Genomic DNA, 57,671 nt, shown 5'->3' on the forward strand with positions numbered 1-57,671 from the left:
TATAGAAACTACAACACCGGAAAATATTGGTGTAAAAAGTTCAACGGCAGAATTATTTAGTCCCCTTCGCGGTAAAGTTCAATATTTTGAAGATATCACCACACCCACAACTGAAGAATGGGGAGGGATATGACTATTGTTTTAGATACTTGTCCCTTAATTTGGTGGAGTCTTGATCCAGATAAACTTTCTCTTCTAGCAAAATCAGCTTGTGAAAAGATGGAAGTTGAGAAAAATGGTTTGGTTGCTTCTATTTCGCTTTGGGAAATCGCTATTAAAATTAAAAATCAAAAGTTAGATTTAGGAGTTTCCTTAACAACTTATCTGGAGACTTTAAAAAAATCTGATGTGATTACAATAATTCCCATTGAGAAAATTTATGGTTAGAAAGTGTTGCTTTAGAATGGAGTCATAAAGACCCAGCAGACAGGGTTATTGTTGCTTTGGCTGAAAAATATCAGGCTGATTTAATTACAGCAGATAAAATAATTATGGGATTTTATGATTCAGTAATTTGGTAAATATTCATATTTTTCAGGTATATAGCCATACATACAGCATGCAAAGCCGACGATCTGCAAGTTATACTATTTCAATAAATGCAATACCTTAAATAGTATGAGTGAAACCCTGGCTGATATTGCTATACCACCGCAGTTTCCTGATCATACTCAATTACCAGAGTCTGATGGTACGTTTGTGAAGAACTTTCAAGAACATCCCCAAAGCATAATTATCACAGACTCAATAATTCAAACTTTACAAAAGTTACATCCAGATGGACAATTTTGTATAGGTCAAGATTGTGGAATTTATTGGCGAGAAACTGAACCCCCGGAAAAAGGTACAGTAGCACCAGACTGGTTTTATGTCCCTGATGTAGCACCAACATTAGCAGGTAAAATTCGCCGTTCTTATGTATTATGGCGGGAATATATACCCCCATTAATTGCGATAGAATTAGCCAGTGGTAATGGTAACGAAGAACGAGATACAACTCCTCTAGCTGGTTTACAGGAAGGTGAAAAACCTGGTAAATTTTGGGTATATGAACGCATTATCCGCATTCCCTATTATGCCATTTATGAAGTGAATAATGATAAATTAGAAGTTTATCATTTGGTAGATTTCTCTTTCCAAAAAATGCAGCCTAACGAACGCGGACATTATCCCATTCCCCCTTTAGGTGTAGAATTAGGACTATGGCAAGGAAGTTACTTAAATAATCCTGAACAACTTTGGCTGCGCTGGTGGGATAAGGAAGGTAATTTATTATTAGTGGGCAAGGAAGAAGCCCAATTAGAAAGATTAAGGGCTGAACAAGCAGAAGACAAAGCTGCAAAATTAGCAGCGCGTTTGCGAGAAATGGGTATTGATCCAGATACAATAGATTAAGAAATTTTTCGCGCAAAGGAAGAAAGATGCAAAGGGCGATTTTGTCAAGGGATTTACAAATTAATTGGGTGAGTTTTTTTGCTGATTTCCTGTTAGCTGGGATGGTTTTTGGCCCCCCTATTGCTCCTTTTTTGGCTGCGTCTGGTGTGTTTGTGTTTCCGGGTATTGCGGACATTATTTACTTTATGGGTAATCATGTTTGTCCGCAGCCTACTATGGGTTTGGAGTTATCTCCACCTTTTATTATGGCAGTATGTATGCGCTGTTATGGTACGGTAACGGGTTTGTTGATAACTCGGATTTTGTATGCTTTAACTAATGGAAAAGGTGTTTTTTGGTTAAGCCAATATGGTTGGAATGGTGCTGCTTTTGCTAGTGTGTTAATGATGGCTTATCCGTTGGAATTAGCAGCGCAAGTTTTCGGTTTATGGGATTTTAATAATTATATTGTTACTCCTTTTGGTTTGATTACCGGTTTGGCTTGGGGTTTATTTACTATGCCTATATTGCATACGTGGACAGGGACGCAAACCAGTTAGAATGAGTCTACCACTACCACGACCATATACAATGTTCATTAATAGATTTACTCCAGTTGATGTAAAAAGTTATGCAACACACCCTGTATAACTACTAAAAAATTTTAATACTTGATTATTTGAAGATAGAAGAAAAGCGTTTTCTTGGTTCTCTTAAAAATCAATAATTTTCTGATTCATCTGGTTTTTTAAAAGTCGTACATTTCTAGTTGACTAGCAGCCGTAGTAAAGTCAGAAATTGAATTTTTTAGATCCTTATACTCTTGAATAGTGAGATTGCAATTTTCGCACTGTTCATTTAAGAACCTGATCAGCGACAACCTAACAGATTCGATTTTTGCCCTTGTCCTAGCTGCCATTACAGCCTGAGATAAACTAGGATAAATATAGTTATTGCTAATCCCTATTTCCTCATTAGACATCCAACACTTGAATATATAGCCTTTTGATAAGGGTATTAATTCAATTACCCAGCCATAATATAAATCTTTCCATTTCATTGACAAACTTTTTATTGGGTTAAAAATTATTTGCACTATCAGCATATAACCTATATATGCAATTCTTGTGTGGAATTTGTGCAGAATTTGTGCAGATAAAATCTTATAGAGGGCTGTATGATGTTGGTGAGCCTATTTTTCTCTAACAATGCACTTAATCAATCAAGCCGCTGAGATATTAATATCTAGTAGAGCAGTTCATTAATCGTCTCTACATTTAAAATATTACTGATAAATTCTCTAGGAATTTGTATCAGTTGAGACGATATCCCAAACCATGAACTGTTTCAATCAAAGTTTCTGGCGCACCTAAGAGTCTTAATTTTTGCCTAAGACACTTAATATGAGACCTTACTGTTTCCTCTACCGGAGAGTCATCAACAGACCAAACTTGCTCAATAATGCTAGAACGGCTCAAAACCCTTCTACCATTTGCAACCAGCAATTCCAAAATTGCATACTCTTTAGGAGTTAAGGAGATAAGATGACCGTCATAAGTTGTCTCGTAAGTGCTAGGGTTTAAAGTTAACTTTCCCCAAGATAAACTTACTGTACTCGCAGAACTACCACGTCTAAGTAAAGCACGTATCCGAGCCATTAATTCTTCTAAATCAAATGGTTTTGCTACATAATCATCTGCACCAGCATCTAAACCAGCAATCTTATCGGCTACAGTATCGCGGGCTGTTAACATTAATATTGGTGCTGTCGAGTTCCTATATGCTGAACTGTTGGTGTTAGTAGTACGTAAGCGGTGACAAAACCTGATTCCATCTAGCTTTGGCAAAGTTACATCTAGCACTACTAAATCATATTTCATTGACTCTGTTGCGTGCCAAGCGGCTTCTCCATCTTTAGCAACATCAACTACATACTGTCTTCTGGTTAAAGCTTCTGTAAGTGCTTCTGCCAGTTGAATATCATCTTCAACTATCAGAATTCGCATAATTTTTCCCTTATTCAACAAGTGGTAATGAGGGAAATATTAACTTAAATTGACTTTATAAATGGATAATTTATGAAATCGTATTTTTCAGGAAAATGGATTGCTGCTGGAGTTTCTTTAGCTATATCGCTAATGGCGCTAGTTACCTTCGCTTCATTTAATAACACTACCGAAATTAAGGAAAATGCTAATCAAGTTCAGCATACTTATCAAACTCTCAATACTTTGACAGATTTATATGCAGCTATGACAGTAGCTGAATCAGCACGAAGAGGGTATATATTTTTGGGAAGTAGACAAGATTTAGAGCGCTATGAAAATGCCATAAATAATATAAAAACCAAGGTCAGTTTATTAGAAACTCAAATCCATAATAATATCAAACAAAAACAGAGATTTGCCAGTTTTAAATCATTGGTTAATCAAAGATTATCTCTTTTAGAAGAATCAATAAAACTTTATCAACAAGATAAAAATGCATTACAACAGCAAACTAAAATTACCGAAGTCAGTGTTAATTTTAGAGAAAAAATTATACCTATAATTGCAGATATTCAAACTGAAGAACAAGGTTTCTTAAACAGTTCTCTCAAGCAGTCGCAACAGAGTATTCACTTACGAATAATCATGGAAATACTAGGAACTATTTTAAGCCTGGTTGTGATTTGCAGTTTATGTTTTATCATCGAGCGTCAAGGAGTAAAACATGAACATATTAAATCTTTAGAAGCTTCCCTTGCTCAAGAAAAAAAAATTGGTGAATTAAAGGTTCAGCTATTTTCTATGATTTCCCATGAATTTCGTACACCTTTAAGTGTAATATTGCTTTCATCTCAGTTATTACGGGAAATTCTGGTAGATTTGGTGGATAAAAAGGAATTAAAAAACCTTGACCGCATTCAGTCTTCAGCAAAGTTGATCAATCACTTATTAACAGATATATTAACTTTGACTAGAGCCGAAGCAGGTGAACTAGATTATAAACCTCAATTAATCAATGTGGAAAACTTTTGTTTGAATCTGCTGGAAGATGTGCAGATGTTTAGTCGCACAAATCATATTATAAAGTTCATCAAGCATGGTCAATCTTTTCGTGCTAATCTAGATGAAAAATTGCTGTACTCTATTCTTAGTAATTTACTTTTAAATGCCATCAAATACTCATCACCTGGGGGTAACATCTACTTGGTTTTAAATTCTCAACTAGATGCTACTATCTTTCAGGTGATAGATGAAGGTATAGGCATTTCCCCATCAGAACAGGCTAGGCTTTATGAACCTTTTTATCGGTCTGAAAATGTTGAAGGTATTGTCGGAACTGGGTTAGGATTACCAATTGTGAAAAAATGTGTAGAAAGACATCAGGGAGAAATTTTTGTGGAAAGTAAAGTTGGAGTAGGAACAACTTTTACTGTGAAAATTCCTATAGCTAGAGAACAGGGAATAGAAAAGAAGTTATTGTAAGTAATTAGCCAAAGATGATTTCATCATCTTACTTAACAGTTTTAAACCACTCTGTCACCCCATCCGCTAAAGTCTTCGCCATTTTCTTTTGTTCCTCTGGGTTCACTACCTCTTCAAACTCATAGGGATTACTCATAAAACCCAATTCCAATAATACCGCAGGTGCAACAGAGGGACGAGTCAGGGCTAAATTATTCCAAAAAACGCCATAGGAAGGTTTACGAAGTTTGTTAACTACGTAATTTTGTAAAAATATTGCGAGATTATGTGATTGAGGATGATACCAAAAACTACCGAAACCCTTGGTTTTTTCGGCATTACCATCATCAGGTAAGGAATTGTAATGGATAGAAAGAGCGATCGCAGGTTCTTCTTTACTAATTATCTCCTGACGTTCTACCAAAGACACATCCCCCCGATCATCTTCCCTTGTCATCACCACCTTTGCACCACGCTGCACCAACTCATCCCGCAGTAATTTAGAAACTATCAAATTTACATCTTTTTCTAAATATCCCGTTGGACCACTTGCACCAGATTCCTTACCACCATGTCCCGGATCAAGTAAGATTTTGATGCCAGACAAGGGTTTTCTATTGTGAATATTCGGTGCATGACGCAAACTCAATACCAGGGTTGTGTTGTCGTATCTCAGCTTATAGCCCCACTGTTGGAACTTTTTGAGGTTAAAAGTGTACTTTACCTGACCAGGATTCACCTGTTGCCAATCCAGGCGAGAAATTAGGGGGTCATCATCCAGACGAATTGTATCTGTTTGGGCAGTGGTATTGTAGAGAGTGAGGCTAAAAGTGCTATTTCCCTGTTCCACACTTACAGGCACAGGCACTTGCAAGGGAAAACGCATCTCCGTTACTCCAGCTAATTGACGATAGCCCACACTGCGAATTACTGTTTGTGGGGGAACTGCACCGGGGAGAATTTTGGTTTCTTTACTATTAATCCAAGCCCCATAATCTAACCGTAACCAATCACCTTCTGTCCCTGTGACGGTTGCCCTTGTTCCTTGAGGTAGGGGTGTCAGTCGAGAATAATCGCTACTTGCCCCCGTGCGGGCTACACCTGATGCTGCTGTTACTTCGACAACTGCTAACCGTTCTGGTGCTAAAATCTGCACTTTTCCCAAACCAAGTTGGGTGATTGTCTGACCCTTCAATGTCAAACTAAATAGAGGTTTTCCCAAATCCCCAGCATTGGCGATGGTTGTACAACCTTGGTATTTGCTAATACCAGAAATAGTAGCCTGATTGCGCCCTGTTAAAATGCTGGAATTAGCAGGTAATTGTGCTTGTGGTGATTGTGGTGACAAGGGAATACTTTGATTAGCCAACTTCACTGAGACAGTAGCTTGAGGAGGTGCGATCGCACTAAAACAAATCAATTCTCCGGGTAATCTAGCAATATCAACAGCAGGAGTTAGAGAATCTTTAGCAAAACCTAACCCATCTGGTAACTGAGGTTGAGTAGAAAGCCTTGTTACCTTCACCTCTCGTTCTTGATTTTGGTAGCGAACTTTAAATATATTCTCTCCCAACTGCAAAGGGAAACTAGGGGCAAAATGACCAGACTGACTGCGGGTGATAGGTTGACCATTGATCAAGACCTGTCCATCTGGTGGTGCTGTACCGATAAAAAATATTTTTTCTGTACTGGTTTGGTGGTTTGCTGGGGGATAAACCACTAAAAATGATGGTTGTGCCAAGGACTCGGAGGAGGTGAAAATAAAGCTAAATATTGCTAATCCTAAAAGTTTTTTCACAGCAAAAATACAAAAGATTTAATGATAGTAACTCGATGAGAAGGAATCTATTTTTAGAAGTTTCTGACTGCCTTCTAACTCTTCCTCCTAACTCCTGACTCCTGACTCCTGACTTCTGACTCCTACTCTTAACCAAAAAAACTTTTTCATCAAGCCTTATTTCACCATCTTAAACCACTCAGTCACCCCATCAGCCAACGTCTTCGCGATTTTCCTCTGTTGTTGAGGGTTGACTATCTCCTCAAACTCTTTCAGATTACTCATCAACCGAAATTCTAATAATACCGCAGGTGCAGCTGAGGGACGAGTCAGGGCTAAATTATTCCAAAACACCCCATAGGAAGGTTCACGGTATTTGTTAACCACGTAATTATGTAAAAATACTGTGGGGCTGTGTGCTTGGGGATGATACCAAAAACTCACCAAACCCCTAGTCTTTTCGGCATTACTATCATCAGCTAAAAAATTGTAATGGATAGAAAGAGCGATCGCAGGTTCTTCTTTACTAATTATCTCCTGACGTTCCACTAAAGAAACATCCTGATCATCCTCCCTTGTCATCACCACCTTAGCCCCCCGCTGCACCAACTCATCCCGCAGTAATTTAGAAACTACCAAATTGACATCTTTTGCTAAATATCCCGGCGGTCCACTTGAACCAGATTCTTTACCACCATGTCCCGGATCGAGTACAATTTTGATGCCAGATAGAGGCAGGCGTTTTCTGTGTTCAAGATGCGGTGGATGACGTAAAGTTAACACCAGGGTTGTATTGTCGTATTTCAGCTTATACCCCCATTGTTGGAGCTTTTTGAGGTTAAAGGTGTATTTGACCTGACCAGGAGCCACCTGTTGCCAATCTAGGCGAGAGATGAGAGGGTTATCATCTAAGCGAATGGTGTCTGTTTGGGCAGTGGTATTGTAGAGAGTGAGAGTAAAAGTTCGATCATCGCCTTGTTCCACACTCACAGGTACAGCAACTTGTAATGGAAAAATTATCTCTGTTGCTCCAGCTAGTTGACGATAACCTACACTGCGAATTACTGTTTGTGGTGGAACAGCACCGGGTAGAATTTTGGTTTCTTTGCTATTAATCCAACCCCCATAGTCTAAGCGTAACCAATCACCTTCTCTGCCTGTAACTGTTGCCCTTGTCCCTTTTGGTAGCGGTGTGAGTCGTGAATAATCTGTACTAGGTCCAGTCCGAGCCACACCTGATGCTACTGTCACCTCAGTAACTGGCAGTTTTGCAGGTGTAAGAATTTGAATTTTGCCCTGACCAAGTTGAATAGCAGTATTACCATTCAATGTCAAACTAAATTGAGGTTGTCCCAAATCAGCAGCATTGGCCACTGTTGTGCAGCCTTGATATTTGCTAGGACTAGAAGGAGTTGGCTGATTTCTTCCCGTTAGTACAGCTGAATTAGCAGGTAATTGCGCCTGTGGTGGTTGTGGTGACAAGGGAATGGTTTGGTTAGCCAGCTTCACAGAGACAATAGCTTGAGGAGGTGCAATAGCACCAAAACAAATCAATTCTCCGGGTAATCTAGCAATATCAGCCGGAGGAGTCAGAGAATCCTTTGCAAAGCCTAATCCCTGTGGTAATTCTGGCTGGGTAGAAAGCCTTGTTACCTTCACCTCTCGTTCTTGATTTTGGTAAGTGACTCTAAACAGATTCTCCCCCACCTGTAAGGGTAAACTTGGCGAAAAATGACCAGTTTTGCTACGGCTAATTGGCTTACCATTAATGAGAACTTGCCCATTGGCTGGTGCTGTAGCAATAAAAAATATTTTTTCTGTACTGGTTTGGTAGTTTGTTGGGGGAAAAACTACTACAAGAGAGGTTTGTGCTTTGGCCACTGAGGAGGTGAAGAGAAAGTTAAATACTACTAATACTAATAGTTTGTTCACTGCAAAAATACAGAAGATTTCATGATAGTAATTGTGGGACAATAACCAATAATGAATAAAAAATCAAGGATGAAAACAGACGCAAATAAATCGGATCAAAAGACATGGATTTATCTGTGAGGGGTAATTCATATTTCATACTAGTGCAGTACAGCAGAAACCATTGAGCAGATTAAATTAGCTTGAAAGCTTGTAAGATAAGACTTTTAAAGCTACTGATAAATGTCACTGACCGCTCACACTAGTCCTCAGGCGTAAACACACTTTCTCTCTCAGGAAACGGGATGTATTTTTAGAAGTTACTAGAAATTGAAAATACTATGACTAAGTTTATCTTTGTAACTGGAGGCGTTGTTTCCAGTATTGGTAAAGGCATTGTAGCAGCAAGTCTGGGACGATTGCTTAAATCACGGGATTATTCGGTATCGATTCTCAAACTCGATCCCTATATTAACGTCGATCCAGGCACGATGAGTCCCTTTCAACATGGTGAAGTTTTTGTGACCCAAGATGGTGCAGAAACGGATTTGGACTTGGGACATTACGAGCGCTTTACTGATACTTCAATGTCCCGATTAAACAGCGTTACTACTGGCTTAATTTATCAGTCAGTCATTAATAAAGAACGCCGGGGCGACTATAATGGCGGCACAGTTCAGGTCATTCCCCATATTACTAATGAGATTAAAGAGCGGATTATTAGAGTTGCTAAAGAAACTAATCCATCAGCGGTAATTACTGAGATTGGTGGCACTGTGGGTGATATTGAATCACTCCCATTTTTAGAAGCAATTCGTCAATTGCGGAAGGAAGTAGGACGGCGAAATGTTCTGTATATGCACGTCACTCTTTTGCCTTGGATTGCGGCAGCGGGAGAAATGAAAACAAAGCCCACTCAGCATTCTGTTAAGGAATTGAGATCAATTGGCATTCAACCAGATATTTTAGTATGTCGGAGCGATCGCCCCATCCCTGTTGGCTTAAAACAAAAGTTATCAGAGTTTTGTGACGTACCGGTAGAATGCGTCATTACTAGCCCAGATGCCCCCAGCATTTATGAAGTACCAGTAATTTTAGAACGGGAAGGATTAGCCGAGCAAGTCCTAGACTTACTGCAAATGGAACAACGCCAACCCAATTTGACGCAGTGGGAAACTATGGTAGAACGGATGTATAATCCCAAATACAGCGTCGAAATTGCCATTGTTGGTAAATATGTGCGGTTAAGTGATGCCTATCTTTCCGTAGTCGAATCCTTACGCCATGCCGCTATTGCTACTCATGGGGATTTGCGTTTGCGGTGGGTAAACTCCGAAGCCTTGGAAAATGAACCACCAGAAAATTATCTTTCAGGTGTTGATGGCATAGTTGTACCAGGAGGTTTTGGTAGCCGAGGAATAGATGGAAAAATTGCGGCCATTAAATACGCACGCGATCGCAAAATCCCCTTCTTAGGTTTATGCTTGGGAATGCAATGTTCTGTGATTGAATGGGCGAGAAATGTAGAGGGACTAGTCGATGCTAATAGTGCCGAATTTGATCCCTATACTAACTACCCAGTCATTAACTTGTTGCCTGAACAGCAGGATGTAGTTGATTTAGGCGGAACTATGCGCTTGGGGCTTTATCCTTGTCGTATTCTTCCCAATACCCTAGCCTTTGAGCTATATCAAGAAGAAGTAATTTATGAACGCCATCGCCATCGTTACGAGTTTAACAATGTTTACCGTAATCCATTGTTAGAGTCGGGCTATGTGATTAGTGGCACTTCACCCGACGGGCGCTTAGTGGAAATTGTCGAATATCCCCAGCACCCATTCTTTATCGCTTGCCAATTTCATCCCGAATTTCAATCTCGTCCTAGCACTCCCCATCCTTTATTTAAAGGATTTATGGCAGCTGCTATTTCCCTCGCCCACCCTACCCCCATTACACCAACACCTGTAGAAGTTTCTTAGGGACTGTTGATACAAAATACAAAATATAGCAGAATAGGCGTAAAAGTCTGTTTTTATCTGGGTTTGATGCTCAGTTTATGTCAACACCTTACTTGGCAACCGCTATATGTATTTTGTATCAACTTTAAAAGTGAAACGGTAATCACGTAGAATTTGGGAAAAAAACTCAAAATCAAAAAAAAATTTGCAGCTATACTGGGTAAAATTACTTTTAGGAGAGGCAATTATAGTCAGTGTTGAGGCAAATTTGTGGCTTATTGGGTAAAAATACAAGACCAAAGGAAAGAATATGTAATTAACTTTGACTGTGTAAATGTTTTTTGTTATGAAAAGAACGGTAGACTTACCTTTTGGGTACCGAATAGTTCCATAACTATAGTAATTAACCCCCATAGTAATGGGGAAGATTATCAGAAGATTTCGGAATATATACAGTATGCCCAAGGACTAGAATTAGAGAGTACTTATTGGGTAACAATAACTTACGACAGAAAAGAATATATTATTAATCTCAACTGTATTAGTTCTTTTTGTTATGAAGAGAACGGCAGGATAAGTTTTTGGTTGCCGGATGTTAGTTTCCCTATTATCATCAACCCCGTAAGTAATCCAGAATCTTACGAAAAGGTTGTACAATACCTCAAAAAACATACAGGTTATTCTTTGCCTGATTGACTAAGAACTTACTCAACACCAAAGAAAAATACTGCATTGAAATAAATATAAACTCAACAATAACACATAAGTCATTAAAATAAACAGGATTTTTTATGAGTGCATCTCGGACATTAAAACAGTTAAAAGCAGAATTGATCACACCAGAGAATTTTCAGCGTTATGGACAGGTGATATTTTCTAGTGGAGACGGGAAAGCTTTTGATGCAGAAGATGCACATTTAAATTTACAAAATGGCATTCCCCGCTTTTATATTATGCGACTGCACAACAAAGGCCGGAAGTTTCATAAAATTACTCGTCATGAACAATGTACTCAATGTTTGGGTTCTTTAGAAGGTAAAGATTGGTTAATGGCAGTTTGTCCACCTGATAATGATATTAATGAACCTCGATTAGAAGAAATTGCTGTTTTCCGCATTCCAGGAAATTGTTTTATTAAGTTAGAGGTAGGAACTTGGCACGCGGGGCCTTATTTTGACCATGAGTTTGTAGATTTTTATAATTTGGAGTTGAGTGATACGAATGTAGTTGATCATTTCACTCATGATTTTATGAACAGTCATCAATTAGAGTTTGAGATGGTGTGAAGGAAACCGTAATTCAAGAATTCAGATTCATTTATGCTTTTCAAGAAAGTGGCAATTTTGAATATATATAGATATGAATGTATGTTAAAATTGGATTACCATAAATAGTGGAAAATTATTTCAATGGAAATTACTAAACTGTCCAGTCAAGGTCAAGTTACTATTCCCCAAGTTTTAAGAGATGAGTATCATTGGCAAGATGGCCAAGAATTAATAATCATTAATGTGGGTGATGGAATTTTATTAAAGCCTAAAAAAACTTTTCCAGAAACAAAATTAGATGATGTTGCTGGTTGTTTGAATTATCAAGGAAAAGCCAAAACAATTGAAGAAATGGATCAAGCGATTGCTCAGGGGATAGAAGAATTATGGCATCAATGATTGCTGTTGATACTAATATTATTGTTAGATTTATTACTAAAGATGATGAACTACAGTATCAACAAAGTTTAGCATTATTCAAAAATAAAAATATTTTTATTCCTGATACTGTTATCTTAGAAACTGAATGGGTATTAAGGTTTGCTTACAAGTTTAAACCTTTAGAGATTTGTCAGGGTTTTAGAAAAGTTTTTGGTTTACCTAATGTTTATTTAACTAATGAAAAGTTAATTTTACAAATTATTGAATGGCATGAAAATGGTCTAGATTTCGCAGATGCTTTTCATTTAGCTTCTAGTAATCATTGTTTAGAATTTTATACTTTTGATGAAAAATTTATTAAAAAGTCTCAGAGTTTATCTAATTCAACAGTCAAAAAGCCTGATTTGTAAATTAGTATATTTAAAGCGATTCCTACGGAGCGCTTCGCTATCGCATTCCTAACTCTCTACACAAAATAGCAATCTTGACCTCTCCCCCAACCCCTCTCCTTGTAGGAGAGGGGAGTAAGATTTCTCCCCCTTCCCTCGTAGGGAAGGGGGCTGGGGGGTTAGGTCTGTTTGGGATGTTGGAATAATTTTATTCTCTAGGCCAAACTTTAATAGCTATCCCAGCCAAGTATTCTGCACGGTTTTTAATTGCTTCTTCATTCCAAGAATCTAGTCTCACTAACCATCTATTCAAAGATAAATTACTATCTTTGAAATAGTTCAATTTATCGGAGAAGGGTTTATTACCCATTTCAGAGTTATAGCCTGTTAATGTGAGATTACCTAAAGTATGTAACAATTTTTTATGCACAGAACTAGCATTTCCTCCCAACATAGTCTTCCATTCTGGAGTTAATGTCTGAGGCATTATATGTTCAATAGTCACTGTGTTAGGATCAACTGTTTCTTTATTTAGATATGATTCTAAACTCGATAATAAAAGCTTTGTTCTTTCTTTAGTACCTGAAGTATATATACTTTTACCAAGTATTCCTTTCAATAATTCATTATCATCAGGCCATGCCTTTTTTTCATCATACCTTTTAAATACTTGCTTCAATCCATTCACTAAATCGTTCTTATCTTGTTTCACTACCTCAGAGTATAAAGAAGTGAAAACTGTTCCCAGAATATTAGTGGGGATACCTACTAACAACCGACGTACAAAATACGATTCTAAACAACTTAAAATTTCCAAAAATTGTTCGATTGTGATTGATTCTTGTTCGTATTGATGATATATATTAAGTAGAAAAATATGACAAGTTGTAAATTCTAATTTTCTTAACCTTTCAAACCTTTCCCTTAAATCAATATTTGGTTCTTTATGAGGAAAATTTAATCTCTGGTAGTATTCTGTAAATTGTATAAGTTGATTTAACTCATCCTTTACGCCATTAGTCGAATTCTCAAAAAGGTTTTTAATAATTTTATAAATTTCTTTCTGATTAACTACTTGACCATCTTTACGTGCATAGAAGTAAAAAGCAGTTGTTAGTTCTGTAGTGTATTCTTCTTCTCCCATACTGCGCTGGAAATTTTTTATAAAAGGCAGCCATTTTTCATCATATATTTTTTGTCGTTCATCAGCATCTAATTTCATAAATATATAATTACGCACTAAATCAACTTGAGTTAGTTCTTGTCCTTTATTATTTAAGCTTTCAAATATTAAGTATGGATTATCTTTTTCCTCAGTAGTTATAGTTACTATCATGAGTCTTTCAAGAATTATATTTTTCAATTTTATGCAATCAATAGAATCATTAGATTTTTTTATTTTTTCATCAAAAAAATGATAAGATTCGTATATCTTACCTTCTTTTTTTATAAGTTCATCTCCTTTAATAAGAGTCTGATATATTTGACGATCACTTTGTGTTGGTAAAACTTTATAAAAGTTATCATTACTTTCAAATTGATTAATTAAATATGATACCTGAATTTTATCCGCCTCTTTTGGATCTGTCTTTTTCAGACGATTTCGTAAAAGTGCCAAGAGAATTGTTAATGTGGTAAGGCGTTGTTGTCCATCTATCACTAAAAAAGGTGATATACTGCCTGGTACTCCTGGTAAGGATTGAGTCACTATAGAACCTAAAAAATAAGAATCTTCTACTTTGTCATTGTATATACTTATCAAATCATCCCAGAGAGTTTGCCAGTTCTTTTTTTCCCAAGAGTATGATCTTTGAAAAAGCGGAATTTGATACTGTATAGTAGAGTCTAGTAAGCGGCGTAGAGCAACGTGATTTACTTGCATATAAAGTCCTTTGACTTGTTTGTTTATATACAATAATATCAATAATTGTGCTGCTATTATTAGGTTAATTGTGTAAAATTATATGTACTTGTATGACAAAAATTTATTCAAGGTGAGTCCATCACGACTCACCCTAACCTATATTAAACCAAAGCCGCCTGTTCCTCCTTACTAATCACCCTACCTTCATCCTCGAAACCGGCAATTTGATCAAAGTTCAAATAGCGATACAAATTATCCGCAAAAGGATGAATTCTCTCCGCCACAATATCTAAATATTCCTGCACATTAGGAAGCCTTCCCAACAACGCACAAACTGCTGCTAATTCCGCCGAACCTAAATACACTTGTGCGCCTTTTCCCATGCGATTATTGAAGTTGCGAGTAGAGGTAGAAAACACCGTTGTGTTATCATCAACTCGCGCCTGATTTCCCATACATAAACTGCATCCGGGAATCTCAGTTCTCGCATTTGCAGCTACGAAAACATCATAAACACCTTCTTCCTTTAATTGGTGTTCATCCATGCGAGTTGGGGGTGCTATCCACAACCGAGCATTTACTTTACCTGCACCTTCTAAAACCTTCGCAGTTGCCCGATAATGTCCGATATTTGTCATACAAGAACCAACAAATACTTCTTGTACAGGATCATTGGCAACTTCTGATAATAACTTAACATTATCAGGGTCATTGGGAGCAGCTACAATTGGTTCTTTGATTTCACTTAAATCAATGTCAATTATTTCTGCATACTCCGCATCTGCATCTGCTGACATTAACACAGGATTTGCTAACCATTCTTCCATTTTCGCTACTCGGCGCATAATGGTTCGCTCATCGTGATAACCCCGTGCTACCATGTTTGTTAACAAGGCAATATTGGAACGCAGATATTCGGCAATTGTTTCTTCACTCAACTTAATTGTACAACCAGCACAAGAACGTTCTGCGGAAGCGTCGGTTAATTCAAAAGCTTGTTCAACTTTCAAATTTGGTAAACCTTCAATTTCCAAAATCTTGCCAGAGAAGATGTTTTTCTTGTTCTGCTTCTCTACAGTTAACAAACCTTTTTGCATGGCTACATAAGGAATTGCATTAACAATATCCCTCAATGTAATTCCTGGTTGCAATTCCCCTTTAAATCTTACCAAAACTGATTCTGGCATATCCAAAGGCATAACACCCAAAGCCCCCGCAAACGCGACTAACCCAGAACCTGCGGGGAAAGAAATTCCTAATGGGAAGCGGGTGTGTGAGTCTCCACCTGTTCCCACGGTGTCGGGTAACAACATCCGATTTAACCAAGAATGGATAATACCATCACCAGGACGCAACGCTACACCACCACGTTGGGCGAAAAAGTCCGGTAGTTCTTGGTGGGTTTTGATGTCAACTGGTTTGGGATATGCGGCTGTGTGACAGAAGCTTTGCATTACTAAGTCTGCACTGAAACCGAGACAAGCGAGTTCTTTTAACTCGTCTCTGGTCATTGGTCCTGTGGTATCCTGAGAACCGACTGTAGTCATGATTGGTTCGCAAGATGTTCCCGGACGTACTCCTGGTAAACCACAGGCTTTGCCGACCATTTTCTGCGCTAATGTGTAGCCTTTTCCGGTGTCGGCTGGGGCTTGGGGACGGATAAATAAGGTGCTGGGTTCTAAACCTAATGCTTGACGGGTTTTATCGGTGAGAGTACGTCCAATTAGTAGGGGAATGCGTCCACCGGCGCGAACTTCGTCTAAAATTGTGTCAGGTTTGAGGCTGAAGGTGGAAATTACTTCTCCTGCGGCGTTGAGAATATCGCCTTTGTAGGGATAAATGGTGATCACGTCACCGGTTTCCATTTTGCTGACATCGCATTGTATGGGTAATGCACCGGCATCTTCGGCTGTGTTAAAAAAGATCGGAGCGATCGCACTTCCTAAAATATAACCCCCAGCCCGTTTGTTGGGAACAAAGGGAATATCATTGCCCAAATGCCATAATACAGAATTGATTGCAGATTTGCGAGAAGAACCGGTTCCCACCACATCACCAACGTAAGCAACAGGATATCCTTTCTTCTTTAACTCGACAATTGTTTCTAAACTTCCCGGTTGACGAGTTTCTAACATCGCCAAAGCGTGTAAAGGAATATCTGGTCGAGTTGTAGCGTGAGTTGCGGGTGATAAATCGTCGGTGTTGGTTTCCCCAGGAACTTTAAAAACTGTAACTGTAATCCATTCTGCTAATGTGGGACGCAAGGTAAACCATTCTGCTTCTGCCCAAGAGTCTACCACTCGTTTTGCGTAGGGATTGGTTTTCGACAATTCCAAAACATCATGGTACGCATCATACACCAACAGAATTTTGCTGAGGGCGTTGGCTGCATAAGCCGCTATTGGTTCTTTTCCCTGTCCCCCCATAACTAGGGGTGTTTCCGAAGAGTCGGATACAGATACAGTGGCAACTTGCAGTAAATCGATTAATGATTGTACATTATAGCCGCCTACCATTGTTCCCAGCAGTTCTACCGCTGCGATGGGGGAAATGAGGGGACTGGTAACTTCACCTTTAGCAATAGCAGTGAGAAATCCAGCTTTTACATAAGCTGCTGCATCTACACCAGGGGGAATGCGATCGCGCAATAAATCTAATAATACCTGTTCTTCACCCGTTGGGGGATTTTTCAGTAATTCGCACAGTTCAGATGTTTGTTTCGCATCTAACGGTAATGGGGGAATTCCTAGTGCTGCCCTTTCTGCAACGTGTTGACGATATTGTTCTAGCATTTTTATGTTCTCCTTTGAGGTGATCTCCCCTTAATGAGGGGGGAATTTTGGGCAGGGTTAATAATAGAAATTTTAACGTATTTTTATAGCTGAAAGGATTACGGTTAAACGGTTTTATGCTATGAATTTCGCACACATCGATTTTGAACGCAGATGCACAGATGGGTTATTGGTTGAAGAATATAGGATCGCTATATTTGATTTTTTTACGGATTTTGAACGCAGAGGCACGGATGGGTTATTGGTTGGAAAATAAATGGGTTATTGTAGATATTTAATAATATTAAATATCTATAAAATGTTTTGTAAATAAATATTTTTTCCACAATTCCCTTGTTTATGCACCTATTTATCAGATAAAATAATTCACCTGTTATCCGTCACACATCCCTTGTGTATATGTCCACAACCTACACCGTCGAAATTAACCACCAAGGCACAATTCATACCTTACAAGTGCCTGATAACGAAACCATCTTATCCGTTGCCCACGCTGCTGGTTTAGATTTACCAACATCTTGTGGTGCAGGTGTTTGCACAACTTGCGCTGGACAAATTAGCGAAGGAACTGTAGATCAAGCTGATGGCATGGGTGTGAGTCCAGAACTGCAAAAACAAGGTTATGTGTTGCTTTGTGTTGCTAAACCCCGTTCTGATTTGAAACTTGTTACCGAAAAAGAAGACATAGTTTATCAATTGCAGTTCGGAAAAAACAACTAAAAAGATGCATGAGGATGAAGTACGATAAAAATGCAAATTTTCTACTTCACACTTCATCCTTGATTCTAAAATCAGCTATTCTAGAAAACACAAAGCCACAAAAATTACCACTATGACCACTCATTTTATTACTGCTGAAATCAACCTTCAAGAAACCCCCACGGAATTACAAAAAGTAATTGAGGCAGAATTGAAAAAACAAGGTGAACCCCTGCGTTGGGCTATTACCTCCGTAGATGAGTCTAAGCAAAAAGCTACAGTCGAAGCTGTTGTCACTAAGTAGAGGCTTTTGGTTCGTTCTACTATGCATCTTCCCTATACAGCTATTCTCATCATCCCTACGGGCATTGGGGCAGCAATTGGCGGTTATGCGGGAGATGCCTTGCCTGTAGCTAAACTTATATCACAGGTATGCGATCGCCTAATCACTCACCCCAATGTCCTCAATGGCGCTAGTTTGTACTGGAATCTCCCCAACACTCTCTACGTTGAAGGTTATGGACTTGACAAATTTGCCTCACAATGCTGGGGCTTGCGTCCCGTCCATAGCAACCGCGTAGGTTTGCTTTTAGACCAAGCCATTGAACCAGAACTCATGCTGCGACACCTGCAAGCCGCAGACGCAGCTAGAGCCACCTTGGGATTAACCATCACCAATCATGTTGTGACAGACGCACCATTAAACGTAGAATTGCGTACTTCAGCATCTGGTGCGAGTTGGGGAACAATCAGCAACCCAGATAGCTTATTACGAGCAGCTGAGATATTAATTAAGAAAGAAGGAGCCAATGCGATCGCAGTCGTAGCTCGTTTCCCTGATGACATAGATGAACAAGCAGTTCAGAACTACCGACATGGAAAAGGAGTAGACCCCCTAGCAGGTGCAGAAGCCGTAATCAGCCATTTATTAGTCCGCACCTTTCAAATACCTTGCGCCCATGCTCCAGCCCTTTCTACAGCCCCCCCAGACCCTGATTTATCCCCTCGTTCGGCTGCCGAAGAACTGGGCTATACTTTTTTACCCTGCGTTCTTGTTGGCTTAAGTCGCGCTCCACAATTTATTATTAAGAAGGAAATTATCAATTCTTTACCACAAGATATCTGGGCAGATCAAGTTGATGCCATCATTGTACCTGCAAACGCTTGTGGTAGCAGCGCCTTATTGAGTTTAAGCCAAAAGCAATGTCAAATAATTACAGTCGCAGAAAATAAAACTCTTATAGAAGTTTCTGCTCCAGCGTTGGGAATCAAATCTATACAAGTAAACTCATATTTAGAAGCAGTAGGAGTATTAGTAGCTCACAAAGCTGGTATTAATACATCATTCATTAGTCAAAGAACAGGGAATAGGGAATAGGGAATAGGAAGACAAAAGTTTTTACCAATTACCAATTACCAATTACCAATTACCAATTACCAATTACCAATTATCCAAACGCCTGTGGTTGAACAACAAAAGCAAGAACCAGAAATTCCTTACCTCACACGCACCCAAGTACTTGTGGCTATGGGCGCGACTGCGGTTATTTTGTGGATAGTCGCCAAGCTATGGTTGCGCTTTGGCAACTTCCCCCTATTTAAGTTGTATTGGTATGAAAGGGATCTATTCTTGGGACTGGGATTGGGTTTAATTATCACAGTTTTTAGTGGTTTAGCTTATCGCTTTTCCCCGCCCTACCGTAAAAGTGCTGATTATTACCTAGAACTAGTACTTAAGCCTTTAGCTTTACCCGACTTGATATGGCTGGGGCTGCTACCAGGGTTAAGTGAAGAATTATTATTTCGTGGTGTCATGTTACCAGCTTTAGGTGCTGATCATGTAGCCATCCTTGTCTCAAGTCTTTGCTTTGGTGTTTTACACCTGAGTGGTTCCGAACAGTGGCCTTATGTGATTTGGGCAACTATTATCGGTATAATTCTGGGTTATAGCGCCCTACTAAGTGGTAACTTGTTAGTTCCAATTGTGGCTCATATGCTGACGAATTGGCTATCTAGCTATTTATGGAAAACGCGTAAATTGGTTTGATATCACGTCTTTTGAAGTAATCCTATCATCTCCTTATTTACAGCAGATTGCAGATCAATGAGGCTTCGCCGTGAGCGTCAGCCGATAGCTTGCGTGGCGTAGCCATACGGTACAGAATCAAAATTGAAACCTAGACACCAAGCCAGTTTTACTCCTGACTCCGGTCACTGAGCGTAGTCGTTCGCGAAGCGTCTCGTTCACGTAGTGTCTCCGACAGGAGAAGAGAAGTGCTGACTCCTGAATTCTGCTGTAGTCATAAAAACATTAAACCCAGAACTGGTTTTATAGTTCTGGGTTTAATATCAAGTCCGGCTAATTGCTGATCATAAAACTCGACCAGTCACCGCGTCTCCGTGTCAGTCCTAATGATAAGTAACCGGACACAATATAACTGGCTCTCACCCTTCCCGCTCTATTTTACTAAACACGCTTCAAAAGTTGCTTGTTTCTTAGAAATCATCTAGATACTGACTCAGACGACTAATTACAGGGTCAACCTCTTGCGGAGTAGGATCGGGAATAGAAACAGAATTGTTAACCGCTTCTACTGCTGGTACTGATGAACCTGGAGACTGATTATATACTCCTTGATTGAGCATAATTGCCAATTGTGCCACTTGTTGACTAAGTTGCAAGATTTGGCTTTCCATCGTCTCCAAACGATTAGATTCCTTAGCAAAAAAACGTTCCTCAAGTCCAGCCATTTGACGTTGCAACTCACCGATTTGTTGTTCCATCGGCAGTGATGCTGTATTCGGAGAAGGTCGTACAGAGTCCGGTACACATAAAGCTTGCCACAAAGCCTCTTTACAGAGGTCGCTGAAAGTCTTTTCGGGCTGTGCCTCCAAGTAACTTTCCACCTGTGCTAACAAGCTCTCATCAGCAATTTCTGGATTAAAAGTGACGGATTTAACTACCTTTTTTGACCATTGGAACATCAGTTTTATTACCTAGCAGCGCGAACAGCAGACACTTGTGCCTCCCCGTAAAGATACTGCCCCAAAGCGTTAGCTTGGCGGGAGGGTGCAGCCAGATGGGCATTAATCTTGGCTTCTTTGAGTAGACGTTGTACATCTTCCCAGAAGAACTCTCCACCACCACCAGTGATAATCACATCAGTCACACGCTCTGGTAACCAAGCCAACACGCGAGAGCAAATTTCTCGTGAAAACTGCTCTGTCAGGTTAGGAAGAAAATCGTCTAGGTTTGTAGGCTTGCTTGCACCTTTAGGACGATAAAAACGCTCACCTTTGGGCTTGTTAACAGCAGAAATCAATGCGAGAGATTGACTATCAGCCCCTTCTATTTCCTTAGCCACCAGGTCATAAAACTTGTTCATGCCAAAGTCTTCACTTTTAGAAAGTCCTCTGGCAAAGCGGAAATTATCCACCATGATACAATCAATGGTTTGATGGCCAATATCGACAATTCCCACTGATATTTTCGTAAAATCGGGAGATGTTGCTGCTTTATTAGGTTGAGCTTCAGACCACAGCAAACTGCCGTAACCTTCTGGCATCACCCAAACCTTAGTGATATTCAACGACAAAGATTCCCCACGGAAATTTAAGACATGGGGACCACTTACCAGGCTGATTAACTGTGCTTTTTCTTTTTCAAATTGCTCTAAAGACAGGAAAGGCAGACCCAGTATAACGGAGATTTCGTCTTTGAGTTTAAAGTAGCCAGCACTTGCCAAAACTTTTACCAGTGCGTCTTCTACCTTAGATTGTCCGACTCCTAGATTCGCGCCAAAATCCGCTGCTAACTGTCCTACTGCGAATCCAGTACCTTGATATTCCAGCCACAAATCCATCAAAGGATCTGTTGCCTTAGATTCAAACACCCCACCCCGTATTTGTTCCATTGACATTTGCTTGACATTGGCAGGGATGAAGGCCACATTACCAGGTTCGCGGCTCACACAAGTTTTGGTAGAGGTTCTACCTAAATCAACACTGAGAATGTTTTTCCCCGAACTACTGCTTGGTAGCTTGTTGGCATTAGGATTATTATTTAGTGGGGTTGATGCTACTCGGTTCATGGGAATAGCAGCAGCATTCATCGGATTGGCTACGGGAGGTTGGTCTGTCATAAAAGCTCCTAGTGGTGACTTAACTGTAAAAACTTATCATGCCCATCTTACAAAAATGCGAGCTACGAAAAATTCTAAGTTGGGTCAAGTGTAACTAGAAATACGTCTAAAATTATTGCAGGTTATACCTGCGGTAGGCTGTGCTAACGTGAATTTAGCATTTTTTGACATCATAAGTGTAGGCGAATTTTGCACAGATGTAATCTTTAATTGCACACTAACAGCGTTAGTGCTTCACTTGCTAGTGCCTTTGCGCTTGCGTTTGAGTACCCAAAAAGCAAATATCAGAACCAGACCCCCAAGCACTATTTTGGATACAGGCGCAAGGTATTTGTCCACAAGTTCATACTGGCTACCTAACAAGTATCCTGAATATGTGAGCAAACCGACCCAGGCAGCACTACCCAGGGTTGTGTAGAATAAGAAAGGCAACAAGGGCATATTGCTGATGCCTGCGGGAACAGAAATCAAAGTGCGGATTCCCGGCACAAGACGACCAATTAACACTGCTTTGCTGCCTTTTCTGTCAAACCAGCGTTTAGCCTTGGAGATGTCCTGGCTAGATATACTCAGCCACTTACCATACTTGTCAGCCAAAGTTTTCAAGCGTTCTTCCCCCAAAAACTTACCAGGATAGTACCAGATAAGTGCGCCCAGAACAGAACCTAAAAGTCCTGCCAAAAATACGCCCAATATATTCAGTTTTGCTCCTCCTGGCTGATATGGACTAGCTGTAAATCCTGCCAGTGGCATAATCAATTCTGAAGGTATGGGGGGAAAGAGATTCTCTATAAACATCAGCAGAGCTATTCCCCAATAGCCCCAGACTTTGATGGTATTAGTTATCCATTCAAGCATTCATTCGATTCCTAAATTTTTATGTATATAAGCTTAATCGCATAGTTGGAATTTGAGATTGCTTATCAAAACTGGGTGTCCTAACTGGGGAGTTAAAAATATAATTAGTAATTATTCAATCCCCAATCCCAAATTTAAGTAAGTTGGGGAGAAGCGAAGACAAAATCAAATTTAATCAAATTTAATCAAATTTAAAATTAAATTTTGCCTTGCTTCCCCATTTTCTAGGCAGTTGGGGTTAATGATTGTACTCTGGATTCCGATTGCCAGTCTAATGGGTTCCAAACCCGTTCTTCCACAGCCATCTGCTCGATTAAACTGGCTAATCTTAAAGCTTTTAGAGCTTGTTCGCCACCAACCGAAGGCTGATTGCCACCATGCACACAGTTGACAAAATGTTCTAACTCTGCACTTAAAGGTTGAACGTTACTGGTATAGACTTTTTCTATCAAACCATCTTGCCTGTAAAGGACTTGCCGATGGTCGTTGAGAGAATTGGTGTTAGTTTGGCGATGAATCAAAATTTCATTCTTGAGAAAATCTGCTTCAGTGAATGAGTTTTTGCAATGGGCGACAATGCGGCGAATTTTGCGGTGAGTAACTTTACTAGCCGTCAGAGTAGCGACGACACCATTAGCAAAACCCAAAGTTGCAGTCACATAATCTAAATAACCAGAGTCTAGGGAACGAGTACCATTAGCTGTCAATTTCACCACGGGAGAACCAGCTAATTCTAGAAGTAAGTCAATGTCATGGATCATTAAATCCAGCACCACTGAAACATCATTAGCTCTGGCTGAATAAGGACTCATCCGATGAGCTTCTAGCGCCAGTACTTCCTCTGTTTTGAGGACTTGGCTCAATTCTCTAAATGCTGGATTAAAACGCTCAATATGACCTACTTGCAAAATACATTGAGACTCAGCAGCAGCATTCACCAGGGACTCTGCCTCGGAAATACTCGCAGCGATTGGTTTCTCAATCAAAACATGAATTCCGGCTAACAGGCAGTTGATACCAACGGCATAATGTAAGCGGGTGGGTACAGCAATACAAACTGCGTCTACATGGGGTAACAGATCGGAGTAATCTTCAAAAAAACGGACTTTGTACTTGCTGGCGGTTTCTAAGCCCCGCTCAACGTTAATATCTGACACCCCTATCAGTTCAACATCTTTCATTGAACTCAAAACGCGGGTATGATGTTGTCCCATGTTACCCACCCCAATCACGCCTATGCGGATTGCTCGTGGCTGGTTGCGCTGTGAATATAGATTTGGTTCTGCCACTGACATGCTATTTTGCACTATTATTTTCTCCTCAACCACCAAATTTAGAGCCGCTACGGTCGTTGGCCTTTATACTCAAGTACCATGTACGATCCGTCTAAAACCATCCAGATGGTAACATAGTGGTTCTATTTATGAAGAATTTCAAAGTTTGTGTTCAGTTCCCACTATCTGGCTATCTTTTGGATAGATAGTTCTTCATTGCTCTATTTTTTGTAAATTACAAAAAAGACAATGTGTTGTTTTGTTGACTTTACAAGCGCTGTAAGACCTAAGTGGAAATTCACAGGTGGCAGTGAGGCAGTTAATTACTGAGATAACTACTCATTTTTACCCCTGGCAAATTAATCACGCTTATTGCTAGTAAAATTACAAACAGTTAAATAACTAACGCTGTGAGTATAGTTTTCAGCAAGATAGTTACTTGCGATACCGGGAATTAATTTATTTTCATATTTATTGTTTTGTTTGTTGCATTTTGTTGATTGTCTCACCTTTTGGGTGAAATTGGTGTTAATGATTTTCTAGGGCTATTTTGAGTGATGAAAGCTGTAATTCTGTTGTCTGGGGGATTAGATTCTTCTACAGTTCTCTACCAAGCCAGGGCGGATGGTTGTGAATGTTACGCCATTTCCTTTGATTATCAGCAGCGACACCAACGAGAGTTACAGTCAGCCCTGCTAATTGCTCAAGCATCTGGGGTAGTAAAACATCAGGTAGTGAATTTTGATTTACGGCTATGGGGTGGTTCAGCGCTTACGGATAATGCGATCGCTCTACCTCAGGAACGGTCTTTAGATGAAATGTCTCAAAACATTCCTGTCACCTACGTCCCTGCCCGTAATACCATCTTTTTAAGCTTTGCTTTGGGCTATGCTGAAACTATAGGCGCTCAACGTGTCTACATCGGGGTTAATGCCTTAGATTATTCTGGATATCCTGATTGTCGTCTGGATTATATCCAAGCTATGCAAGAAGTCTTTCGCTTGGGAACCAAACAAGGAAGAGAAGGACAACCAATTGAAATTGTTGCACCGCTGATTAATTTGAAAAAAACTGAAATTATCAAATTAGGCAACCAGTTGGGTGTACCTTGGGAGTTAACTTGGTCTTGCTATGCTGGTGGTGATGTTGCCTGTGGTGTCTGTGATTCCTGTCGCTTGCGTTTAGCAGCTTTCGCTGAATTGGGATTAAAGGATTTAGTTCCCTATGCTCAGTACTGAGTACCGAGTACCAAGTACCGAGTATTGAGTATTGAGTATTGAGTATCGAGTATTGAGTACCAAGTATTGAGTATTGAGTATCGAGTATTGAGTACCAAGTATCGAGTATCGAGTACCAAGTATCGAGTACCAAGTACCAAGTATTGAGTACCAAGTATTGAGTACCGAGTATTGAGATCAGGAGAAAGAATTAACTATTGCAAAACTGAATTACGAATGACGAATTATTTAATTTTTTTCCCTTGCTCCCTGCCTCCCCCAATTCTTCTACCTGTCACCTTCTAAACGTCTAATTTGGATTTGGTGTAGGCGTGGTCCAATGACTAACATGACGGTGAATTCAAGATTTTCATAGTTGAAGATTTCCCCTTTAGCGGGGATTCTTTGCCATTGATAGAGCAGAAAGCCACCCAAGGTCTGATATTCCCTCATCAATGGTAAATCGAGGTGTAAGACTTCGTTGAGTTCTTCCAGATTTACCTGCGCTTGCACTAAAAATGTTTGCTTGTCTAACATTTGGATCAGCAAGTCGTCGCTGCTTTCTGATTCACCTGCATTACCAATAATTTCGGCAATTACATCTTGGATTGTCACCAATCCTACAGTACCGCCAAATTCATTCACCACAATCACCATAGCTGGTTTCTCTTGCTGCATCATCGGCAATAGTTCGCTCAAGAGTGTCTGTTCAGGGACAAACCGGGGGGGACGCATCCAAGATTGGATTTGTGTCTCTAAACTCAGCTTTCCCGCAGCTAAGGGTTTTGCTAAATCTTGGAAATAAACAATGCCACGAATGTCATCTAAAGATTCGCCAATAATGGGATAACGGGAATGACCAATGGATGTAATTTGCTCAAGCAATATGCCAAAGGTGGCATCTTCTGGTAAAGCGATAATGCTAGTACGGGGAATCATCACGTCTTCTGCTGTTATCTCCCCAAACTCAAAGACGTTATTCAGCAGTTTTCGCTCTGATGACTCTAAACCTGTTGATTCTCGTTCTGTTGATATAATCAGTTGTAATTCTTCTGGGGTGACTGGGGGTCTCCAACTTTGACCTGTGTATTGAATACCAAATAATCGCAACAGGTTGCGAGTGGATTGGTTGAGAATCCAAATAAAGGGACTGAAAAAACGAACAATCGCTTTAACTGAAGGTCCGAGAAATCTTGCCAGCTGTTCTGAATACAGCATAGCCACCGATTTAGGAAATAGTTCCCCAAACACAATTTGCAAATAAGCAATCAACAAAAAAGTAATTGGCACTGATAGAGAATGAGCAAAGAAGTTACTCACTTCTATAGGTAAAGACCAAGATCTCAACCAGGCATCCATCAGTACAACAATCGTACCTTCTCCAATCCAACCTAGTGCCAAACTAGAGAGAGTAATCCCTAACTGAGCAGTAGATAGCAGCCTGTCAATACTACGTTGTAACATTTCCACTGCGATCGCTGGTATGTCACCAGCCTGAACCAGCTGGTGGATACGTGTTCGCCGCACTGTCACCATTGAAAACTCCGCCGTGACAAAAAAGGCATTAATAGCAATCAGCAGTAGCACTGATAACAATCGTAACCCTACATCTGTCAAACTTAAATTAGGAAAACCGCTCACCGCTCAAGCTCGTGTAAAACTTACGCCGATACTAAAACGCTAACAATAGCATTTCTATTTTTCCACAGGAATATCTGACACCTGTAATTTCAAGTTTTGAGCAGGATAATCCGTCAGCGCCAGTGATATATTCCTCACATCATCAAGTAAAGCTGTGGGAATGCTGACTGTACCTGTAAATGTCGAACTATTGGCAGGTAATTCTGCGGGTAAACCCTCTGTGATAGCGCTCAGTGTTCTGCCTTTATCATCAGTAACATCTAGGAAACTATACAAGAAGCGCACAGAATCAGCACCTTTGTTTTGCATATTTACTTTTAGTAATAAATCACCGCCAGAGTAACGAGCAGATTGTACAGACAGAGTGACACCTTCGCTTTCAGCCGCAACCGGAAATCCAGGTTGAAGTTTTTCCGAAATCACCGCTTGAGGCGTTTCTTTAGGTTCAGGCTTCTGGTTTTTGATCTCTTCTTCATCTTCATCTAGCTTTTTTGTGTTGCTAGTATTGGCATTACTCTCAATCCGCGACTTGACCGTTTTGAGAATATCAACCTCCTTTAAAAGGGTTATTCCACCCTGTTGGGCGTTATTGCTCTTATTGCTGGCAAATTTAGTGGTGGGACGACCATCGGGCGAGGTAACACCCTTGAGAGCAGAACTTCCCATCGTGAAGCCCAAAAACGCACTCACAGAACCTGATCCCAACATCAGGGTTAACAAAATCAACGTCAGAACTACAGTGGAATTTATTTTCATCGCTGACAAGCTATTACATAAGAAGCCTAGTCTATTTAAGAGTATTGAAGCTTTAAACCTCAATCCTCAAAGGAACTTAATCAATATTAGTCTGCTCTATTTCCTATTGACACTCCCCATGCCTAAAGCCATTTGCTCTGCTTGGCATTGATTATCTGTCATATTTTAAATTTAGAATCGGCTAATATTTTTTTCAATTGTTCAAAGTTGTAAAATCATGCTATATTTACAAGAGTGCATTTTCCTCTAGAAGTAAAATCACAATCAAAGATTGACATTGAAGTTAATCTAGGCTAGACCAAAATCTAACACAACGAGCGCCTTTGGCCGATTGGGGAGGCAACGAACTCATAATTCGTCTTCAGGCTGGTTCGATTCCAGCAGGGCGCATTTAATATTTATCTCGCTATAATCACGCTTCTGGAGTAAGAGAGTAGCTACTTTCTCTCAGTATTATTTCAATCTATTGTATTCCTAAAACAACTACTTAGAGGTAACTATCCGATTGAGAGAAAATTATTACATATGAATATTTGTATAAGTTTGTATTATTAATTTCTAAAAAACCTATCTGATCAATTTATTAAGCATTAACCTTTACACAATAAGAATATGAACTTGGAAATTGCTCAATCTGCCCTGAAATACTACCACCTTTTCAGTCATGCCTGTGTTATTTTCTTGGGTCAAAGTTAAAACACCACATGAAGCTATCGCATAGAACTCACGAATCACATTCCTAGCGATCGCTTCCAGCAAACCCTTTAGAAGATAGATAATTGAGGCTATCGCCTTTGACTTAGAGTGGAATCTGGAGTAATTTTTCCTGAATATCAAAATTAATTAAGCCACATTTGGACTATAAACTCTAATCATGACAATACTTGAAAAGTTGAAAAACAACATAATGATTAGAATTGTTGAAGCGGATCTTACTTTAACTGAACATGCGGAAGCGATGGTTCAATTAATGGATGTGTATGCGCTTGACCCGATGGGTGGTGGTCAAGGTTTATCTGACTACGTTAAGGAAAATCTCCCATCAGAGCTAGCAAAGAGAGAATCCGCTCATGTCATTCTAGCCTTTGTCGATGCTGAACCCGCAGGGCTTGTTGTCTGCTTAGAAGGATTTTCTACGTTTGCGTGCAAGCCTTTGCTGAATATCCATGATCTCATTATTGCTCTACCCTACCGTAGGAGAGGCTTATCTAAACTGCTGCTACAGAAAGCAGAAGAGATCGCATTTGATTTGGGATGCTGCAAACTTACTCTAGAGGTACTGGAAGGAAATCATGTTGCCCAGTCTGCATACAAGTCGTTCGGATTCATTGGCTATGAGCTAAATCCCCAGATGGGCAAGGCATTATTCTGGGAGAAAAAACTAGGAAAGGTGCTTGACAAAGCCAAAAGTTCCAGCAATTGAAAGACTGTTGAAACATAACAACCACGTTGCAGCCGACCACTCAAAATAGGTAGTGATGTCAGAACCAGAAGTTAACAAACCAATGCTTAAATGTGGAGGATTAATTAAGTGTACCGCATTACACGGAAAGTGCTGTATACTTTGCTCAAAAGCAAAACTAACAACATAACAACAATCGCTAAAAGCGATAAAATTTAGATGCGTTTCCCCTGGAAGTCCCTTAGAGTAAGTCTTGAGTCCTGAGAGTAACTAAATCACTACTCAGCACTCAAGGAACTAACAGCCCTCTTAGCGAGAAGTAAAACTTTCAAAACGGAATTCAGTCCCGACTTTGAGCTTATTAGCATTGTAGCGGGGAGACATCAACAGAGAAGAATCGTAAGGATTCGGTAAATCTGGGGTGCGAAGATATGGATCATTCATAGCCTGTTGGGTAAGAAGATCACGATAGACAGTATTAACCAACTCGGCATCTTTGGCAATTTCATTGTCAGGGAAAGTAGTTCCGAACTTCTTCCCAGGCCCAATTAAAGAATCTACTTGACGCTGTAAACTGCCATTGTCGTAGAAGTTAGGATCATTACGAAAATAAGCTCTCTCGAAGGTATCATTTATTGGTGCATAATTGTCTGTTTGCGTTTGAGCAGATGCCATTAAAGGAAAAGCGCTACTAGTGGCTAACAGTACTAACAATCCACTCAAGGCTTTAGATTTTATACTCATGTTAACTACTCCTCAATTTTTGGGCGAATCTTAATTTATGCTTAATTTCAGAACTCACATGAGTTCAATCTTTGGTGTAGCACAACTTTTAACAGCTTGTAATGACTTATTCTACTGAAACCTCTACCTATTCAGATATTTGGGCAGATACTACAGATTTAACTACTCTGCGTCAGAAGTTACTAGATTTATTTTGCCAACTTGCTTATCAAGAAGGTGATTTTGTTCTCTCTTCTGGACAACGTAGTTCTTACTATATTAATGGCAAACAGGTAACTCTTCATCCCCAAGGTGCTGTGGCTGTCGGCAGGTTGTTGTTACCCATGCTACCTGAAAATACACAAGCTGTAGCAGGTTTAACGCTGGGGGCTGATCCTATTGTGTCAGCGGTGAGTGTGGTTTCTGTCTATGAAAATCGTCCTTTACCAGCTTTGATTATTCGCAAAGAAGCTAAAGGTCATGGGACAATGGCTTATATTGAAGGTCCCACTTTGCGAGAGGGTGCAAATGTGGTGGTTTTGGAAGATGTGGTGACGACTGGACAGTCTGCACTCAAGGCTGTGGAGCGTTTGCAAGCTGCGGGTTATACTGTGGATACTGTAATTTCCCTGATAGATAGGCTGCAAGGGGGAGCAGAGTTATATCAGTCTGCTGGGTTGAAATTTGAAGCCTTATTTACAATTACGGATCTTCAGGAACGGTATCGAGAGGTAAATTAAGTTTTTTTAACGGAGAGAGACGCGGAGGAAATTGCTGTGTATTCCTTCGTGTTTCTCTGCGATCGCATTTGAGTTGTCAGTTCCCTAGATTCAAGCAATTTTATAATATCAAAATTTATAAAAATCATGGTAAAATATTGTTTTATAGTCAAATATTTAATTAAATTAATGAATGAATTATTGACTCGCATTACGCAAGTTCCTGGTCAATGTGGGGGTCGTCCTTGCATTAGAGGTATGAGAATTAGAGTCAGTGACATTTTAGAAATGTTAGCGGAAAATGTCACCGTTAGCGAAATTTTAGAAGACTTTCCCGATTTAGAACCAGAAGATATTCAAGCTTGTCTTGTGTTTGCTGCACGACGTACTGATTTTGTGCGGTTGACAGCATGAAGATTTGGATTGATGCACAGTTACCCCCGACATTGGCAAATTGGTTAACAAATACTTTTTCTATAGAAGCATTTTCATTAAGAGATATTGGGTTACGTGACGCGAAAGATATCGAAATTTTTGAAGCTGCAAAAATCGCAAATGTCATCATCATGACGAAAGACAGTGATTTTGTTGATTTGGTTTGTCGGTTAGGAATACCTCCTCAAATTATTTGGCTGACTTGTGGAAATGTTACTAATCGTAATTTGCGTCAGCTTCTGACAATTACTTTACCTGATGCGCTGGAACAATTACGTCAAGGAGAAATGATTGTGGAAATAAGTAATAGTCGTTAATCGTTAAATAATTACGATTTAGGTTTAATCTCAAATTCATGGCTTGTTGAATACTTAAACCGCATAAACTTTAATCATTAGAAACTGATTGATTTAGTCCTTCCATGAGAATTTCCCCAGCCCCGAAGTTGTTATAAGGCGTTGGCAGGTGATATGTTTTAAATGGTTCTAATGGAGAAATATCTTCAGCGGTGTCTAAATCTTCTGCAAGGATGCGAATTAATTTGAGTTTTTCCGGTGCTGAAAGTTGTCGAATTGACGGGAGTAAATCGGTTAGTGTCATATTTTGCCGCTCGATGTTTCTAAGGGAGATCAGAGTCAGAACTACCTTATTCTAACTGTTCCAATAGCTGACGTACTGACAACACGGGTATGGCTGAATTAGAAAAGCCTTTCCTATCACGAGTAATAATCGCGTCTAAACCTTGGTAAACTGCACAGTAAATTTGGACTGCATCTTCAAAATCTGCTAAACCAGATGCAAAAGCTGCTTCTAAAATAGCCCGGTTAACAGAACAAATAACCATAATAGTTAATGTCGTTGAAATCGCTTGTCTAGCTAGTTCAATACTTTGAGTTTGTCTGCGAGCAATGTAGAAAATGTCAGTTAGTGTTGTTGCAGTCACATATCCAATTAATTGCCCAGAATCAATTGCCTGAAATAGCATTTCCGCATCTGGCAAAAACGGTTCTCTCTCTAATAAGTAATCTAAAATAATATTGGTATCAATCAGAATTTTCACTAAAGATACTTCTCAACTCGATGTTCTTCTAACATTGCATTCACCTGTTCATCGGTTGGTGCTGGTTGATTAGTTTTTAATAAACCTTTCATTTGTTTGATGATGCGAGTCCGTTCAGATTTTTGACTGGGTTGATTTTGCAAGGATTCGATAATTGCACGGACGAGTTCTAAGCGATCGCTTTCAGGTAGTTGAAAGGCTTGTTCTTTAAGCTCTTGCAGTGACATAGAGGTTATTTTAACAAAGGCTATTACTTAAATTTGGGTATTATTCTATTTTATCTTATTCTATTCTATTTTATCTTCTATTTTATCTTATTCTATTCTATTTTATCTAATAGCGATTGCTGCGGATCTCTTCGTGATCGCTCTCCCCAAAATTGCACAAACACTGATTTCTCATATCCATCATGGTATTTAAGCTGGTTTAAGATATAAAACCTATGTATAAAAACCACAATAACCCTCTTTTAACGTTGTAAATTTGTTAGAATATCAAGGTAATTGGAAACAAACTATACCGCATAAACGGATAAAATAGTATGGATGCTGCGGAACTTCTAGCACTTTATAAAGCAGGAGAAAGAGATTTTAACGGATTAACCTTGGAAAATCTCAATTTAATCAATTTTGATTTAAGTGGTATTAATTTAAGAGATGCTAACTTACGAAATGCTGATTTAAGTGGTACTGATTTAAGTGATGCTAATTTAAGTGGTGCTAACTTAAGTTGGATCAATTTAAGTGGTGCTGATTTAAGCGGTGCTAATCTAAGACGTACTAACTTAATGGACTCTGACTTAAGTGGTGCTGACTTAAGTGGTGCTGATTTCACTGATGCTGATTTAAAAAATGCTAATTTAAGCTATGCTTACCTAATTGGTGCTGATTTAAGAAATTCTGATTTAAATGATGCTTACTTAGGTGATACTGATTTAACTGATGCTGATTTAAGAAATGCTAATTTAAGTGGTGTTGATTTCACTGATGCTGATTTAAGTGGCACTGATTTAACTAATACTAACTTAAATTTTGTAAACTTAGATGTTGCGATAACTGATAGCGAGACAAAATTAGATTACAAGTGGCAAACTGTTTATAACAATTCTATTTTTGGTGAAATAGATTCAGCCTATAACCATGAAAATTTCAATGATGAAGATGATAATGACATAAAATTAATTATTGCTGGCATAGATTTAAAAGATAATAATATAAATTTAAGTGGTGTTAATCTAAGTAGTCATAACTTAAGTGGTACTGATTTAAGAAATGCCGACCTAAGAAACGCTGACTTAAGTGATGCTGACCTAAGTAATGCTGATTTAAGGGGTGCTGATTTAAGTGGTGCTAATTTGATTGGTATAGATTTAAGAAATGCTGATTTGAGTGATGCTAATTTAAGTAGTGCTAATTTAAATGGTGCTAATTTAGATTTAGCAATTTTAACTGGTACGCTAATTGATAACGAGACAAAATTAGATCATAAATGGTATCTAGTCTGGGAATTGATTAATAAAAAATCAAACCTTAGAGAAGAGAAATATGATCAACTTTCTTTATCTAAATTTAATTCATTTGATCATGATTATCGTTTATGTAGAGATTTAAGTAATTCTTGTCTGAAAAAATTAGACCTCACAGGGTTAAATTTAAGTTTTTCTATTTTATATGGTGCAGATTGTGAAAATACTAATTTTACAAATACCAACTTATATTGTGCTAATTTTCACAGTGCTGATTTAAGAGGAGCAGATTTTACTAATGCTGATTTACGATATGCAATTTTAATAGGTGCTAATTTAAGAGGAGCAGATTTTACTAATGCTGATTTACGATATATAAATTTACATGGAGTAGACTTAACCTATTCTAAAACAGAAGGAGCAAAATTTACAACATTTGATGATATATCATGTTCTTGGAATCAATTAAATGATAAAAAATTTGAAGAACTTTCCTATGATATTCTGATCAAACAACATAATTTAAAATTAACTGATATACATAAAATTGGTAACTCTCATTCTCGTGATGGTGGTAGAGATATTGTATTTTATAAAGGTGCAGATATTAATAAGAAATCTATTAAATGGATAGCTCAATGTAAATTTAAAAGTGATAAGCGATCTCTTGGAAGTTCACAAGTTCCAAATATTCGTGATATGTTAGATCAATATAATGCAAAAGGTTTTTGTATACTTACTAGTGGCATAATTGACGCTACATTACATGATAGACTGGATACTTTGAAGGAAGATAAAGGTTTTGAAGTAGAAAAATGGTCATATTTAGAAATAGAACGTTTCTTAGCAGAACATCCAGAAATTAAAGGAAGATATTTTAAAGATTAATTTGATAAAAATTATCCATAAAATTAGCCTACGCAGGTAGGCTTTGTCTGTATAGCCCCAGATTTCTAATCTGAGGACTATATACAAAAATAAATTAAACAATATATCCTAAACTTCCTCATTCCTCAATCTTTGCAACAACTCCTCACGGGATAAATTACCCAAAGAAAGAAGTAACTGAGTACGTTCAGAAATAGGAATATTAGCAATCTTTTCCACTAAACCAGATAACTCAGCATCTAAACTACCAAAACGCCCTTCCAGAAGAGAAGTTATCAACAAAATTTGTCCTTCTTCTTTTCCTTCTTGCTTCCACTCTTCCCGTTGTTGTAAATAAGCTGGTGATAAGTTCATAATTACTTCCTCTTCTTCCCTACTTAAATTATCTCTCAATTCTAAATTCTTGCGCCAGTCCGCTAAAATTTCTAACAAATTCTCTCGAAAAGGGTTATTTTCTGGTAATTCAGTTAACTCTTCTACGGCTCTTTTCTGTGTTCCTCCTTTCCCCAAAACTCTCAACCATAATGTGTCCTCATTTTCTGGTAATTGATGAATCACAACGATTGCTGTTTTCAGAATATTCGGCAGAAAATAAACACCTTGAACCCAATCTTCTGCAATTTCAACTGCACCTAAACCCGCAATCATCCGAGATGAAAAAGTTGGTGTTAAAATCCATAAAATCGGTAATTCTGATTCTGCAATATTTCTGTTTTCGCGTTTTGCTTTCCTGACTACATCGCCATGAACGGCATATAATTTGAGTAAACAACTGCGAAATTCGATTTCTGATGGTGGGTTGCGAAAAGGCTCAAATAAACATTGAGTTTTAGCCATCTTCCCTAATAAACCTAAAGGTAGATTTTCCTGATTTTGAGAAGAAAATGGTTCAAACCAAACATCTATTTCTTGAACTTCGCTTTTAACCTTTTCGCTTTTTTTAATAGTTCCTAGAGGTGTTAATAATTCCTCTAGATATTCTTTAGCGAATTGATCATGAGATTGTCGAGTCATTAAGATTTAGGCAGATATGTTAATTATAGTTTTTATTGAATAATTTTTTAGCCTGTTCATAAACTTCAAGAGTAATTAGAGATATACTATTCTCCTGAGCATAATTTTCAATCTTCTTACGGGCAAAAGGACGAATAAAAAAAGGGATTTCTTTTATTTTCTCTTCTGATTCAGCATTCCATTTAATTTGTTCACTCATAGATTTGTAGGGTTTAGTGTTGATATTAGAGATTGCGATTCATGCACAGTTAAACAATTAATATTGTTATATCTGAAAACTCTTTTTGAATAAAGTTTTCAAATTTCGCATCTTCTAAAAAGATAGTTATTTATTTAGACAAGCTTAAAGTACAAACCTGTTGTAACATTTTTTCACTGGCAACACTATCGACTTCAACTATAAAATATTGAGGCCAATAATCTGTAACAGAAGTATAGGTTTTCCATCTAGGATTAGCAGTTAATCTGCCATTATCACAAGATTTGGTGTATGCACTTCTTTTTTTATTTCCAATGCTGTAGTCAAATACAACAACTTTTACCTTTGGGTAATTATCTTTATTGCTATAGAATCCATCTTGATTATTGAGAGTATCATCAGCTAACATGATTTCAAATTTAACACTGCTTTCATTTAGTTTTAGTATCTCACCGCTATGAGTTTTACCAAAATCTAACCACTGTTCTTTGTTTGCTTGAGCAATGACAGGTGTTAAAAACATAGACAGAGAAGAAATTGTGATTGCTGTCGCATATTTAATGATTGATTTCATGATTCTATTCATCCAGATTTTTTGAGTGGAGTTATTCAATTTAAATAAATATACATCATTTACATATTTTTTGGCAAATTGGTCGTGATATTGAAGATTCATTTAAGCCAGAATATAATTTTTATATTTCAGTTTAGGTTTTAGATCCCCGACTTCTTGAATAAGTCGGAGATCTTGTTGTTTAATACTTAAACCTGCGCTACAGGTTCCTTCGCCAAAAACTTCTCCAACTCAGTCAACGCATCAGCATCAACCTTAGTCTGCATTGGACAGAACTTAGGACCACACATCGAACAAAACTCAGCGGTTTTATAGATATCTGCTGGTAAAGTTTCGTCGTGATATTCCTTCGCTCTTTCTGGGTCTAAAGACAACTCAAATTGACGATTCCAGTCGAAATTATATCGAGCTTTAGAAAGTTCATCATCTCTATCTCTAGCACCAGGGCGATGTCTAGCAATATCCGCCGCATGAGCCGCAATTTTATAAGCAATTAAGCCATTACGCACATCTTCAGCATTAGGTAAACCTAAATGTTCTTTAGGAGTCACATAACACAACATCGCTGTTCCATACCAACCCGCCATAGCTGCACCAATAGCTGAGGTAATATGGTCGTAACCAGGAGCAATATCTGTCACCAAAGGACCGAGAACATAGAAAGGTGCTTCCGAACACTCTTCCATTTGCTTGCGGACATTGAACTCAATTTGATCCATAGGAACGTGGCCGGGACCTTCCACCATCACCTGGACATCATGTTCCCAAGCCTTGCGGGTGAGATTTCCCAGGGTTTTCAGTTCCGCCAACTGGGCTTCATCGGACGCATCATGGGTACATCCTGGGCGCAGGGAGTCGCCTAAACTGAAGGAAACATCATATCTTTTAAAAATCTCAATGATGTCGTTGAAATGGGTATACAGGGGGTTTTGTTTGTGGTGATGCAACATCCACCGGGCTAAAATTCCGCCACCACGAGAAACAATACCTGTAATCCGGTTTCTGACTAAAGGTAAATGTTCAATCAAAATTCCCGCGTGGATGGTTTGATAGTCTACCCCTTGCTGGGCGTGTTTTTCGATGATGTGGAGAAAGTCGTCAGCGGTAAGATTTTCAATTGTGCCGTGAACGCTTTCTAAAGCTTGGTAAACTGGAACTGTGCCAATGGGAACAGGTGAAGCGTTGATAATTGCGGTGCGAATTTCATCTAAATTACCGCCACCTGTGGACAAGTCCATGACGGTATCAGCGCCGTATTTTACCGCTAAGTTGAGTTTATCAACTTCTTCTTGCAGGTTGGAAGAGTTGGGAGAAGCGCCGATATTGGCGTTAACTTTGCACTTAGAAGCAATACCAATCGCCATCGGTTCTAAGTTAGTGTGATTAATATTCGCAGGGATAATCATCCTTCCCCGTGCTACTTCGGCGCGGATAAGTTCAGCAGGGAGGTTTTCCCGCTTGGCTACGTATTGCATTTCTTCGGTGATCACACCCTGACGGGCGTAGTGCATTTGCGATACGTTAGCTTGTCCACGTCGCTTGGCTACCCATTCTGTACGCATTATGAAATTCCTCAAATATACAGCTTCCCTCCGCTGGTATTACCCAGACTCAGGTGTTAAGGGTTTGATCTCAGCTTGTTTTCCCAAGCACCCCTAGCATGGTGTAGATTGTAGCATTTTGATTGTGGTTGGCGGAGGGGCGTTATAAATTGTGAGGATATAGAGGTAATAATCTTCAAGCCAGGGAATAAATTCCCTGTCTAAAAGCTAAAGTCGGTTAAAACCGACTATTTGTGATCTATTTATTTTGGAAATAGAATAAATTTTGATTTTTAGTTAATCAGAGTGCGTTTTAACGTACTTTAGCTATTAGCCCGGAAATTGATTTCCGGGTGGGTGTGGAAGCTAATAGATAATCCATTTGTAGGTTAAGTTGATACCAATGAGCTTTTGATATACCCCTACGAAAATTTATATGTATTTAGATCTTTTTTCACGCAAAGTCGCAAATTAGCAAAATTAGTTGGTTAGCAATAGTTTCTAATTAAGGCTTTGGCATTTTCTCGGTTTTCGCCTGTGAATAAATTAAATATTACTTCTTCATTTTGTGAGTAAAGATGTAATAAGCCAAAGTCTTTAATTCGTGAATAAAGTAAGGGAACTCCTGCTAATTTTAGTAAATGTAATTTTTTATTATCACGCTCTCTTGCGTCATGAGAATCATGATATGTAGATTGAAATTCTACAACTAAACAAGGTTTATAGTCTTTGTTTGTGATGAGAGCGTCTACGCTGGAGCTAAAGAAGAAGTTTCTTAGTTCTATATCAAGACCTTTATCTAATTCGCAAAATGAGCATAAGCTTACCTGTGTATGAATTTTATAATTCTCATCTATGCAGGTTTGCAGAAACTCTAGCATTCTTTCTTCGTAAGGGTTAATGAGTCTTTTGGGTTTGATATACATTAGTTTTTCTCCATTAATATTTTTGCAAAGTGGGTAATAAATTCTTCTAATACTTCTTTTGAAGTTATACATACCTGCGACATATATGGAAAAAGGTTATCCTCATATAAAATTAAGTAACTATGGTAACTATTAATTTCTTCAGGAAGAAGTTTATCCTGTGGACACAAAGTTATGTAACTACTAATTTCTTCTAATTGTTCAAGTTCAAATCCTTCTGGTTTTATTGGTAAAGCTTCACCATAAATACTCTCTGTCCAAAGGAAATTAACATTAGGATTTAAACAAAAATTTCCTTTCACTTCACTATTTAAAATATTTGGATAATAATATTCCATTGCTTTTAAAAATATATCTTTTTTGTTAGGTAATATCCAAAACTTGCTTGAACGAATCGTTGTATGATAGTTATACATATCCTTACCGAATTCATCTCGAAGGGTGTCCATATCTTCAGTAAGATAAACAAGGTTCAAAATTTCCGACTTTAATACATCTTTAGGAATCGAAATACATAATCCTTCCTTCCTTTGTGCGAAAACCAATTGATAACGTTTAGCACCCTTACCAGGATTTTTCAGCCTATAACCTATATATTGAGATGTTCGCTTCTCCTCAAACTTTTCATAAAAACCCAGTTTAGTCAGTAAACTTATAGCTAAAGACAGCAAATCTTCCCCACCTTCAATTACTTGAATATTGGTTGAAACCAAACGAGGAACGCCGTTTTCAACCTCAAAGCGTTGGATGACATCGTATATAATTTTTGACATTGATTTTTTCCAAAAACCTTGGCTAAGGTTCATGGAAATATCTTAAACCCTATTTTCTAAAATTACAATAGTCTTGGCTAAGATTTTTGGATTTTATGGGAAAGGCTAATTTTCCCCATTTAGATAGACATTTCCGCTAAAAAATGTAGAGACGTTCCATGGAACGTCTCTACAAAAGTTATGGATGATATGCATATTTAATTTTTTAATTTTTGGAGATGTTTTAATCAAACCTCATCTGGGTTAACCCCCAACTCCCGCAACCGTTCTGCTAAACGTGCAGCTTTTTGCTGTTCCTGTTCTAACTGAGATGTTAATTTCTGCGTTTTCTCACCACTATGTAACAGTAAATTCCCTTGAATATCCCACCAACGTAACCAAGGCGCTTGCATATTATTATACTGTCCTTCCCAAATGCCTAACTCTACACCTAAAGGTAAAATAGGATAATGACCCCTTTCATTAGCTGGTAGTAGCTGATAATATCCATCAACCAGGTGATAAACTTCTATACTGGCTTTTTGTACCTCATAAATGCCATAAAACGGTACTCTTATTGCTTGTTCATATACCCAAAATTTACCAGTTATGGGTGTTTTATCTCTTTCTTCTGAACCATCACCAGAAACAAATTCTAAAACTATTAAAGGTGCTATGTATTCCTGCCACAATACATAAGAGTGGCGAAATTTACCGTTTAACATCGGTGGTACATTGGCTACATAAAACCAATCTGGTGCTTCTGCGCCTTTTTCTGGAGGGTCTGTTAAACGCCAGTAAATACCGCAATCTTGACCGATCGCATATTGTCCATCAGAATGTAGTTGTTGCAATACGCTGTTAATAGAGTCAGTCAGCAGAATACTCTGGGGATGTTCTTGAAAATTTTTGCCTCCGGCACGCTTCGCGAACACGAATGTTCCGTCCGACTCTGGTAACTCAGTGTGGTCGGGAAGATGAATAATGTTTAATTCAGCAGGTTTAGCAAGAGTCATAAAACTGGGGGTTTGGGTTAAAGACTCGGTTGCATCCATTCTAGTTGAATATTATGGTATTGCCTTGCGATCGCTTCGCTCGCCGCAGGCATCGCTCTTTTTAATTACGAATTACGTTCGCGTAGCGTTTCCGAAGGAAATATTACGAATTACGAATTATTTAAATGCTTCTTGCAGTTGCTCTAGCGTCAAAGATTTAACTAAACTCAATGGTAGAGGTTGCTGACTAATAGTATTAACGTAATCTGTACTCAAGTAAGGCAGGTAATTTGGCTGTTCAGCGACATAGGTTTGGAAGAAGGGAAGACTTAAAGCTTTGACGTAGCTACGTGCCAATGCGGGACTTGAACCAATTACCTCTGTAGGAACAGGCAAAACTGCATTCGGTGATTCTGCAATAGTAGAAAAGTGTGTACTATTATTGATAACGACTAAATACTTATTTGATGTTGTTAACCAAGTAAAAGGTATGATTTGTTCTGGTAAAGCCGGAGCAATGGTATCGGCATTGCCAGATAAAATCATCACGGGAATTTTAATTTGGCTGAGACTAGCTTTCCCCATAATACTGCTATTAACAGGATTAATTGCAATTACTGCTTTAACTCGTGAATCGAATAAATTATATTCTGTCTTGGGTAAATTTATAGCCAAGCATTGAAGTAAAAGCGAAACATTTAGTGTATTTTTTATATCTGGACAATCTTTTTTTAATTGCTCAAAGTTAATTTTTGCCCCTGCTAATGCTAAAGCTGTGTAGCCACCAAAGGATTGTCCTATAACTCCTATTTGTTGTAGATTTAAACGCCCTTTAAATTCAGGGTTATTTTCAGATAAACGAGTTAGTTCATCTAACAAATACTTCACATCTAATGGTCTATCAATCAACTCTCTGGGGCTAGTTATTGTCTGTGCTGTGCCTGACAATAGAGCTTGCAATTGTGCTGCATTACTACCAGGATGCTCTGGAACAGCAACTACAAAGCCTGATTGGGCTAGATGTTCCGCCAGGTAAGCAAAACTGCTTCTGTCAGAACCAAGTCCGTGGGAGATAACAATAATTGAACGCGGATTTGAGACTTTGGGTAGATAGATATCAGCGGGAAAAGTGCGGTTGCGAGATTGGTCATTAAGTATGATAGTTTGCTTTTGCCAAGTTAAGTTACCTGGTTTTTTTATATCTGCTAAAAGCCCAGAATTCAGATTAGATGTGGTTGATTTTAGTTGGGATTGTGCGTTGATAAGTGCTACTGCATTTTGGGTTTGATTGACTAAATTCTGTAATGTATCTGCAATTTGTAAACTCCGATCTAAATTAATTGAAATTGATCTTGTGGGGAATTTGCGTAATACATTCAAAAGCGTAAAATTATTTGGTTCTGCGGCTGCTAAAATGAGTGCTGCTCGAATTGCATAGAACCCTGATAAACGAGAGTCTGTTTGAATAATTTCTCCCAATTTTTCTAATAATCTCTCACCAATCGAGGTATAAAGAAATTGCGAAACGTTGACTATATTCAAGGGAATAGGAGTTACTAAAACTTTCCGCAGTTGAGTTAGTTGTTTTTTGTCTGCATACTGAGCATATACAGCTAAATCATCATCAATTTTTCCTGTTTCAGCATATTTTTCCAGTGAATTGATGGGTATAGATTCCTCTAAAATGCCGAAAGAAAGGGTTAATCGCTCTGCACCTAATACAGGATAAGCCGTTAGTGCAGGTAATAAACCTATACTAAAAACCCTGCAAGCTAATTTGATCCAAACAACCCGTTTAGTTATGAGATTATTCATTAAAGGCCACCTTATCTAAGCGGATACTGATGGAAGCTTACCTTTTGAAATCTTTCCCAAGCTGGTCTTAAATGATTTTGTGCAGTGTTATTAGCATCATACACTACAATCACATTCGTCAACTTTCTCCCCACAGGGACTAAAATTTGACTATTTGCGGGTAAAGCCCTCGATGCTCCCCCATCCAAATTCATCGCTTCCTAGCAGCCTATCGTCTTCATCCCAAAAAGAAATAATTCGTAATTGATAACCAATGACCAGTGACCATAAATATATTATTTTTCATAAACCCTATGGAGTTCTAAGTCAATTTACCCAGGAATCTCCTAAACACAGCACTCTGAAAGACTATATTCAGGTTCCTGATGTTTATCCGGTGGGGCGTTTGGACTGGGACAGTGAAGGTTTACTGTTGTTAACCAGTGATGGACTATTACAGCATCGCCTTTCTAACCCCCGGTTTGGTCATAAACGCACTTACTGGGTACAGGTAGAACATATTCCTGATGCAGAGGCTATAAATAAGTTATGCACAGGGGTAGAAATTCAAGATTATCGGACACGTCCTGCCGAAGTGAGGCTACTATTTGAAGAACCTACTGTTAGCGAACGCCACCCGCCGATTAGATTTAGAAAAAATATCCCCACAGCTTGGCTAGAAATGACTCTCACAGAAGGCAAAAACCGCCAGGTGCGGCGCATGACTGCGGCGGTAGGGTTTCCGACTTTACGATTAATCAGGGTCAGTATTGCTCACTTACAACTCAATGGTCTACAACTAGGTGAATGGCGCGAACTAACTCCTGCGGACATCAAAATCCTGAAAAAATCAGTGTCGGCGAAATACACCTTAAGTTAGCTGTCTGTTTGTATCATCTAACGTAAGATTCATTTAGCGCAGGAAGACGGAGTGGAGATGCTGATTTAAACAGGGCAAAAAGATTGATTGCTATTATTGTGGCTGCTAAAGTAAACCAGCCTAGCGGAACGAATTGTTTGTGTCGTAGTCTCAATACAGATAGTTCAGGGCTACTAAAAGCCTACACCTTAGCTTCTTGCTGTCAGTGTAGGTAGTTTACAATTATATCCTGCCACCAATATTCCCTGGTGAATCCACAATCTCTTATACATATACTGTAGTCAGGGTCAGCTAATTGTGGCACTTTGGATCTAGTGGCTAGAAGCACCTTAGAAGGAAAATCGAGGAACTTCCACTATGCTGATTTGCCCTCACTGTCAATTTGAAAACCCTAATGACAATAAATTTTGTCAAAACTGTGGTACTTCCCTAATTCACAAAGACTGCCCTCAATGCAGTACTCAAGTAGCTTTGAATACACAAAACTGTCCCAACTGCGGTGCAGAATGTGGCACAATTTGGTGGGCAATAATTACTCAGAAGATACCTGTTGCCATTTCAGAAGATGGGGTGAGTAATTCTTCGCTCTCAAAATTGGCGGTAGGCTCCTTTTTAGACCCACAGCAGCGTTATCAATTGTTGGAGCCGCTACCAGATTTTCAAGTAATGGCGACGAATGTGGAAGTCAAGGTCAGGGTTTTAGATTGCCGACCCTATCAAATATCACCTATTGGGGCTATGCTCGAACATGAACCAAAGGGGTTGATGATGTCATCTGTGGATGTAAATGGAATACCTAGTTTTGCTCAAGCTTATATTGCATTACAAAAGGATATTTCAGCAGGGATACCACTAATTCACGATGGGTGGGAGCAAGATAATATACAAGTGCTATTTCTTGAAGACCGTTCCCATTGGCAGCTTTTACTGGATTTGTGGCAAGATGACACAACTCATCCGTTACAAATATTACACTGGTGCTATGAGATGGTTCAACTTTGGGAGGTACTTGAACCAGTGGATTGTCGCCAAAGTTTGTTGGAGTTATCGAATTTGCGATTGGATGAAGACCAAAGATTGGGATTACAACGTTTGTATGTGGAAGAGTCTGCTGGTAATTTACCAAATACAGCACAGCCTGTAAATATCAAAGCCTTGGGACGGGTTTGGGAAACTTTATGTAGAAAATCCCAACGCACTCATATTGGCTCGGTTGTGCATATGTTGGAGGATTTAGAAGTCGGTAAGATTGAAACTTTGGCACAATTGCGATCGCGTTTGGAAGAGATAGCCACAGAACTAGAATCACCCCAAAACCCAGATTTTAGCAACCTAGAGGCACAATATACCCCTGCACCTACTATGTTCCCAGATGATGATCATGATGCTGATGCAGAGGAAATCAATGATAGAAATGAAGATGCACCGACAATCCTACTGTCAATGCAGTTAAAAAGTGTAGAAGATACAGGACGCACTGATGTAGGTCGTCAACGTAATCATAACGAAGACTACTTTGGCATTCAAAGCAACTTGCAAAAGGTGGAATTACCCAGAAGTCGCACTTTGCAAGCACGAGGTTTATATATTCTCTGTGATGGAATGGGGGGACACGCTGGAGGAGAAGTAGCCAGTGAGTTAGCAGTGAAGACTGTGCAACAATACTTTCAAGAAAACTGGGTTTCTCCGGAATTACCAACGGTAGAAACTATCCGCCAAGCCGTTTATTTAGCTAATCAGAAGATTTACGATCTTAATCAACAAGATTCTCGTTCTGGTGTTGGGCGCATGGGTACTACCCTGGTAATGTTGTTAATGCAGAACACTAGGGCAGTCGTCGCTCATGTGGGAGATAGTCGTCTCTATCGTCTGACTCGCAAGGGAGGATTAGTACAAGTCACGGTAGATCACGAAGTTGGTCAAAGGGAAATTAGCAAAGGTGTAGAACCCAGCATAGCTTATGCCCGTCCAGATGCCTACCAACTCACTCAAGCCTTGGGACCACGGGACGAAAATTTGCTCCATCCTGATGTGGAGTTTTTTGAGATCCATGAAGATACTCTCCTACTGTTAGCTTCGGACGGTCTATCGGATAATGATTTACTAGAGAGCAACTACCAAACTCATTTAGAACCGCTGCTTAGTTCGGGCGTTAACCTAGAACTGGGTCTGAGCGACTTAATTGATTTGGCAAACGAATACAATGGCCATGACAACATTACGGCTATACTTATTCGGGTAAAAGTTTGTCCCAATCAGCAAAGTTTTCAATAGACCGGGGAGTGTCAATGTGGTTACTCTAACCCTGTTAGACAGGCAACAAAAAACGCCGCTTCAGCAGTGGTGCTTTGAGAATTCCACCGTGATTCGCATTGGTCGGGCGGTGGATAATCACGTTGTTTTAAATGATAGTCTAGTTTCTCGATATCATCTGGAACTGAAGCAAATCAGTGCTGGGAAGAAGGGTGATGCTTGGCAGGTAATTAGTCAAGGGACAAATGGGACTTTCCTCAATGGTACTCTTGTCAACAAATGTACACTGCCCAATAATTCCCTGTTGCAATTGGCGCAGGGGGGACCTATCCTCAAATTCCAACTTCAGGAAATTCCCGAACCGGATGCTTTACCTGGGTATCAAAATCAGAATGTCACCGCTGCTTTCAATAGTTCTAGATGCACCCACGAAGGGAATTCCCCAAATAATCTGTTTTGCGTTCACTGCGGTGAACCTCTTTCTGTACAACAGATCATTCGTCACTATCAGGTGTTACGAACTCTAGGACAAGGAGGTATGGGTACTACTTATCTAGCTTGGGATGCTATTGGTTTGACTACGGGTGTACCGCAATTGTTAGTTTTAAAGCAGATGAATGCTGATATGGCTAAAATTGCTAAAGCCCAAGAGTTATTTACACGGGAAGCCAACACTCTTAAACATCTTAACTATCCGGGAATTCCTAAGTATTACGACTTCTTTGTGGAAGGTGGCAAAAAATACTTGGCGATGGAATTAATTCATGGACAAGATTTAGAAAAACGTATATATACTAATGGTCCGGTGACACCCAATCAAGCGATCGCTTGGATGATTCAAACCTGTGAGATCTTAGAATATCTTCATAACCAAGAGCAACCACTTATTCATCGTGATATTAAACCCGCAAATTTAATGGTGCGAAGTTCTAACAATCGCGTCGTGGTGTTGGATTTTGGAGCAGTAAAAGAAACTGGAACCGCACCAGGAACAAGGATTGGTGCAGAAGGTTACTGCGCTCCTGAGCAGGAACGCGGACAACCTTTGACGCAATCAGATTTGTATGCCATCGGACCAACTCTGATTTTTTTGCTCACTGGCGAAAATCCTTTGAAGTTTTTCCGTCAAAAGGGACGAGCTTTTGGCTTTGATGTTAAAACCGTGCCTACCATTACTCCTCAACTCCGAGAAGTTATTGAGCGCGTTACGGAACCTTTGCCACGCGATCGCTACCAAACTGCTAAGGAACTGGCTCAGGCATTGCTTATTTGTCAGTGATGGGCTGGGGGGCAGTTATCAGTTTCACTGTCCCCCTTACCCCATACCTATTCTTCATCCCAAGTTTCTACCGCCAGTAGGTCACCAATTGGATCTTGCATACTAAAGCCGAAGTCTTGCAGTTCCTGTTTCCAGTGCTGCCAGTCATTGCCGTATAGTAAAGCAATTTTCCAAATGCTATCGGTGGGCTTGATGATATTGGATTCTACGAGTGATTGCACGTTACGCTGCAATTTCACCATAGGGTGAATTACTTGCTGAGTCATAACCTCGATGTAGTTCAGATTTTATTTGGGTAAATGCTTAATCAAAACTGCTTTCCGTTTTGCCATTGTTACTTGTGCGTAGAGCGCTATATTTTGGCAAAGCTAGTCTCAACTTCTTGAGTATATCACAACTCACGCTAGTAAATTGCTAGAAAATGATGTTTTGTACGGTAATCACCACCACGAACTGTTAATTATGCCTAGGAGTCATTGCCAAAGCTGAGTCTAGAAGTTGACGAGCATCCCAGATGTGTAAATTCATTCGATCAAACACCAGAGTTAACCAACTATTTAGGAAATTTTTAGCTTGGTGCAGAGAATTAACTCAACTCTGGGCATTTGGTGATAGTTTCTGTGAGGTTGTGGGTAATCTCATAAATAGAAGAGGAGGATTGCTGTTATTTAAGTATTTACCGCAGCAATTTTTGAAACATGGCAATTTCTGGAGATGATTACTTAGTTAAGCGTCGTAAGCAGATTGAGCGAAAGCAAAGAATCGTAACATATATTTCTATCTTGTCTTTTGGTGGTTCAATCTTATTTGGAGCAGTTAATACTCTAAAAGAATCTTGGGAGAAGCCTCAGCAACCTCAGCAACCAGTTATCAAGTCTGTTGACACTGAATTGCAACAACAGGTCAAGGGATATGAGTTGGTTTTGCAGCGAGAACCAAATAACCAATTGGCGCTGGAGAAACTCTCTCTATTGCGGCTTGAAATGAAAGATACCAAAGGTGCGATCACTCTCATGGGGAAGTTGGTACAGCAACATCCTGATAGGCAGGATTATAAGGTTGTTTTGGGGAATATGAAGAAGCAGCAGGAAGAAGAAATGTCCAATAGTCAGAAATCGGCTAATTAGTATTTCTTAGTCAGAAGAATAGAGAAAAATTTCTCTAAGCAGTTTTTGGCACAGGAAAATAAATGTTTAATGATAAATCTATTTTGATCACCGGTGGTACAGGCTCATTTGGCAAGCAATTTGTCAAAACTATTTTGAGCTTATATCAGCCTCGGAAAGTGATAGTTTATTCTCGTGACGAGCTAAAGCAATATGAAATGGCACAGGAGTTTAACTCTCCAGTCATGCGCTATTTTATCGGAGATGTCCGTGATAGCGATCGCTTACGTTTAGCTCTGCGGGGTGTAGATTATGTAGTTCATGCTGCTGCTCTCAAACAAATTCCTGCGGCTGAATACAACCCCATGGAATGCATTAAAACTAATATCAATGGAGCAAATAATGTTATTGATGTTGCCCTTGAGCAAAAAGTAGAAAAAGTAATTGCTCTTTCTACAGATAAAGCTGTTAATCCCATCAACCTCTATGGAGCAACAAAGTTAGCTGCTGATAAGCTTTTTGTAGCTGCTAATAATATTGCTGGGGACATGAAAACTAGATTTTCCGTAGTTCGTTATGGAAATGTGGTTGGTTCTAGAGGTTCAGTTGTACCATTCTTCCAAAAACTCATTCAAGAAAAAGCCACAGAAATTCCGATTACAGATCCACGAATGACGCGCTTTTGGATTACTCTGCAACAAGCTGTAGATTTAGTATTAAATAGCTTTGAAAGAATGCACGGAGGAGAAATATTTATACCTAAAATTCCTTCGATGAAAATTAGTGATTTAGCAGAGGCTTTAGCACCGGGAATACCAACTAAAATTATTGGTATTAGACCAGGGGAAAAACTTCATGAAGCGATGTTTTCTAAGGAATCTTCCCATTTAGCCTTAGAATTTGGTGATCATTATGTGATTAAACCCACTATTGAATATAGTCATAGTGTTGATTATACTTGTAATGCGTTAGGTGAAAAAAGCATCACAGTTCCTGAAGGTTTTGAGTATAGTTCCGAGACAAATACAGAATGGCTAACAGCTTTTCAACTGCTAGATATTCTTAAATTATGAGTAAATATATTTATTATGTAGGTGGCTAATTATCAATAAATAATTTCATTTTTATGAAGGTAAACAAATGAAACTATCAAATTTAAATGAATATTTGTCATCAAATAACCCTTGGGCAAATAGGTTAATTGGAATAGAGACATTCTCAAGAAAGCGCGATTTAGAACAAGTTGAACAGGAATATAATCAGGATAAATATGGGAAACTTTTAAATTTTGATTTTGCAGATATTCAGCTTTACAAAAATAAAGAGCTTGAATTAGCTGGTCTAATTGAAAAAAACGATATTTTTATTTCAATGGGTGAAGAAATAGTCAAAATTAATTTTAGTCTAGCCTGTTCTATTTTTTATTCTCTAATCTCTACTACTCTCAAAAGATATGCTCCAAAACGTATATGTGAGCTAGGTTGTGGATACGGTTATAATCTCTCATATCTAAAAAATATCTGTCCAGAGGTATATGGCGGTGAATATTCAGAAAATGCTGTTAAAATAGCTAGTTTTCTGAAATTTGATATTAAAAAATTCAATTATTATAATTTAGAAGAATATAGCTGCTTAATTAGACATGGTAGTGCAATTTTAACGGTTCACAGTGTGGAACAGCTTCCTAATGCTGAATGTTTCATTAATGGCTTACATCGCAATCGCCAAAATATTGATGTGATTGTTAATTTTGAACCATCTTTTTTGAAAACCAGAAAATCTTTAATTGGTACACTCAGGAATCGCTATATTGAAATAAACGACTATAACAGGGACTTAATTACCTTATTAATGGATAGAAATGATGTTGAAATTCTTGAATATTATCCAGATTATATAGGAATTAATCCACTAAATTCCACAAATATAGTAATTTGGAGATTTAAATGATAAATAATTATATTCCCTATGGTAGACAGGATATAAATCAAGCAGATATTGATGCTGTGGTAGAAGTTTTGCGCTCAGATTGCATAACTCAAGGTTCAGCTATAGAGAGGTTTGAGCAAGCAGTTGCAGAGTATTGTGGAACAAAATATGCTGTAGCAGTTTCTAGTGCGACAGCAGCATTACACATTGCTTGTTTAGCCGCAGAGTTGGGTGCAGAAGATATACTTTGGACTTCACCAAATACCTTTGTTGCTTCAGCTAATTGTGGGCTATATTGTGGAGCGAAAGTTGATTTTGTTGATATTGATTCAAATACATATAATTTGAGTATAAACGAATTAGAGAATAAATTATCTTGGGCAGAAAAACAAGGGTGTTTACCTAAAGTAGTCATACCTGTACATTTTGCCGGACAATGTTGTGAAATGGATAAAATTGCGGTTTTATCACAGCAATATAATTTCAAAATTATTGAAGATGCTTCTCATGCTATTGGGGCAAAATATCAGGGAAAACCTGTTGGGTGCTGTGAATTTTCTGATATGACAGTTTTTAGCTTTCATCCAGTCAAGATTATTACAACTGGTGAAGGTGGAATGGTGTTAACAAATCAAAAAAATATATATCAAAAACTAATTAGATTGCGAAGTCATGGTATTACTAGAAATCCAGATTTGATACAAGGTAAATCTCATGGTGCTTGGTATTATCAACAACTGGAATTAGGTTTTAACTACCGAATGACTGACATTCAAGCTGCATTAGGTGCTAGTCAAATAAATCGTTTAGATGAGTTTGTAGAACGTCGTCAGTTTTTAGCAAATAGGTACAATGAGTTATTGCAAGATTTACCGCTAACATTACCTTGGCAACATCCAGATACTGAGTCTAGTTGGCATCTTTATGTAATTCGGTTAAAGCTGGAGAAAATTAATAAAAGTCATAGACAAATTTTTGAGGCATTACGTCAGGCTGGGATTGGGGTAAATTTACATTATATTCCTGTACATACTCAACCTTATTATCAACACTTAGGATTTAAAGAAGGAGATTTTCTCAATTCTGAAAAATATTATCAACAGGCTATTAGCATTCCTTTGTATTACGGTTTAAGTCTGAAAGAACAAGATAAAGTAGTAACCGAATTACAAGGAATTTTGTGATGAAAACAGTGGCAATTATTCAAGCAAGAATGGGTTCTACTCGCTTACCAGGAAAAGTAATGAAACAACTTTGTGGTAAAACCGTGTTGTCTCATGTAATTTCTAGGGTTCAAGCTTGTTCTTTACTAGATAAACTTGTGGTTGCTACGACTACATCTTTGGCAGATGATGTAATTATTGAGGAAGCAGAAAAATGTAATGTCAAGTGGTTTAGAGGGAGTGAAGAAGATGTTTTAGAACGTTATTATCTAGCAGCTAAAGAATATCAAGCAGAGTTAATTGTGAGAGTGACTTCTGATTGTCCTTTATTTGATCCAGAAGTTTTAACTGGAATGTTGGAATACTTTCAAACTGCAACAAGTGATGGTTTAGAAATAGATTATCTTAGTAACTGTTTACGTCGCAGTTATCCTCGTGGTTTAGATGCGGAAGTTTTTACATTTAATGGTTTAGAAAAAGCTTTTCAAGAATCATATCAACCTTATGAAAGAGAACACGTTACACCTTATATTTATGAACATCCAGGAATCTTTAATTTACATAATCAAACCTACGATGATGATTTATCTGATTATCGTTGGACTTTAGATACTGAAGATGATTGGAGATTGATAGAGGAAATATATAAAAATCTGTATCGTGAAGGAGAAATTTTTACAACTGATCAGATAGTAGATTTTTTAGAAGAGAATCCAGATTTATTCATGCTGAATACTCATGTTGAACAAAAAAATCCCAAGGATTAAGGATAAAAATATGAGAATGAAAACAGAACAAGAAGTATTTTGGGAAGGAGATTTTGGTACAGACTATACAGAGAGAAATATAATTTCTTTGGAACAACGTCAACCTTTTTTTGCTAAAGTCTTACAAAAGACTTATGGCGTGAAAACTATTTGTGAGTTAGGAGCTAATCGAGGCCATAATTTACAAGCAATAGCAAGTTTGAGTCCAAACTTTGAGTTAACGGGAGTTGAATTAAATCACTCGGCTTTGATAGAATTAGAGAAAATTGCAGATATCAAATCTATACAATCATCAATTCAAGAATTTAGTGTTAATATAAAGTTTGATTTAGTATTTACTTGTGGTGTTTTAATTCATATTAATCCTGATGAATTACGGCTTGTTTATCAAAAAATGTATGAATCATCATCTAGATATATTTTAATCAACGAATATTATAATCCCGTACCAGTAGAAATTAATTATCGAGGACATCAAGGTAAATTATTCAAGCGTGATTTTGCTGGAGAATTACTTGAACAGTACAGTAATTGTATTAAAGTAATTGACTATGGTTTCCTCTGGAATAAATTAGACCCTGCATGGGACAACACCACTTGGGTGTTAATGGAGAAAATTGTTTAACTATTTATTCAAGTTAAAAAGACTTAAGGAGTTTTTCTCATGACTAAGTATATTAAATATTGCACTTGTTGTGTTATGCCGGAAACAAAACCGGATTTATATATTGATGCAGAAGGGGTTTGTAATGCGTGTCGTAATTTTGAGCAACGTCAAGAGATTGATTGGACAAAACGGAAGCAAGAATTACAACAAATACTAGAGCGTTACCGTTCTAAAAATAGTAGTAACTATGACTGTATTGTTCCTGTTAGTGGTGGTAAAGACAGTCATTTCCAAGTATTGAAAATGTTAGAACTGGGGATGAATCCTATATGTGTAACAGCTACTACTGATAAATTATCCGATATCGGAGAACGTAACATTCAAAATCTCAAAAATCTGGGTGTAGATTATATTGAAGTTACGGTTAATCCTCAAGTACGGCGCAAAATAAACCGTTTGGGATTAACTGAAATTGGAGATATTTCCTGGACAGAACACGTAACTATATTTACAGTACCTGTGAGGTTAGCTGTACAACTAAATGTACCGCTAATTATCTGGGGAGAAAATTCACAAAATGAGTATGGTGGACCTGTGGCTGCGGCTCAGAATAACACTTTAACACGGCGATGGTTAGAGGAATTTGGGGGACTTTTGGGGTTGAGGGTGACAGATTTAATAGGACAAGAAGGAATTGAAGCCAAACATTTAATCCAATACTCTTATCCTGCTGATGAAGACTTGCAACGGGTTGAAGTAACAGGATTATTTCTGGGGTATTATGCGCCTTGGGATGGTTATCATAATGCCCTCTACGCCCAAGCTCACGGTTTTGAAACTTACCATAAGACTGTTGAAGGATCTATTGTTAACTATGAAAACTTAGATAATTGTCAAACAGGAATACACGACTACTTTAAATTTTTAAAGTATGGTTTTGGTAGGTCTACAGATATTGCTTGTCTACACTTACGAAGAGGAAGATTAACCAGAGATGAAGCTATTAAGTTGGTGAAGATGCACGATGGTAAATTTCCTTGGGTTTACTTGGGATGCTCTTTGGAAGAAATTCTTCAGGAGATTGACATGAGTGTGGAAGAGTTTATTCAAGTTTGCGATCGCTTCACTAACAAGAAACTATTTCTATGTGATAGTAAAGGCAACCTGGTCAAAGACAAAAACGGAAATCTCACCAAAATTAATTATGACAACATCATAGCTAATCCAGAAGATATAAAGCTAACTACTAATCAAGCTTTAGTCTCTTGAGATACCCATGAAAAAAGTTGCAATTGTTGATTATGGCATGGGAAATTTGGATTCTGTTGCTCGTGCTGTGCAGCATAATGGTGGAGAACCAATTATCACCTGTGAACCCCATGATTTTAAAATAGCAGATTACATTATTCTACCAGGAGTTGGTTCTTTTCATATCGGCATGAAAAATATTCGTGCTGCTGGATTAGAAGAGGTATTAAGAGAACAAGTATTAACTAAAGGTATCCCATTTTTGGGAATTTGTTTGGGAATGCAGTTATTAGCTACAAAAGGTTGGGAGGGAGAAGAAACAAAAGGGTTGGGTTGGATAGAAGGAGAAGTCAAGCGATTTGTGCCTGATAGTTCCGAAGTTCGTATTCCTCATGTTGGCTGGAATGAAGTTGTCTTTGAGTATTCTTCACCTGTTTTTCAAGACATTCCTTCTGGAAAAGACTTTTATTTTGTCCACAGTTATCACTTTTCATGTGTTCATCCCCAAGATGCGATCGCGCACACTTCCTATTGTGGCAACTTTATTTCAGTAGTATCCAGAGATAATATGATCGGAGTTCAATTTCATCCAGAAAAGAGCCAAAAACTAGGATTAAAATTAATCAAAAACTTTCTTAATCTGTAGCAAGCACTATGCTAAAAGTTCGTATTATGCCAACTTTACTTTTTAAAGATTTTGGTTTAGTTAAAAGTATTAAATTTGATAGCTGGCGACGAGTTGGGAGCGTGATGCAAGCTGTTAAAGTATACAATATGCGTGAAGTTGATGAATTAATATTTTTAGATATTAGTGCTAGTCGGGAGGGTCGCTCACCTGATTTTGAGACAATTGATGAAATTGCTGATGAATGCTTTATGCCCCTCACTGTAGGTGGTGGAGTGCAAACCGTTACAGATGTAAAGCGACTTTTACAGGTTGGTGCTGATAAAGTTGCTATTAATACAGCAGCCGTATTCACACCAGAACTAATTCAATCAGCAGCGCAGCAATTTGGCTCTCAATGTGTAGTAGTATCCATTGATGTCACTAAAACTGCTGTTGGTATTTATGAAGTATTTACTCATGGAGGCACACAGTCCAGTGGTAAAGACCCTGTAACTTTTGCAAAAGAAGTTGAGGCTTTAGGTGCTGGTGAAATATTGCTAACATCTATTGACCGTGATGGTACTATGATGGGTTACGACCTAGAAATCACAAAAGCAATCACGCAAGCAGTGTCTATTCCTGTAATTGCATCAGGTGGAGCCGGAAATTATCAACATTTAGCTGAAGTATTGATTGAAGCAGGTGCATCTGCTGTTACTGCTGCTAGTATATTTCACTTTACCGAGCAGACACCTTTAGAAGCCAAAAGGTTTTTGAGAACCAAAGGGATAAATGTACGACTCTGATACAGAGGATAAAACATCAAATGAAACTAATCATTCGTACAGATGCTTCTAGCCGAATTGGTACAGGTCATTTAATGCGTTGTCTAGCTTTAGCTCAAGCATGGAAAATGAGCGGAGGAGAAGCAGTTTTTATTCTAAATATAGAAGCAGCATCTTTAGAAATGAGGTTAAAAGCAGAAGGTTTCACAATCTTTTATCTACCAATACATTTAACCAGTTCTGAGGATGCTCAAGAAACAGCAAAATTGGCACAGCAACTTAACTCTCAATGGGTTGTAGTGGATGGCTATCACTTTGATGCTGAATATCAACAAACAATTAAACATTCTGGATTAAAAATTTTATTTATTGATGATTATAAACACGCAAAATATTACTATGCGGATATTGTTTTAAATCAAAATATTTATGCTAATGAAAATTTGTATATCAATAGATTACCTGACACTAAGTTATTACTAGGTACAGATTATACGCTTTTAAGAAGTGAATTTTGGCAATGGCAAAAATGGAAACGAATTAATCCACCTATAGCCAAAAAAATACTTGTGGCAATGGGAGGTGCTGACCCTGATAATGTTACTTTAAAGGTGATGGCAGCTTTACAACAGTTAGAAGTTAATGAATTAGAAGTAGTAGTTATTGTAGGAGGAAGCAACCCCCATTATGAACAACTGAAATTAGCATCACAAACATCACAGTTTCCTATCCGGTTAGAAAAAAATGTCACCAATATCCCTGAGTTAATGGCTTGGGCCGATTTGGCGGTTACTGCTGGTGGTAGCACCTGTTGGGAACTAGCTTTTATGGGTTTACCCAGTTTAATTTTAATTTTGGCAGAAAACCAAAGAGCGATCGCACAAAAATTAAATGAGCTAGGAACGGCTATCAATATGGGATACTATGATCATGTTAGGATTACTGAGATAGCAGCAGCCATTGAGCAATTAATAAACTCTGCTAATATAAGAACACAAATGACTAAAGGCAGCCAAAAGCTAATAGATAGTAAAGGTAGTCACCGGGTTTTAAGTTATATAGAAAAAGATTTGTTAAAATGGCGTTTTGTCTGTGCAGAAGATTGTCAGTTGCTATGGCAATGGGCAAATGATATAGATGTGCGTGCAGCGTCTTTTTGTTCAGAGCCTATTCCTTGGGAACATCATGTTCAATGGTTAAATAGCAAATTAGCATCTGATAATTGTGTGTTCTACATTGTCACAGATTATAAAAATTTTCCTATTGGGCAAGTGAGATATGATCTTGAAAATGAACAAGCTAATGTATCAGTTAGTATTGATAAACAGTTTCGTCATCAAGGTTATGGTAGCTACTTACTGAATATAACTCAAAAACAGCTTTTTCAAGACCAAAATATTACTAGAATTCATGCCTATATAAAACTTTGCAATCAATCGTCTATTAAGACATTTACAAAAGTTGGTTTCCAGAGCCTAGGAATAACAACACAGCCAGGACAGGAAGCAATTCATTTAGTTTTAGATAGGTAGAAATCAAATTGAAAAATCAGACACAAGAAATTAATATTGCCAGGACAAAAATTGGTCAAAACCATCCACCTTTTGTGGTAGCGGAAATGTCTGGTAATCACAACCAATCATTAGACAGAGCGTTAGAAATTGTTGAAGCTGCTGCTAAAGCTGGAGTAAATGCCCTGAAAATCCAGACTTACACAGCAGATACTATGACATTGGATATCAATAACGGTGAATTTTATATTAATAATTCTGATAGTTTATGGCATGGTAATTCTCTATACCAGTTATATCAACAAGCTTACACGCCTTGGGAATGGCACAAACCAATATTTGACCGATGTAAGAAACTAGGAATTATAGGCTTTAGTACCCCATTTGATGCGACTGCTGTTGATTTTCTGGAATTTTTAGAAGTACCTTGTTATAAAATAGCTTCTTTTGAAAATACTGATTTACCTTTAATTCGCAAAGTTGCCAGCACTGGTAAACCGATGATTATGTCTACTGGAATGGCAACAGTAGCAGAACTAGATGAAACAGTCAGAACAGCAAAAGAGGCAGGATGTCAGGACTTAATATTACTTAAATGTACCAGTACCTATCCGGCAACACCAGAAAATAGCAACCTCTTGACAATTCCGCATCTGCGGGACTTGTTCAACGTGCAAGTAGGATTGTCAGATCATACTATGGGAATTGGGGTTGCTGTAGCTAGTATTGCTTTAGGGGCTACATTTATTGAAAAACATTTTACACTAAGTCGCGCTGATGGTGGAGTTGATTCGGCTTTTTCAATGGAACCTGAAGAAATGCAACAATTGGTGATTGAAAGTGAAAGATCTTGGCAAGCGATGGGTAATATACAGTATGGGGCAACTGAGGCTGAAAAAGATTCTTTGATTTTCAGGCGATCGCTCTATATTGCAAAAGATATGAAAGCTGGAGATATATTCACACCAGATAATTTGCGAGCAGTACGTCCAGGACTTGGCTTACCACCTAAATATTATCAAGTTTTATTAGGCAAAAAAGTAACCAAAAACTTGAACAGAGGCACTCCTTTAGAGTGGGATATTCTACTAGAATAATTAAGTACAAATTCCTTTTGGTGTTATTTCAAATAATATACATAAATCACGCAGGTTGAAATCATGACTAGAATTCCATTGATTATAGACGAAGAAATACTTTTTGATAACTTTAACAATTTAGAATTCCTTTTTAAGTCAGTATTTGATAACCAATATAATAATCCTGAAGTTCAAGAATTATTGAATATTTTTGTTGAAC

Annotated in this window: 60 protein-coding genes, 1 tRNA gene and 1 riboswitch (2 of these 62 cut by a window edge); of the genes, 36 read left to right on the forward strand and 25 right to left on the reverse strand. The window is 38.4% G+C overall.

Translation table 11 applies throughout. The features are described from left to right. The 4 genes from H6G68_RS26855 to H6G68_RS04490 all read left to right on the forward strand — a co-directional run. Positions 1-133, forward strand: the 3' portion of a protein-coding gene (locus H6G68_RS26855) for a hypothetical protein (protein WP_199332495.1). 95 nt of this gene lie to the left of the window's left edge; the window shows 133 of its 228 coding nt (coding positions 96-228); its start codon lies off the left edge, out of view; the stop codon is at positions 131-133. Continuing rightward, the gene (locus H6G68_RS04480) at positions 130-387 is read left to right on the forward strand and encodes a PIN domain-containing protein (RefSeq protein ID WP_242045131.1); all 258 of its coding nucleotides are present in this window, start codon (positions 130-132) and stop codon (positions 385-387) included. Before H6G68_RS26855 ends, H6G68_RS04480 begins: the two co-directional genes overlap by 4 nt. Before the next feature lie 231 nt (positions 388-618). Further along, positions 619-1,395 carry a Uma2 family endonuclease gene (locus tag H6G68_RS04485; RefSeq protein WP_190905554.1) on the forward strand — a complete coding sequence of 259 codons (777 nt, stop codon included), beginning with the start codon at positions 619-621 and terminating at the stop codon, positions 1,393-1,395. Positions 1,396-1,421: 26 nt separating this feature from the next. Next, a complete protein-coding gene (locus tag H6G68_RS04490) occupies positions 1,422-1,934 on the forward strand; it encodes a DUF2085 domain-containing protein (protein ID WP_190905555.1) in 513 nt (170 codons plus the stop codon). A gap of 188 nt (positions 1,935-2,122) precedes the next feature. Here H6G68_RS04490 and H6G68_RS04495 read toward each other — a convergent pair whose 3' ends face one another. Both H6G68_RS04495 and H6G68_RS04500 read right to left on the reverse strand, forming a co-directional pair. Next, the gene (locus H6G68_RS04495) at positions 2,123-2,434 is read right to left on the reverse strand and encodes a hypothetical protein (RefSeq protein ID WP_190905556.1); all 312 of its coding nucleotides are present in this window, start codon (positions 2,432-2,434) and stop codon (positions 2,123-2,125) included. 253 nt (positions 2,435-2,687) lie between these two features. Then, on the reverse strand, positions 2,688-3,380 hold the full coding sequence (locus tag H6G68_RS04500) for a response regulator transcription factor (protein WP_190905557.1): 693 nt from the start codon (positions 3,378-3,380) through the stop codon (positions 2,688-2,690). Between the two features lie 72 nt (positions 3,381-3,452). On the opposite strand from H6G68_RS04500, the gene H6G68_RS04505 reads away from it, so the two are divergent. Then, a complete protein-coding gene (locus tag H6G68_RS04505; RefSeq protein WP_190905558.1) occupies positions 3,453-4,844 on the forward strand; it encodes a sensor histidine kinase in 1,392 nt (463 codons plus the stop codon). A gap of 28 nt (positions 4,845-4,872) precedes the next feature. On the opposite strand, the gene H6G68_RS04510 is transcribed toward H6G68_RS04505, so the two are convergent. Further along, positions 4,873-6,621, reverse strand: a complete 1,749-nt coding sequence (locus H6G68_RS04510) for an N-acetylmuramoyl-L-alanine amidase (RefSeq protein WP_190905559.1) — start codon at positions 6,619-6,621, stop codon at positions 4,873-4,875. 156 nt (positions 6,622-6,777) lie between these two features. Beyond that, positions 6,778-8,532 carry an N-acetylmuramoyl-L-alanine amidase gene (locus H6G68_RS04515; protein ID WP_190905560.1) on the reverse strand — a complete coding sequence of 585 codons (1,755 nt, stop codon included), beginning with the start codon at positions 8,530-8,532 and terminating at the stop codon, positions 6,778-6,780. Between the two features lie 320 nt (positions 8,533-8,852). Between H6G68_RS04515 and H6G68_RS04520 the strand changes: the two genes are divergently transcribed. The 5 genes from H6G68_RS04520 (at position 8,853) to H6G68_RS04540 (ending at position 12,528) form a co-directional block, all read left to right on the forward strand. Beyond that, complete coding sequence (locus tag H6G68_RS04520) at positions 8,853-10,490, forward strand: CTP synthase (RefSeq protein ID WP_190905561.1); 1,638 nt, start codon at positions 8,853-8,855, stop codon at positions 10,488-10,490. Positions 10,491-10,739: 249 nt separating this feature from the next. Beyond that, complete coding sequence (locus H6G68_RS04525) at positions 10,740-11,165, forward strand: hypothetical protein (protein WP_127053752.1); 426 nt, start codon at positions 10,740-10,742, stop codon at positions 11,163-11,165. A 95-nt stretch (positions 11,166-11,260) separates the two neighbouring features. Continuing rightward, positions 11,261-11,755: an ureidoglycolate lyase gene (locus tag H6G68_RS04530; RefSeq protein ID WP_190905562.1), complete on the forward strand. Its 495-nt coding sequence runs from the start codon at positions 11,261-11,263 to the stop codon at positions 11,753-11,755. A gap of 123 nt (positions 11,756-11,878) precedes the next feature. Next, positions 11,879-12,136: an AbrB/MazE/SpoVT family DNA-binding domain-containing protein gene (locus tag H6G68_RS04535; protein ID WP_190713801.1), complete on the forward strand. Its 258-nt coding sequence runs from the start codon at positions 11,879-11,881 to the stop codon at positions 12,134-12,136. Continuing rightward, positions 12,124-12,528: a type II toxin-antitoxin system VapC family toxin gene (locus H6G68_RS04540; RefSeq protein ID WP_242045133.1), complete on the forward strand. Its 405-nt coding sequence runs from the start codon at positions 12,124-12,126 to the stop codon at positions 12,526-12,528. The genes H6G68_RS04535 and H6G68_RS04540 overlap by 13 nt, the downstream gene beginning before the upstream one ends. Positions 12,529-12,715: 187 nt before the next feature. Here the strand turns inward: H6G68_RS04540 and H6G68_RS04545 are convergent, their stop codons facing one another. Beyond that, on the reverse strand, positions 12,716-14,389 hold the full coding sequence (locus H6G68_RS04545; protein WP_190905563.1) for a DUF262 domain-containing protein: 1,674 nt from the start codon (positions 14,387-14,389) through the stop codon (positions 12,716-12,718). Positions 14,390-14,532: 143 nt separating this feature from the next. Next, positions 14,533-17,163: a bifunctional aconitate hydratase 2/2-methylisocitrate dehydratase gene (gene acnB / locus H6G68_RS04550; RefSeq protein ID WP_190905564.1), complete on the reverse strand. Its 2,631-nt coding sequence runs from the start codon at positions 17,161-17,163 to the stop codon at positions 14,533-14,535. Between the two features lie 399 nt (positions 17,164-17,562). Between acnB and H6G68_RS04555 the strand changes: the two genes are divergently transcribed. From H6G68_RS04555 to H6G68_RS04570, 4 genes are all read left to right on the forward strand, one after another. Continuing rightward, a complete protein-coding gene (locus H6G68_RS04555; protein ID WP_190905565.1) occupies positions 17,563-17,883 on the forward strand; it encodes a 2Fe-2S iron-sulfur cluster-binding protein in 321 nt (106 codons plus the stop codon). A 112-nt stretch (positions 17,884-17,995) separates the two neighbouring features. After that, complete coding sequence (locus tag H6G68_RS04560; protein ID WP_190905566.1) at positions 17,996-18,166, forward strand: hypothetical protein; 171 nt, start codon at positions 17,996-17,998, stop codon at positions 18,164-18,166. A 21-nt stretch (positions 18,167-18,187) separates the two neighbouring features. Continuing rightward, positions 18,188-19,240, forward strand: a complete 1,053-nt coding sequence (locus tag H6G68_RS04565) for a DUF3326 domain-containing protein (RefSeq protein WP_190905672.1) — start codon at positions 18,188-18,190, stop codon at positions 19,238-19,240. A gap of 84 nt (positions 19,241-19,324) precedes the next feature. Continuing rightward, on the forward strand, positions 19,325-19,909 hold the full coding sequence (locus tag H6G68_RS04570) for a CPBP family intramembrane glutamic endopeptidase (RefSeq protein ID WP_190713904.1): 585 nt from the start codon (positions 19,325-19,327) through the stop codon (positions 19,907-19,909). A 449-nt stretch (positions 19,910-20,358) separates the two neighbouring features. Here the strand turns inward: H6G68_RS04570 and fcmC are convergent, their stop codons facing one another. The 4 genes from fcmC to H6G68_RS04590 all read right to left on the reverse strand — a co-directional run bounded on the left by fcmC (position 20,359) and on the right by H6G68_RS04590 (position 24,169). Continuing rightward, the gene (fcmC, locus tag H6G68_RS04575; RefSeq protein WP_190905567.1) at positions 20,359-20,847 is read right to left on the reverse strand and encodes a filament morphology membrane protein FcmC; all 489 of its coding nucleotides are present in this window, start codon (positions 20,845-20,847) and stop codon (positions 20,359-20,361) included. Positions 20,848-20,855: 8 nt separating this feature from the next. After that, positions 20,856-22,004 carry a filament morphology actin-like protein FcmB gene (fcmB, locus tag H6G68_RS04580; protein WP_190905568.1) on the reverse strand — a complete coding sequence of 383 codons (1,149 nt, stop codon included), beginning with the start codon at positions 22,002-22,004 and terminating at the stop codon, positions 20,856-20,858. 234 nt (positions 22,005-22,238) lie between these two features. Then, positions 22,239-22,862: a DedA family protein gene (locus tag H6G68_RS04585; RefSeq protein ID WP_190905569.1), complete on the reverse strand. Its 624-nt coding sequence runs from the start codon at positions 22,860-22,862 to the stop codon at positions 22,239-22,241. Positions 22,863-23,086: 224 nt separating this feature from the next. Beyond that, a complete protein-coding gene (locus tag H6G68_RS04590) occupies positions 23,087-24,169 on the reverse strand; it encodes a Gfo/Idh/MocA family protein (protein WP_071190235.1) in 1,083 nt (360 codons plus the stop codon). Positions 24,170-24,693: 524 nt separating this feature from the next. On the opposite strand from H6G68_RS04590, the gene queC reads away from it, so the two are divergent. Beyond that, complete coding sequence (gene queC / locus H6G68_RS04595) at positions 24,694-25,374, forward strand: 7-cyano-7-deazaguanine synthase QueC (RefSeq protein WP_190905570.1); 681 nt, start codon at positions 24,694-24,696, stop codon at positions 25,372-25,374. 267 nt (positions 25,375-25,641) lie between these two features. Here queC and H6G68_RS04600 read toward each other — a convergent pair whose 3' ends face one another. Together H6G68_RS04600 and H6G68_RS04605 are read right to left on the reverse strand one after the other, a co-directional pair. Beyond that, a complete protein-coding gene (locus H6G68_RS04600; RefSeq protein ID WP_190905571.1) occupies positions 25,642-26,994 on the reverse strand; it encodes a CNNM domain-containing protein in 1,353 nt (450 codons plus the stop codon). 54 nt (positions 26,995-27,048) lie between these two features. Beyond that, complete coding sequence (locus H6G68_RS04605) at positions 27,049-27,750, reverse strand: hypothetical protein (protein ID WP_190905572.1); 702 nt, start codon at positions 27,748-27,750, stop codon at positions 27,049-27,051. Positions 27,751-28,067: 317 nt separating this feature from the next. Here H6G68_RS04605 and H6G68_RS04610 point away from each other — a divergent pair. Next, positions 28,068-28,140, forward strand: a tRNA-Ile gene (locus H6G68_RS04610). Positions 28,141-28,624: 484 nt separating this feature from the next. Then, positions 28,625-29,173: a GNAT family N-acetyltransferase gene (locus H6G68_RS04615; protein WP_242045134.1), complete on the forward strand. Its 549-nt coding sequence runs from the start codon at positions 28,625-28,627 to the stop codon at positions 29,171-29,173. A 288-nt stretch (positions 29,174-29,461) separates the two neighbouring features. Here H6G68_RS04615 and H6G68_RS04620 read toward each other — a convergent pair whose 3' ends face one another. Next, on the reverse strand, positions 29,462-29,896 hold the full coding sequence (locus tag H6G68_RS04620) for a hypothetical protein (RefSeq protein ID WP_190905573.1): 435 nt from the start codon (positions 29,894-29,896) through the stop codon (positions 29,462-29,464). A 101-nt stretch (positions 29,897-29,997) separates the two neighbouring features. On the opposite strand from H6G68_RS04620, the gene pyrE reads away from it, so the two are divergent. The 3 genes from pyrE (at position 29,998) to H6G68_RS04635 (ending at position 31,346) form a co-directional block, all read left to right on the forward strand. Next, positions 29,998-30,615: an orotate phosphoribosyltransferase gene (pyrE, locus tag H6G68_RS04625; RefSeq protein ID WP_190905574.1), complete on the forward strand. Its 618-nt coding sequence runs from the start codon at positions 29,998-30,000 to the stop codon at positions 30,613-30,615. Between the two features lie 168 nt (positions 30,616-30,783). Further along, positions 30,784-31,008, forward strand: coding sequence for a DUF433 domain-containing protein (locus H6G68_RS04630; RefSeq protein WP_190905575.1), 225 nt, complete (start codon positions 30,784-30,786; stop codon positions 31,006-31,008). Then, positions 31,005-31,346: a DUF5615 family PIN-like protein gene (locus tag H6G68_RS04635; RefSeq protein ID WP_190905576.1), complete on the forward strand. Its 342-nt coding sequence runs from the start codon at positions 31,005-31,007 to the stop codon at positions 31,344-31,346. Before H6G68_RS04630 ends, H6G68_RS04635 begins: the two co-directional genes overlap by 4 nt. A gap of 70 nt (positions 31,347-31,416) precedes the next feature. Here H6G68_RS04635 and H6G68_RS04640 read toward each other — a convergent pair whose 3' ends face one another. The 3 genes from H6G68_RS04640 to H6G68_RS04650 are packed head-to-tail and all read right to left on the reverse strand — an operon-like array spanning position 31,417 to position 32,316. Further along, the gene (locus H6G68_RS04640) at positions 31,417-31,629 is read right to left on the reverse strand and encodes a hypothetical protein (RefSeq protein WP_190905577.1); all 213 of its coding nucleotides are present in this window, start codon (positions 31,627-31,629) and stop codon (positions 31,417-31,419) included. Between the two features lie 46 nt (positions 31,630-31,675). Continuing rightward, positions 31,676-32,089, reverse strand: a complete 414-nt coding sequence (locus H6G68_RS04645) for a PIN domain-containing protein (protein ID WP_190905578.1) — start codon at positions 32,087-32,089, stop codon at positions 31,676-31,678. Next, positions 32,089-32,316, reverse strand: a complete 228-nt coding sequence (locus H6G68_RS04650) for a hypothetical protein (protein WP_190905579.1) — start codon at positions 32,314-32,316, stop codon at positions 32,089-32,091. The genes H6G68_RS04645 and H6G68_RS04650 overlap by 1 nt, the downstream gene beginning before the upstream one ends. Before the next feature lie 314 nt (positions 32,317-32,630). Here H6G68_RS04650 and H6G68_RS04655 point away from each other — a divergent pair, with 314 nt between their 5' ends. Next, positions 32,631-34,442 (forward strand): pentapeptide repeat-containing protein, encoded by a 1,812-nt coding sequence (locus H6G68_RS04655; RefSeq protein ID WP_190905580.1) that lies wholly within the window; start codon positions 32,631-32,633, stop codon positions 34,440-34,442. Positions 34,443-34,550: 108 nt separating this feature from the next. Here H6G68_RS04655 and H6G68_RS04660 read toward each other — a convergent pair whose 3' ends face one another. The 8 genes from H6G68_RS04660 to H6G68_RS04695 form a co-directional block, all read right to left on the reverse strand. Further along, positions 34,551-35,456 (reverse strand): hypothetical protein, encoded by a 906-nt coding sequence (locus tag H6G68_RS04660; protein ID WP_190905581.1) that lies wholly within the window; start codon positions 35,454-35,456, stop codon positions 34,551-34,553. A gap of 19 nt (positions 35,457-35,475) precedes the next feature. Further along, a complete protein-coding gene (locus H6G68_RS04665; protein WP_127053783.1) occupies positions 35,476-35,655 on the reverse strand; it encodes a PCP reductase family protein in 180 nt (59 codons plus the stop codon). A gap of 130 nt (positions 35,656-35,785) precedes the next feature. Then, positions 35,786-36,229, reverse strand: a complete 444-nt coding sequence (locus H6G68_RS04670; RefSeq protein WP_199332497.1) for a hypothetical protein — start codon at positions 36,227-36,229, stop codon at positions 35,786-35,788. Positions 36,230-36,417: 188 nt separating this feature from the next. After that, positions 36,418-37,791, reverse strand: coding sequence for a phosphomethylpyrimidine synthase (thiC, locus tag H6G68_RS04675; protein WP_127053785.1), 1,374 nt, complete (start codon positions 37,789-37,791; stop codon positions 36,418-36,420). Between the two features lie 8 nt (positions 37,792-37,799). After that, a riboswitch (TPP riboswitch) is annotated at positions 37,800-37,896 on the reverse strand. 362 nt (positions 37,897-38,258) lie between these two features. Further along, positions 38,259-38,696 carry a DUF2726 domain-containing protein gene (locus tag H6G68_RS04680; protein WP_190905582.1) on the reverse strand — a complete coding sequence of 146 codons (438 nt, stop codon included), beginning with the start codon at positions 38,694-38,696 and terminating at the stop codon, positions 38,259-38,261. Continuing rightward, entirely contained in the window at positions 38,696-39,502 is an 807-nt protein-coding gene (locus H6G68_RS04685; protein ID WP_190905583.1) for a hypothetical protein, read from the reverse strand. The genes H6G68_RS04680 and H6G68_RS04685 overlap by 1 nt, the downstream gene beginning before the upstream one ends. 194 nt (positions 39,503-39,696) lie before the next feature. Next, a complete protein-coding gene (locus H6G68_RS04690; protein ID WP_190905675.1) occupies positions 39,697-40,464 on the reverse strand; it encodes a Uma2 family endonuclease in 768 nt (255 codons plus the stop codon). 156 nt (positions 40,465-40,620) lie between these two features. Next, positions 40,621-42,258: an alpha/beta hydrolase gene (locus H6G68_RS04695; protein ID WP_190905584.1), complete on the reverse strand. Its 1,638-nt coding sequence runs from the start codon at positions 42,256-42,258 to the stop codon at positions 40,621-40,623. Positions 42,259-42,511: 253 nt separating this feature from the next. On the opposite strand from H6G68_RS04695, the gene H6G68_RS04700 reads away from it, so the two are divergent. The 3 genes from H6G68_RS04700 to H6G68_RS04710 all read left to right on the forward strand — a co-directional run bounded on the left by H6G68_RS04700 (position 42,512) and on the right by H6G68_RS04710 (position 46,649). Beyond that, positions 42,512-43,117 carry a pseudouridine synthase gene (locus H6G68_RS04700; RefSeq protein WP_190905585.1) on the forward strand — a complete coding sequence of 202 codons (606 nt, stop codon included), beginning with the start codon at positions 42,512-42,514 and terminating at the stop codon, positions 43,115-43,117. Positions 43,118-43,474: 357 nt separating this feature from the next. Then, positions 43,475-45,391, forward strand: coding sequence for a serine/threonine phosphatase (locus H6G68_RS04705; protein WP_190905586.1), 1,917 nt, complete (start codon positions 43,475-43,477; stop codon positions 45,389-45,391). Between the two features lie 16 nt (positions 45,392-45,407). Continuing rightward, positions 45,408-46,649, forward strand: coding sequence for a protein kinase domain-containing protein (locus H6G68_RS04710; RefSeq protein ID WP_190905587.1), 1,242 nt, complete (start codon positions 45,408-45,410; stop codon positions 46,647-46,649). Between the two features lie 47 nt (positions 46,650-46,696). Here H6G68_RS04710 and H6G68_RS04715 read toward each other — a convergent pair whose 3' ends face one another. Further along, positions 46,697-46,915, reverse strand: coding sequence for a DUF4327 family protein (locus tag H6G68_RS04715; protein WP_016949683.1), 219 nt, complete (start codon positions 46,913-46,915; stop codon positions 46,697-46,699). Positions 46,916-47,347: 432 nt separating this feature from the next. On the opposite strand from H6G68_RS04715, the gene H6G68_RS04720 reads away from it, so the two are divergent. The 12 genes from H6G68_RS04720 to H6G68_RS04775 form a co-directional block, all read left to right on the forward strand. Further along, positions 47,348-47,776: a tetratricopeptide repeat protein gene (locus H6G68_RS04720; RefSeq protein WP_190905588.1), complete on the forward strand. Its 429-nt coding sequence runs from the start codon at positions 47,348-47,350 to the stop codon at positions 47,774-47,776. A gap of 62 nt (positions 47,777-47,838) precedes the next feature. Further along, a complete protein-coding gene (gene pseB, locus H6G68_RS04725) occupies positions 47,839-48,828 on the forward strand; it encodes a UDP-N-acetylglucosamine 4,6-dehydratase (inverting) (RefSeq protein ID WP_190905589.1) in 990 nt (329 codons plus the stop codon). Positions 48,829-48,895: 67 nt separating this feature from the next. Continuing rightward, positions 48,896-49,705, forward strand: coding sequence for a class I SAM-dependent methyltransferase (locus tag H6G68_RS04730; RefSeq protein WP_190905590.1), 810 nt, complete (start codon positions 48,896-48,898; stop codon positions 49,703-49,705). After that, the gene (gene pseC / locus H6G68_RS04735; protein WP_199332498.1) at positions 49,702-50,868 is read left to right on the forward strand and encodes a UDP-4-amino-4,6-dideoxy-N-acetyl-beta-L-altrosamine transaminase; all 1,167 of its coding nucleotides are present in this window, start codon (positions 49,702-49,704) and stop codon (positions 50,866-50,868) included. Before H6G68_RS04730 ends, pseC begins: the two co-directional genes overlap by 4 nt. After that, positions 50,868-51,614 (forward strand): cytidylyltransferase domain-containing protein, encoded by a 747-nt coding sequence (locus tag H6G68_RS04740; RefSeq protein WP_190905591.1) that lies wholly within the window; start codon positions 50,868-50,870, stop codon positions 51,612-51,614. Before pseC ends, H6G68_RS04740 begins: the two co-directional genes overlap by 1 nt. A 10-nt stretch (positions 51,615-51,624) precedes the next feature. Continuing rightward, the gene (locus H6G68_RS04745) at positions 51,625-52,239 is read left to right on the forward strand and encodes a pseudaminic acid biosynthesis-associated methylase (protein WP_190905592.1); all 615 of its coding nucleotides are present in this window, start codon (positions 51,625-51,627) and stop codon (positions 52,237-52,239) included. Between the two features lie 39 nt (positions 52,240-52,278). After that, positions 52,279-53,490 carry an N-acetyl sugar amidotransferase gene (locus H6G68_RS04750; protein ID WP_190905593.1) on the forward strand — a complete coding sequence of 404 codons (1,212 nt, stop codon included), beginning with the start codon at positions 52,279-52,281 and terminating at the stop codon, positions 53,488-53,490. A gap of 7 nt (positions 53,491-53,497) precedes the next feature. Continuing rightward, entirely contained in the window at positions 53,498-54,115 is a 618-nt protein-coding gene (gene hisH, locus H6G68_RS04755) for an imidazole glycerol phosphate synthase subunit HisH (RefSeq protein WP_190905594.1), read from the forward strand. 8 nt (positions 54,116-54,123) lie between these two features. After that, positions 54,124-54,882 carry a glycosyl amidation-associated protein WbuZ gene (gene wbuZ / locus H6G68_RS04760; RefSeq protein ID WP_190905595.1) on the forward strand — a complete coding sequence of 253 codons (759 nt, stop codon included), beginning with the start codon at positions 54,124-54,126 and terminating at the stop codon, positions 54,880-54,882. A gap of 20 nt (positions 54,883-54,902) precedes the next feature. After that, positions 54,903-56,393: a UDP-2,4-diacetamido-2,4,6-trideoxy-beta-L-altropyranose hydrolase gene (gene pseG / locus H6G68_RS04765; RefSeq protein ID WP_190905596.1), complete on the forward strand. Its 1,491-nt coding sequence runs from the start codon at positions 54,903-54,905 to the stop codon at positions 56,391-56,393. A gap of 8 nt (positions 56,394-56,401) precedes the next feature. Then, positions 56,402-57,469 carry a pseudaminic acid synthase gene (gene pseI, locus H6G68_RS04770; RefSeq protein ID WP_190905597.1) on the forward strand — a complete coding sequence of 356 codons (1,068 nt, stop codon included), beginning with the start codon at positions 56,402-56,404 and terminating at the stop codon, positions 57,467-57,469. A gap of 63 nt (positions 57,470-57,532) precedes the next feature. Further along, positions 57,533-57,671: the 5' end (the start) of a GSCFA domain-containing protein gene (locus H6G68_RS04775; RefSeq protein WP_190905598.1), read on the forward strand. It continues 2,282 nt past the right edge of the window; 139 of the gene's 2,421 nt are visible here — the first part of the coding sequence; its start codon is at positions 57,533-57,535; its stop codon lies off the right edge, out of view.

The sequence above is a fragment of the Anabaena catenula FACHB-362 genome (assembly GCF_014698735.1).
Classification (GTDB): domain Bacteria; phylum Cyanobacteriota; class Cyanobacteriia; order Cyanobacteriales; family Nostocaceae; genus Anabaena; species Anabaena variabilis_A.

Bases quoted from the DNA above. Each gene is read 5' to 3' on its own strand.
- H6G68_RS04480 (WP_242045131.1), top strand. From the start codon at position 130: ATGACTATTGTTTTAGATACTTGTCCCTTAATTTGGTGGAGTCTTGAT.
- H6G68_RS04485 (WP_190905554.1), top strand. From the start codon at position 619: ATGAGTGAAACCCTGGCTGATATTGCTATACCACCGCAGTTTCCTGAT.
- H6G68_RS04490 (WP_190905555.1), top strand. From the start codon at position 1,422: ATGCAAAGGGCGATTTTGTCAAGGGATTTACAAATTAATTGGGTGAGT.
- H6G68_RS04495 (WP_190905556.1), bottom strand. From the start codon at position 2,434: ATGAAATGGAAAGATTTATATTATGGCTGGGTAATTGAATTAATACCC.
- H6G68_RS04500 (WP_190905557.1), bottom strand. From the start codon at position 3,380: ATGCGAATTCTGATAGTTGAAGATGATATTCAACTGGCAGAAGCACTT.
- H6G68_RS04505 (WP_190905558.1), top strand. From the start codon at position 3,453: ATGAAATCGTATTTTTCAGGAAAATGGATTGCTGCTGGAGTTTCTTTA.
- H6G68_RS04520 (WP_190905561.1), top strand. From the start codon at position 8,853: ATGACTAAGTTTATCTTTGTAACTGGAGGCGTTGTTTCCAGTATTGGT.
- H6G68_RS04530 (WP_190905562.1), top strand. From the start codon at position 11,261: ATGAGTGCATCTCGGACATTAAAACAGTTAAAAGCAGAATTGATCACA.
- H6G68_RS04535 (WP_190713801.1), top strand. From the start codon at position 11,879: ATGGAAATTACTAAACTGTCCAGTCAAGGTCAAGTTACTATTCCCCAA.
- H6G68_RS04540 (WP_242045133.1), top strand. From the start codon at position 12,124: ATGGCATCAATGATTGCTGTTGATACTAATATTATTGTTAGATTTATT.
- H6G68_RS04545 (WP_190905563.1), bottom strand. From the start codon at position 14,389: ATGCAAGTAAATCACGTTGCTCTACGCCGCTTACTAGACTCTACTATA.
- acnB (WP_190905564.1), bottom strand. From the start codon at position 17,163: ATGCTAGAACAATATCGTCAACACGTTGCAGAAAGGGCAGCACTAGGA.
- H6G68_RS04555 (WP_190905565.1), top strand. From the start codon at position 17,563: ATGTCCACAACCTACACCGTCGAAATTAACCACCAAGGCACAATTCAT.
- H6G68_RS04560 (WP_190905566.1), top strand. From the start codon at position 17,996: ATGACCACTCATTTTATTACTGCTGAAATCAACCTTCAAGAAACCCCC.
- H6G68_RS04565 (WP_190905672.1), top strand. From the start codon at position 18,188: ATGCATCTTCCCTATACAGCTATTCTCATCATCCCTACGGGCATTGGG.
- fcmC (WP_190905567.1), bottom strand. From the start codon at position 20,847: ATGTTCCAATGGTCAAAAAAGGTAGTTAAATCCGTCACTTTTAATCCA.
- fcmB (WP_190905568.1), bottom strand. From the start codon at position 22,004: ATGACAGACCAACCTCCCGTAGCCAATCCGATGAATGCTGCTGCTATT.
- H6G68_RS04585 (WP_190905569.1), bottom strand. From the start codon at position 22,862: ATGCTTGAATGGATAACTAATACCATCAAAGTCTGGGGCTATTGGGGA.
- queC (WP_190905570.1), top strand. From the start codon at position 24,694: ATGAAAGCTGTAATTCTGTTGTCTGGGGGATTAGATTCTTCTACAGTT.
- H6G68_RS04605 (WP_190905572.1), bottom strand. From the start codon at position 27,750: ATGAAAATAAATTCCACTGTAGTTCTGACGTTGATTTTGTTAACCCTG.
- H6G68_RS04615 (WP_242045134.1), top strand. From the start codon at position 28,625: ATGACAATACTTGAAAAGTTGAAAAACAACATAATGATTAGAATTGTT.
- H6G68_RS04620 (WP_190905573.1), bottom strand. From the start codon at position 29,896: ATGAGTATAAAATCTAAAGCCTTGAGTGGATTGTTAGTACTGTTAGCC.
- pyrE (WP_190905574.1), top strand. From the start codon at position 29,998: ATGACTTATTCTACTGAAACCTCTACCTATTCAGATATTTGGGCAGAT.
- H6G68_RS04630 (WP_190905575.1), top strand. From the start codon at position 30,784: ATGAATGAATTATTGACTCGCATTACGCAAGTTCCTGGTCAATGTGGG.
- H6G68_RS04635 (WP_190905576.1), top strand. From the start codon at position 31,005: ATGAAGATTTGGATTGATGCACAGTTACCCCCGACATTGGCAAATTGG.
- H6G68_RS04640 (WP_190905577.1), bottom strand. From the start codon at position 31,629: ATGACACTAACCGATTTACTCCCGTCAATTCGACAACTTTCAGCACCG.
- H6G68_RS04650 (WP_190905579.1), bottom strand. From the start codon at position 32,316: ATGTCACTGCAAGAGCTTAAAGAACAAGCCTTTCAACTACCTGAAAGC.
- H6G68_RS04655 (WP_190905580.1), top strand. From the start codon at position 32,631: ATGGATGCTGCGGAACTTCTAGCACTTTATAAAGCAGGAGAAAGAGAT.
- H6G68_RS04660 (WP_190905581.1), bottom strand. From the start codon at position 35,456: ATGACTCGACAATCTCATGATCAATTCGCTAAAGAATATCTAGAGGAA.
- H6G68_RS04665 (WP_127053783.1), bottom strand. From the start codon at position 35,655: ATGAGTGAACAAATTAAATGGAATGCTGAATCAGAAGAGAAAATAAAA.
- H6G68_RS04670 (WP_199332497.1), bottom strand. From the start codon at position 36,229: ATGAAATCAATCATTAAATATGCGACAGCAATCACAATTTCTTCTCTG.
- thiC (WP_127053785.1), bottom strand. From the start codon at position 37,791: ATGCGTACAGAATGGGTAGCCAAGCGACGTGGACAAGCTAACGTATCG.
- H6G68_RS04680 (WP_190905582.1), bottom strand. From the start codon at position 38,696: ATGTATATCAAACCCAAAAGACTCATTAACCCTTACGAAGAAAGAATG.
- H6G68_RS04685 (WP_190905583.1), bottom strand. From the start codon at position 39,502: ATGAACCTTAGCCAAGGTTTTTGGAAAAAATCAATGTCAAAAATTATA.
- H6G68_RS04690 (WP_190905675.1), bottom strand. From the start codon at position 40,464: ATGACTCTTGCTAAACCTGCTGAATTAAACATTATTCATCTTCCCGAC.
- H6G68_RS04695 (WP_190905584.1), bottom strand. From the start codon at position 42,258: ATGAATAATCTCATAACTAAACGGGTTGTTTGGATCAAATTAGCTTGC.
- H6G68_RS04700 (WP_190905585.1), top strand. From the start codon at position 42,512: ATGACCAGTGACCATAAATATATTATTTTTCATAAACCCTATGGAGTT.
- H6G68_RS04705 (WP_190905586.1), top strand. From the start codon at position 43,475: ATGCTGATTTGCCCTCACTGTCAATTTGAAAACCCTAATGACAATAAA.
- H6G68_RS04715 (WP_016949683.1), bottom strand. From the start codon at position 46,915: ATGACTCAGCAAGTAATTCACCCTATGGTGAAATTGCAGCGTAACGTG.
- H6G68_RS04720 (WP_190905588.1), top strand. From the start codon at position 47,348: ATGGCAATTTCTGGAGATGATTACTTAGTTAAGCGTCGTAAGCAGATT.
- pseB (WP_190905589.1), top strand. From the start codon at position 47,839: ATGTTTAATGATAAATCTATTTTGATCACCGGTGGTACAGGCTCATTT.
- H6G68_RS04730 (WP_190905590.1), top strand. From the start codon at position 48,896: ATGAAACTATCAAATTTAAATGAATATTTGTCATCAAATAACCCTTGG.
- pseC (WP_199332498.1), top strand. From the start codon at position 49,702: ATGATAAATAATTATATTCCCTATGGTAGACAGGATATAAATCAAGCA.
- H6G68_RS04740 (WP_190905591.1), top strand. From the start codon at position 50,868: ATGAAAACAGTGGCAATTATTCAAGCAAGAATGGGTTCTACTCGCTTA.
- H6G68_RS04745 (WP_190905592.1), top strand. From the start codon at position 51,625: ATGAGAATGAAAACAGAACAAGAAGTATTTTGGGAAGGAGATTTTGGT.
- H6G68_RS04750 (WP_190905593.1), top strand. From the start codon at position 52,279: ATGACTAAGTATATTAAATATTGCACTTGTTGTGTTATGCCGGAAACA.
- hisH (WP_190905594.1), top strand. From the start codon at position 53,498: ATGAAAAAAGTTGCAATTGTTGATTATGGCATGGGAAATTTGGATTCT.
- wbuZ (WP_190905595.1), top strand. From the start codon at position 54,124: ATGCTAAAAGTTCGTATTATGCCAACTTTACTTTTTAAAGATTTTGGT.
- pseG (WP_190905596.1), top strand. From the start codon at position 54,903: ATGAAACTAATCATTCGTACAGATGCTTCTAGCCGAATTGGTACAGGT.